Genomic DNA, 55,497 nt, shown 5'->3' on the forward strand with positions numbered 1-55,497 from the left:
GGTGATGAGCAGGCGGCGCGGACGCCAGGTTCGGGGGGCGGGATCGATGAGCGAAGACACGAGCGCCAAACGCGCGGTCCGTCGCCTGCGTTCATTTTGCCGGGAGCGATCATTTCAGCGGGGCGTTCAGGCGGGGAGGGCGCGCACCAAGCGCGTCGAGAGAGGATTCATCGCCATGGCAACCACGCTCACCGCAACCTTCGCCACCCGTCGCGAAGCAGAGATGACGGTCGAACGGCTCGTCCAGGAACAGGGCCTAGAGCGGACCGACATTTTCATTGCCGCCGCGGGCGACGAGAACACGGCAGGCGAGGAAACCGCCGGGTCGGACGCCGAAGCCGGCGAGCCCAGCCCCGAATCGCGCGACGATGCCGCGCTGAATGGCCGGGTGATCGTTTCGGTCGATGTCGCGGACGACGCGCGCGCCGGTGAAATCCGCAGCGCGTTCGCCGAGTTCGACGCCGCCGACGTCGCGACCGACTGACCGGACCATGTGGCCCAAACCCGATCCCGTGCTGCCCGGGCAGAAAAGCGTCTGGGCGTTCCCGCGCCCCGCAATCGCCCAGGCGACCACCGCGCATGTCGTGATCGAGCATCGCGGGATCGTGGTCGCGGACAGTCGCGCGACGGTGCGGACGCTCGAGACGAGCCATCCGCCGAGCTACTACATCCCGCGCGCGGATATTCGCGACGGCGTGCTGCGGCGCGCCCCCGGCGCGTCGTTCTGCGAGTGGAAGGGGAATGCGGCCTATTGGGACGTGGTAGTGGAGGACGACGTGCTGCCACGGGTCGGGTGGAGCTACGCCAACCCGACCCCCGGTTTCGCGATGCTCCGCGACCATGTCGCCTTCTACGCTGCGCCGTTCGACCGGTGCAGCGTGGACGGCGAGACGGTGACGCCGCAACCCGGCGACTTCTACGGCGGCTGGATCACCAGCGCCTTCGCCGGGCCGTTCAAGGGCATTCCCGGCAGCCGGTTGTGGTAGGCCGCGCCAACCGGGTCGGCTAGCATCGCCGGCATGACACACGGCGATATCCGAATCGGCATTGGCGGCTGGACCTACGAGCCCTGGCGGGGGACGTTCTTCCCCGAGAAATGGGCGCAGAAGCGCGAACTCGACTTTGCCGCGTCCAAGCTGACCGCGATCGAGGTCAACGGCACCTATTATTCGTCGCAGAAGCCCGCGACCTTCGCGTCCTGGGCAAAGGCGGTGCCCGACGGGTTCGTCTTTACGCTCAAGGCGTCGCGCTATTGCACCAATCGGAAGGTACTCGCTGAGGCGGGCGAATCGATCGCCAGGTTCACCGGGCAGGGGATCACCGAGCTTGGCGACCGGCTCGGGCCGATCCTGTGGCAATTCATGGCGACCAAGAAATTCGATCCCGACGATTTCGGCGCGTTCCTCAAGCTGCTGCCCGCCAGCCAGGATGGAGTCGCGCTGCGCCACGCGGTGCAGGTGCGGCACGACAGTTTCCTCGTGCCCGAATTCGTCGCACTGGCGCGCGCGGCGGGAGTCGCGATCGTCTATGCCGATTCGACCGACTATCCCGCGATTGCGGATGTGAGCGGGGACTTCGTCTATGCGCGGCTCGAGGCGGCGGTCGAGGAGGAGCCAGCGGGTTACGCCCCGGCAGCGCTCGATCGTTGGGCCGCGGCGGCGCGGGACTGGGCGGCGGGCGGATCGCCCGAGGGATTGCCCTATGTCGCGGACGCGGCACCCAAGCAGCCACGCGATACGTTCGTCTTCTTCATCAACGGCGCCAAGGTGCGTGCACCGCATGGGGCGATGGCGTTGATCGAGCGCTGTTCGGGTAACGGTCGGTAGGAAACGCCTTCCTTTTACCTCCCCTTTTCTTCCCCGGCGAAGGCCGGGGCCCAGAAGCGGGACAGTCGTTTGCTGGACGCTGCGCTTCGCGACTACGGCCATCGCTCCTGGGCCCCGGCCTTCGCCGGGGAATGATTATCGGGGGGCAGAAACTCCCTAAACTGCGGGAGACGTACCGGCTTCCGCGGCTTCCGGTTGCGCGGGCGCTGATGCCGGTGGCGCAATCGTCGTCGGTACGCTCGCCTTCGGCTCGACGCCCGGGGCATTGATCGCGGCGCTTTCGATCGTGTCGAGCGCATGGCGCGCACCGATGTAGCGGCGCGCCGCTTCGGTCCAGCGGGTCGCTTGGCTCGCCCCTGGCATGCGGGACACCTCGGCGAGCGCCGCCTCGACCTGTCCCGCTTCGAGCAGCCGCCGGGCGCGCGCGATCCGGTCGATCGGGAGCGGCGAGGGCGTGCCCGCGCGACGCAGCACGACCAGGTTGCGGATTTCGCGCCCGAGGCTCTGGAGCCAGCCGCTGCTGCCAACGCCGGTCATCAATTCGGGAGTGACCCCGTCGAGCCCGGCGCGCAGGTCCTCGAGCGTCACCGGGTTGCGCGCCGCCTGGGTGATCGACGCCACCGCTGCCGCCTGGGACGTGCCGAAGCGCTTGCGCAATTGCTGTTCGAGGAACCCGAGGTTGAGTCCGCGATCGAGCGCGCGCCGTGCGGCGAACGCGACCATCAGCCCCTCGCTGCGGGTCGCATAAGCCGCAGACTGCTGCGCATCCTGGTCGATTCCCGTCTCGCGCGCTTCCAGTTCGGCAAGCTTTGCGGCGAGCTGCTCCTCGCGACCGGTCAAGGCGGCGAGATCAATCGCGGGGACCGGCGCACCCGGCTTGCCCGGCAGGATGACGACCGGGGGCTGGCCGTTCGAGACGGGCAGCGTCATCGTCGCGACCTGCTTGCCGTCACCGTCCTTGCCGAAGCGCGTTACAAAGAAAGCCGTCGCGCCGACCCCGATCAGGAATGCGATCAGCCCGAGCGCGACCCCCATGCGCCATCCCATGCCGCGCCGGCCCGCTGGGACCGACGGCGTGTACGGGGGTGGTGTGAAGGGGGGCACTGTCGGAGCGGTTGCGGTCTCGACACGCGAGCGTGCAGCGAAATCGGTCTCGGGGACGGTTGGCGCGGTTTCGTCCATAGGCTTGCCTTATCATCGTCCTGACGCAAACGGTCAACGCTTCGTCGGCGCAAGCGGTGCGAGGGCTGCGAACAATGCCGCGTCATCGGGGGTGGCAGCGGTGACGATCGCACGCCAGCCAACGCCTGCCGCCGCCGCGATCGCCGGGCTGAACGCGGCCAGCGCGATCGTCGCACGAGTCTCGGCGGCGTCGACCAGCGCCGCGATCCGTTTCGCCGCGCGCGCCGAGTGGAGCAGCGCGACGCCGTGGTCGAGCACCGCCAGCGCGAACGGTTCGACCGGCACGGCGGCGCTGCGATACACCGGGATCAGCGTCGCGATCACGCCGCCCGCCTCGAGCGTTCGATCATGCCCGGTCAGGTGCAGCGCGCGCGCGATGCCGTGGTGCGCCGCGAGCGCGAGGATGTCGGCGGCATTGCCGCTCCCCGTCGCCATGACGTCAAACCCGTAGTCGCGCGCGGCCGCCGCGGTATGCGCGCCGACCGCGATCACTGGCAGGCTTCGCAATGCCGCGAGCCCATCGCCGCCGAAGCGCAGGCTGTTCGCGCTGGTCAGGATCAGCGCGTCGTGCGGGGCGGTGTCGGGTACGGTCCAGTCGAGCGGCTCGACCGCGAACAGGGGAAGCGCCATCGCTTCGAACCCGGCTGCTTCTGCGCGCGCGCAGGTCGCGGCGTTGCCGGGTTCGGGCCGGAGCACGACCAGCCGCAGCGTCATCCCGCAAACAGCGCGCGGACCGGCGGCGGCGCGCGGTCGAGCAGGTCCTGCGCCAGTCGTGTGGCGAGCGTCGGATCATCGACCGCGCCGGTCAGGCTGCCCACGACATGCGCGCTGCCATCCTCGGCGAACAGTTCGCCGCGCAGCGTCACCGTCTCGCCGTCGAGCGTCGCGAGGGCGGCGACCGGCGAGTGGCAATCCGCCTGCAACACCGCGAGCAACGCGCGCTCGATCAGCACGCAGCGGTGCGTCGGCGGGTGATCGATTGCGGAGAGCAGCGCGCGGACGCGGTCGTCGGCGGTGCGCGCCTCGATCCCGACCGCGCCTTGCGCCGGGGCGGGGAGCATCACCTCGGTCGGGATACAGCTCCCGACCTCGACTCGCCCGAGCCGTTCGAGCCCGGCGGCGGCGAGCAGCGTCGCATCGACCTCGCCCGCGGTCACCTTGGCGAGCCGCGTATCGACGTTGCCGCGCAGCAGGATCGTGACGAGATCGGGGCGCAACCGCTTGACCTGCGCGACCCGGCGCGGCGAACTCGTGCCGATGATAGCACCCTCGCGCAACGCGACGACGCTGTCCGCGCCGATGATCCGGTCGCGCACGTCGGCGCGCGGCAGCATCGCCGCGATGCTGATCGCCTCGGGGCGGACGGTCTCGACATCCTTCATCGAATGGACCGCGAAATCGATTTCCCCCGCCAGAAGCGCGCGGTCGAGTTCCTTGGTCCACAGGGCCTTGCCGCCGATCTCGGCGAGCGCGACGTCCTGTCGCCGGTCGCCGGTGGTGCGGATCGGGACGATCTCGACCCTGTCGCGGTCCCAGCCGTGCGCGGCGCACAACGCCTCGCGCACCATATTGGCCTGGACGAGCGCGAGCGGTGAGCCGCGGGTTCCCAGCTTGAGCGATTGTGTCACGCATGCTCCCTTCGTCGCCAGTCATGACGAACCGGCTCGCCTTCGACAAGTGGCGGGCGGCGCGGTAGGGATGGCGCATGGCACTCATTCTCGGTCTCGAATCCAGCTGCGACGAAACCGCCGCCGCGCTCGTCACGTCGGATCGTCAGGTCCTGGCGCATCGGCTCGCGGGGCAGGAGGCGGCGCATCGCCCGTATGGCGGCGTCGTTCCCGAAATCGCGGCGCGCGCGCATGTCGAGGTGCTCGCCCCGCTGATCGAGGCGGCGCTCGCGGATGCGGGCGTCACGCTCGCCGAGGTCGACGCGATCGCCGCGACTGCGGGGCCGGGGCTGATCGGCGGCGTGATGGTCGGGCTGGTAACGGGCAAGGCGCTCGCGCATGCCGCGGGCAAGCCGTTGATCGCGGTCAATCATCTCGAAGGCCATGCGCTCAGCCCGCGCCTGTCCGATCCGGATCTCGATTTTCCGTATCTGCTGCTGCTGGTGTCCGGCGGGCATTGCCAGTTGCTGCTGGTCGAGGGAGTGAACCGCTATCGGCGGCTCGCGACGACGATCGACGATGCCGCGGGCGAGGCGTTCGACAAGACCGCCAAAGTTTTGGGGCTCGGCTTTCCGGGTGGCCCGGCGGTCGAGGTCGCCGCGCGCGCCGGTCGTCCGATCGTCCCGCTGCCGCGGCCGCTGAAGGGGTCGCCCGAGCCGCACTTCTCGTTCGCGGGTCTCAAGAGCGCGGTCGTGCGCGCGCAGGCGGCGGGGATCTGGTCGGTCGAGGATATCGCCGCGTCATTCCAGCAGGCGGTGGTCGATTGCCTGCTCGACCGCACGGTGCGCGCGCTGGGGCAGGCGCATCATGCGACCGCGCTGGTGGTCGCGGGCGGGGTCGCCGCGAATGGTGCGGTGCGGTCCGCGCTGTCCGATCTGGCGGGGGCGAACGGGTTGCGCTTTGTGGCACCCCCCTTGTGGCTGTGTACCGACAACGCCGCGATGATCGGCTGGGCCGGGGCGGAACGCTTCGCTGCAGGGCTGACCGATCCGCTCGATGTCGCCGCGCGGCCGCGCTGGCCGCTCGATCCGGGCGCGGAAGCGGTGCGTGGCGCGGGAGTGAAGGCATGAAGATCGGGGTCATCGGCGGCGGCGCCTGGGGCACCGCGCTCGCGCAGGTCGCGGCGCGCGGCGGCGAAGAGGTCCTGCTGTGGGCGCGCGAGGCGGATGTCGTCGCGGGGGTGAACGCAACTCACCAGAATGCGCGCTTCCTGCCCGGGATCACGCTGCCCGAAACGATTGTCGCGACCGGGTCGCTCGGAGCCTTGTCGGTCTGCGACGCGCTGCTCGTCGTCGTCCCCGCGCAGCATGTCCGCGCGGTGCTCGCCGAGACCGCAGTCGGGGCGACCCCGCTGGTGCTGTGCGCCAAGGGGATCGAGGCGGGAACGCAAATGCTGGTCGGCGAGGTCGCGCAGCAGGTCCACCCCGCCGCGCCGATCGCGGTGCTGTCGGGGCCCACCTTCGCGCATGAAGTCGCTGCCGGGCAACCGACCGCGGTCACGCTGGCATGCGCGGACGAGGCGCTCGGGGCGGCGCTGGCGGATCGGCTCGCGGGGCCGGCGCTGCGGCCGTATGCGACCACCGACGTGACGGGTGCGGAGATCGGCGGCGCGGTCAAGAACGTGCTCGCGATCGCGTGTGGCGTGGTCGAGGGTGCGGGGCTCGGGCAGAATGCGCGCGCCGCGCTGATCGCGCGCGGCTTTGCCGAGATGGTGCGGTTCGGGCTGGCGCGCGGCGCGCAGGCGGAGACGTTGAGCGGCCTGTCGGGGCTGGGTGATCTGGTGCTGACCTGTTCGTCGACCGCGTCGCGCAATTTTTCGCTCGGCGTCGGGCTCGGGCAGGGGCGGCGCGCGCAGGATTTGCTCGCGGACCGCGTGACGGTGGCGGAAGGCGCGGCGACCGCGCCGGTGCTGCGCGCAGCGGCGGCGGCGATCGGGGTCGAGATGCCGGTGGTCGCGGCGGTCTGTGCCTTGCTGGAAGGCGCAGAAGTGGGCGCGGTAATCGAGGCGCTGCTCGCGCGGCCATTGCGGCGCGAGGCGCGCTAGGGACGCCAATGCTCCGGCGAACGTCGCCGGGAGCACCCTTGCTCCGTCACCCCGGGCTTGTCCCGAGGTCCACCGTGCAGCTGTCGCAACGGCGTAATAGCGTAAACCACGGTGGACCCCGGGGTGACGGGGCGTTTCGTACAGGGCTCGCGCGCCGGCGTGACGTCCGCCCCTCAGAAATCGATCGCGATGCCCTTCAGCTCCCAGTCGCCATAACGCGTCGGATCGAGCCCGAGATGGTCGCGCGCATCGCGGTCAGCGGGCTTGGGGTCGGGCGCGGGGACCGGCGTATTCTTGCTGAGATAGGCAGGTGGCTTCACATGCGGCGGACGAGCGGCCATGAGGGACTTCCTTGCAGACGCATGAGATAAGGCGTCCCCCGTCAATTGGCGGTCCTTTGCGTAGAGTTCAAGCCCGTGACCTTGCCACCCCCCCGCCGTTACATGCCCCGTCCAGAGCCCGTCGAGGCCCCCGGCGTGCCTGCACGCCGCGCCGCGCTCCGGATGCTCGACGCGGTGCTGCGCCAGGGTCTGCCGCTCGAAGCCGCGATCGGTCGCGCCACCGCGGGGATCGACCGCGCCGATGACCGCGCGCTCGCGCATGCGATCGCGGCGGAAGTGCTGCGGCGGCTGCCCGATCTGGATGCGCTGATCGACTCGGCGACCAAGACGCGGCTGCCCGATGATTCGAAGGCGCGCTTCGCGCTCCGCATCGCGCTGGTGCAGGCGCTGTCGCTCGGCACGCCGTCGCATGCCGCGATCGCGACCGTGCTGCCGCTGGTCGACGGCGGCCCGCGCAAGCTCGTCCACGGCGTGTTCGGGACGCTCTCGCGGGGCGGCGACCAGCTCCCCGAATTGCCGACGCTGCCCGATGCGGTCGCGCTGCGCTGGCATGCTGCGTGGGGCGACGACGGCATCCACGCTGCCGAGGAAGCGATGGCAGCCCCTCCGCCGCTCGACCTGACGCTCGCCGGCTGGGACGAAACCGCGCGGTTCGTCGAGGAACTGGGCGGCGTCTCGCTGCTGCCCGGGCATGTGCGGATCGATTCGGCGCATGTCCCCGAGCTTCCCGGCTTCGAGGAAGGTCGTTGGTGGGTGCAGGATATCGCCGCGTCGCTGCCCGCGCGCCTGCTTGGCAAGGGGACCGGCACCGCGCTCGACCTGTGCGCCGCGCCGGGCGGCAAGACGATGCAGCTCGCGAGCGCGGGCTGGCAGGTGACGTCGGTCGATGCGTCCGAAAGTCGTCTGGCGCGACTTCGCGACAATCTCGCGCGGACTGGCCTGACGGCGGAAATCGTCGAGGCGGACGTGCTCGAATGGGCACCACCCGCGCCGGTCGATGCGGTGCTGCTGGATGCGCCGTGCAGTGCGACCGGGATCTTCCGCCGGCACCCCGACGTGCTCCACCGCGTACGGCCGTCGCAAATAACCGATCTCGCGGCGTTGCAGACCAGTTTGCTGACGCGCGCGGCGGAATGGGTCAAGCCGGGCGGGACGCTCGTCTTCGCGACCTGCTCGCTCGAACCCGCCGAGGGCGAGAAGCAGCGCGAACGCTTCGCCGCGGCGCGGCCCGATTTCGCGCTGGTGCCGGTCGAAGTGGACGAACTCCCGGCGGGGATCGTGCCCGACGCCAAGGGGTGCGTGCGGACCTTGCCCGGAATGGTCAAGCCCGGCGGCAACGACGGCTTCTTCATCGCGCGCTGGCAGCGGCAGGGCTGAGCATCTCGCCGGGGAGCGTTGAGCGCTTGTCCCGTATCCCCGGCGTGCTACAGGCTTGGCGCATCATGTCCCAGCGCCCCGTCCGCATCGCCCCTTCCATCCTCTCGGCCGATTTCGCCAAGCTTGGCGAGGAGGTCCGCGCGATCGACGCCGCCGGCGCGGACTGGATTCATGTCGACGTGATGGACGGCCATTTCGTCCCCAACATCTCGATCGGGCCGGGCGTGGTGAAGGCGATCCGCCCGCACACCGCCAAGCCGCTCGACGTCCACCTGATGATCGCGCCGGTCGACGCGTATCTCGATGCGTTCGCGGAAGCGGGCGCCGACACGATCAGCATCCATGTCGAGGCGGGGCCGCACACGCATCGCAGTCTTCAGCACATCCGAAGCCTCGGCAAGCGCGCGGGCGTCGTGCTCACGCCGCAGACCCCGGCGAAGGCGCTCGATTATCTCCTCGATACGGTCGACCTGGTGCTGGTGATGAGCGTCAATCCCGGCTTCGGCGGGCAGGCGTTCATCGAAAGCTCGCTTCGCAAGATCGAGAGCATTCGCAAGATGATCGACCACGGCGGCTATGATATCGATCTCGAGGTCGATGGCGGGATCGACCATGGCACCGCGCCGCGCGCGATTGCGGCGGGCGCGGATGCGCTGGTCGCCGGCACCGCGACCTTCCGCGGCGGGCCCGATGCCTATGCCGCCAACATCGCCGGCCTCCGCCGCTAAATGCGCGATCGCTCGACCCCGGAGCTCGACGTGCCGTCAGGGCCGAAGGACGGGATCGACGAGGGCAAGCGGCTGATCCGCCTTGGTGGGGACAAGGGCCTGTCGCTCGCCGAACGGCTGTCGGAGCATTTCCACCGTTTGACGTGGCGCACCCCGATCCACGGGCTGCGGCTCAAGGGGCGGCATCCGCTCAAGCTGATCGCGGTGCCCGATGATCCGTTCCTCGGCGACGTCAAGCGGGGGCATGCGCTGCTCGAGGGGATGCTGACGTTTCGCGGCGAAGCGCACGACATCGAAACGCTCGATCTCGCCAAACCCGTCTTCTCGAAGGGGTTTGCGGACTATTTCCACAGCTTCGCGTGGTTGCGCGACCTGTCGACCGTCGCGACGCGCGCGCAGGCGACGCCGATTGCAGAACATCTGATGCGGTTGTGGCTCGCGCGGCATGCCGACACCGTCAGCGAACCCGCATGGCGCGCGGATCTGTGGGGCCGGCGCATCCTCGCGTGGACCGCGCATGCGCCGCTGATCCTGTCGTCGGCGGACCTGGTCTATCGCAGCCGTGTCCTCAACACGCTCGCGCGCGGTGCGCGGCATATCGACCGGAATGCGGAAAAGGCACCGCAGGGCGCGCCGCGCGTCGCTGCGCTGTGCGGGGTGGTCGCGGCGACCTTGCTGATTCCCGGCGGCGATCCACGCCAGTCCGCGGTCGAGGCTGCGCTGCTGCGCGGGCTCGAGGCGTCGATCTACGAGGATGGCGGCAACGTCGCGCGCTCGCCGGGCGCGCAGGTCGACCTCATCATGCTGCTGACCTGCCTGCGCGACGTCTACGACGCGCGCCGGTTGGAACCACCCGCGTTCCTCGCCGAGACGCTCGGCAAGCTGATGCCCGCGTTGCTCGGTATCTGCCATACCGATCGCGACCTCAGCAGCTGGCAGGGCTGCGCGCCTTATGGCGTCGCCCCGCTCGCGCAGGTGATCGAGGCGAGCGGGGTGCGAACGCGGCCGCTGCGCCAGGCGCGCGACTGGGGGTATCAGCGGCTGGCGGCGGGGTCGGCGGTGCTGATCCTCGACGGCGCGCCGCCGCCGGTCGCGCGGCTGGTCGAAGGCGGCTGCGCGTCGACGCTCGCGTTCGAGCTGTCCGACGGGCGCAACCGGATCATCGTCAATTGTGGTGGCGCACGCGCCGGAATCGCGCAGCTTCCCGCGGATCTGGCGGAAGGCCTGCGGACCACCGCCGCGCATTCGACGCTGGTCGTCGGGGACAGCAATTCGACCGCGATCCATGCCGACGGCACGCTCGGGCGTGGGGTCGCCGAGGTCGAGCTGGTGCGGCAGGAAAGCGAGGCGTCGAGCCGGATCGAGGCGAGCCACGACGGCTATGCCCGCCGCTTCGGGCTGATCCACCGCCGGCAACTGGTGATGACCAACGATGGCAAGGAACTGCGCGGAGAGGACGTGCTGCTCCCCGCGCCCAAGCGGCGCAAGGTCCAGCCGTCGACCTTCGCGATCCGCTTCCACCTCGGGCTTGGTATACAGCTCTCGCCGACCGCGGATGGCATGGCCGCGCTGTTGCGGTTGCCCGGCGGGGGGCTGTGGCAATTCCGCTGCCGGGGCGGGGCGCTCGCGTTCGAGGACAGCCTGTGGATCGACGCCGAGGGCCGTCCGCATGCGACGATGCAGCTCGTCGTGACGGGCGAGGCACCGGCGGGCGGCGCGAATGTCGGCTGGGTGCTCAAGCGCGCGCATTGAATTTCACGGCCCGAGCGGGCAGGGGGTGCGCGACATTTCGCCCCTCTTTCCCGCTGGAGCCTCCCCATGACCACCATCCCGATCCGCCGCGCGTTGCTGTCGGTGTCCGACAAGACGGGTATCGTCGATCTCGCGAAGGGGCTGGCGGAGCATGGCGTCGAGCTCGTCTCGACCGGGGGCACCGCCAAGGCGCTTCGCGATGCCGGGCTGGAGGTGCGCGACATTTCGGACCTGACCGGTTTCCCCGAGATGATGGACGGCCGCGTCAAGACGCTCCACCCGGTGGTCCACGGCGGGCTGCTCGCGGTGCGCGACGATGCGGCGCATGTCGCCTCGATGGAGGAGCACGGAATCGGCGCGATCGATCTGGTCGTGGTCAACCTCTATCCGTTCGAGGCGACCGTCGCCAAGGGTGCGGAGCGCGACGAGATCATCGAGAATATCGACATCGGCGGCCCGTCGATGGTGCGCTCGGCGGCCAAGAACCACGCGTTCGTCGCGATCGTCACCGATCCGGCGGATTATGCGCTGGTTGCGGGCGGGAGCACGACACTGGCGGATCGTCGCAAGTTCGCCGCCAAGGCCTATGCCGCGACCGCTGCCTATGACGGGATGATCGCGACGTGGTTCGGCCAGGTCGACCAGGGCGAAGCCTTCCCGGAGACGCTCGCGATCACGCTCCAGCGCGGCCAGTCGCTGCGCTACGGCGAGAACCCGCACCAGTCGGCGGCGTTCTACACCGCGGGCGGCACCGCACCCCGCGGGATCGGCCAGGCACGCCAGGTGCAGGGCAAGGACCTCAGCTACAACAACCTCAACGATGCGGACGCTGCGCTCGACCTGATCAGCGAATATCGGGATGCCGCGCCGACCTGCGTCATCGTCAAGCACGCCAACCCGTGCGGCGTTGCGACCGGCGAAACGCTCGAAGCGGCTTATGCTGCCGCCTTCGCCTGCGATACGGTGTCGGCGTTCGGCGGGGTCATCGCGCTCAACCGCACGCTCGACGGCGCGACCGCGCGCGCGATCGCGGGGATCTTCACCGAAGTGGTGGTTGCACCCGATGCGGATGAAGAGGCGCTCGCGATCTTCGCTGCCAAGAAGAACCTGCGCTTGCTGCTGACCGGCGAGCTGCCCGATCCGGCGCGCGCCGGGTTGCTGGCGAAGGCGATCACCGGCGGCTGGCTGGTGCAGAGCCGCGATGGTGAGTCCAACCCCGAGATGACGGTCGTCACCAAGCGCGCGCCGACCGAGCAGGAGCTCGCGGACTGCCGCTTCGCGTGGACGGTGGCCAAGCACGTCAAGTCGAACGCTATCGTCTATGCCAAGGGCGGCAGCACCGCCGGGATCGGCGCAGGCCAGATGAACCGGCTCGAGTCCGCGCGGATCGCGGCGTGGAAGGCGAAGGACGCCGCCGACAAGGCTGGCTGGGGCGAGCCGCGCACGATCGGCGCGGCGGTCGCGTCGGATGCGTTCTTCCCGTTCGCCGACGGCTTGCTGGCGGCGGTCGAGGCGGGCGCCACCGCGGTGATCCAGCCGGGCGGATCGATCCGCGACGACGAGGTGATCGCGGCGGCGGATGCGGCTGGCCTCGCGATGGTGTTCACCGGGGTGCGCCACTTCCGGCATTGATCGGGCGGGGTTCCTCCCCCGTTAACCCGTCATCTCCGCGCAGGCGGGGATGACGGGCTTGGGCGGCGATGCGCGCCCACTCCATCCGTGGCCTATCCCGCCACCGCCGGTTTCCGCCGGATCAACGCGCGGTCCTCGTCGCGGAACGCCCAGCGGTACAGCACGTACAGGTAGGCCGCCGCCATCAGCGGTTCGCCGATCGCGAGTTCGGCCCATTCGAACCGCTTGGGCAAGGCAGTGAACGCGCCCCCAACGACGCAGGTCGCGAGCACCGCCCACGCCATCGCCCAACGCCATCCCGCCACGGGGGCCTTGAGCAACCGCGACAGATAGGTCGACTTGATGATCGAGGTGATCGTCACCGATACGAACAACGCCACCGCCGGCCCCGCCGCCTGGAACGCGACCGGCCAGCCGACCGACTGCATCGCGAAGATCAGACCGAAGCTGAGCGCCACCTGGAACAGCAGCATGCCGATCGAGATCGCCATGTTCTGCAACCGCGCGATATAGACGAGCGCGGATTCGCACACCGCGCCGGTCGATGCGGCCGCCTCGGCGAACAGCAGGAACGCGAGCGCCGCGGTGCCCGAGACGAATTGCGGGCCGACCGTCCCCATCACCGCCTCACCCGGGATCGACCCCATCAGCGCAAGCCCCGTCTGCGCGGCGAGAATCCAGAAGCCGACCTGCCGCACCTGCGCCGCGATCGCCCCCATGTCGCTGCGGGCGAGGCTGGTCGTGATGACCGGGCCGAGGATCGGGTCGAAGCTCGTCTTGAGCTTGCCCGGGATCGACGCGACCTGTTGCGCCATCCAGTAGATGCCGACGATCCGCGGCTCGAACATCACGAACAGGATCGAACGGTCGACGTTGCGCGTGCCCCATTCGAGCGCGTCCGCGCCAGCCAAAGGCGCATTGCGGCGGATCAGTGCGATCGTCCGCCCCGGATGGAGCCGCCACCCGACCGGCGCGCCATAGCTTCGCCAGAACGGCACCAGCGATGCGACCAGCGCCGCGATCATCGACAGCATGTAGGCGATCACCAGCCCGTCATGCGGTGCGACCGGATACAGCACGCCCGCCGCGATCGAGATCGTCCACGGCTCGATCACCGCGCGCGCGGTGACGGTGGCCTTGACGTTGCGGCGATAGGCGAGCGCGGCGAGCGTGATGTCCGACCAGGCGGTGAAGACGATGATGCACGGCAACAGCCGTTCGAGCCCGGTCGGCGCGCTGCCGTGATACATCAGGTCGGGGACGAGCAGCAGGAACCCGCTCGCGAGGAAGGACGCGAGCGCCGCGACGACGAGGCAATCCCACACGATGTCGACATGCGGGCGATCCGAATCGCTGATCGCAAGCGCGAGGCCCCGCTTGAGCCCGAAGGTCGCGAGCAGGGCTGCCACCTCGACGAACAACACCGCGCGCGCGAAGGTGCCGAGCGTGTCAGGCCCGTACAACCGCCCGGCGATGAACAGGAACGGGATCCGCGCGACAAGGCGCATCAGGAAGCCGAGGATGTTGGTCCGGCCGCCTTTGGCCAGTGCGTTGATCTCGTCGTCCGTGCCCCCACGGTCGGTCGGTACGCCCCCCGTTACTGTCGTCAATGCGCGGCCCCCCAGCTCAGGCCGGTGCCGATCTCGATGCCGAGCGGCACGCTGAGCTGGACTGCGGGTTCGGCGGCGGTCGCCATCACGCGTTCGATCACGGGTTTCGCCGCGGCGACGTCGCCTTCGGGGAGTTCGAACACGAGTTCGTCATGCACCTGCAGCAGCATCCGCACATTGGGCAGCCCCGCCTCGAGCAGCGCCGGGCCCATTCGCACCATCGCGCGCTTGATGATGTCGGCGGAGGTGCCCTGGATCGGCGCGTTGATCGCGGCGCGCTCTGCTCCCTGGCGTTCGTGCTGGATCTTGGAGGAAATGCGCGGGAAGTGCGTCTTCCGCCCGAACAGGGTGGTGGTGTAGCCATTCGCACGGACCGTCTCAGTGGTTTGCGCGATATAGTTGCGGATGCCGGGGAAGCGATCGAAATAGCGGTCGATCATCGCCTGCGCCTCGTCCGCGGTGACGTCGAGCCGACCCGCCAGGCCCCAGCGGCTGATCCCGTAGAGGATTGCGAAGTTGATCGTCTTGGCGCGCCCGCGCGTGTCGCGGTTGACCTCGCCGAACAGCTCCTGCGCGGTCAGGCTGTGGATGTCAGCCCCGCTGGCGAACGCCTCACGCAGTTGCGGCACGTCCGCCATATGCGCCGCGAGCCGCAGTTCGATCTGCGAGTAATCGGCGGCGAGCAGGACGTTGCCGGGTTCCGCCACGAACGCGTCGCGGATCTGGCGGCCGATTTCGGTGCGGATCGGGATGTTCTGGAGGTTCGGGTCGGTCGACGACAGCCGCCCGGTCTGCGCGCCGGTCAGCGAGTAGGATGTGTGGACACGCCCCGTCGCGGGGTTGATCTGCGCCTGGAGCGCGTCGGTATAGGTTGACTTGAGCTTGGACAGCTGGCGCCATTCGAGCACCTTGGTCGCCATGTCCTTGCCGGGTGAGTCCTTGTCGGCGGCGATCCGCTCGAGCTCGGTCACGTCGGTCGAATAGACCCCGGACTTGCCCTTGCGCCCGCCCTTGATCCCCATCCGCTCGAACAGCACGTCGCCCAGTTGCTTGGGGCTCCCGATCGTGAACGCACCGCCCGCAAGCGCATGGATATCGACTTCGAGCGCGCCGATCTGCGTCGAGAATTCGCCCGATAGCTGCGCGAGCCGTTCGCGATCGACCTTGATCCCGTGGCGCTCCATCTGCGCGATGACCGGCGCGAGCGGGCGATCGACCATCTCGTACACGCGCGTCGCACCCTCGGCGGCGAGGCGCGGCTTGAACCGCCGCCACAGCCGCAGCGTCACGTCGGCATCCTCGGCGGCGTAGCGCGTCGCGGCGACCAGATCGACTTCGTTGAAGGTCCGCTGCGACTTGCCGACGCCGACCACGTCCTTGAACGCGATGCAGCTGTGCGACAGGTGCGTCGCGGCGAGCTCGTCCATGCTGTGGCCGTGGAGCCCTGCGTCGAGATCGAAGCTCATCAGGATCGTGTCGTCGAACGGCGCAACGCCGACGCCCAAGCGCCCGAGCACGATCATGTCGTACTTCAGGTTATGCCCGATCTTGAGCACCGACGGATCCTCGAACAGCGGCTTCAACTTCGCCAGCGCGACCTCGACCGTCAGCTGCTCGGGTTTTTCCGCGAACAGCCCGCTCCCGCCATGCGCGAGCGGGACGTAGCAGGCGAGGTTGGGATGGAGCGCCATGCTGATCCCGACGAGGTCGGCGCGAGTCGCGTCGATCCCGGTCGTCTCGGTGTCGATCGCGATCCAGCCCTGATGCCGCGCGAGCGTGATCCAGCGGTCGAGCGCGGCCTCGTCGACCACGGTCTCGTACGTGTCGTGGTCGCACGGCGGGTCCTGCTCGGTCGGCACCGCCTTGGGCGCGGGGACGGGGGCATCCGCGACCGCGGACAGCTTGGCGAGCAGCGAGCGGAACCCGTGATGTTCGAGGAACACGCGCAGCGGCGCATCTGGGATGCCCTTGAGTTCGAGATCCTCGAGCGGCTCGGGCAAAGCGACGTCGCATTTGAGCGTCACCAGCTCCTTCGACAGCCGCGCCATGTCGGCATGTTCGATCAGATTGTCGCGCAGCTTGCCCTTCTTCATCCCCTCGGCGGCGGCGAGCACCGATTCGAGGTCGCCATGTTCGAGGATCAATTTCGCGGCGGTCTTGGGGCCGACGCCGGGAACGCCCGGCACGTTGTCGACGCTGTCGCCCATCAGCGCGAGCACGTCGCCGAGTTGCGCGGGCGTGATGCCGTGGAATTTCTCCGCGACATGCTCCGCGCCGAGGCGACGGTTGTTCATCGTGTCGTACATGTCGAGCCCGGGCTCGATCAGCTGCATCAGATCCTTGTCCGACGACACGATCGTGACCGCCCACCCCTGCGCCAAGGCTGCGCGCGAATAGCAGGCGATGATGTCGTCGGCTTCCAATCCCTCGGTCTCGATGCACGGCAGCGAGAAGGCGCGCGTCGCATCGCGGATCATCGGGAACTGGGGTACGAGATCCTCGGGCGGCGGCGGGCGGTGCGCCTTGTATTGATCGTACAGGTCGTTGCGGAAGGTCTTGGACGACTTGTCGAGGATGACGGCCATATGCGTCGGGCCGTCGGCGGCGTGCACCTCGTCCGCGAGCTTCCACAGCATCGTGGTATAGCCATAGACCGCGCCGACCGGCTCGCCATGCTTGTTGGTGAGCGGGGGGAGGCGGTGATAGGCGCGGAAGATATATCCCGAGCCATCGACAAGATAGAGATGCGGCATCGTGCGGCGATAGCAGCGCCCGCGCCTTAGCAGAAGCCCGCTTTGCGTTCAGCCGTTCGGGCGGCTGGCGCTCCGGCGATTGGTATCGGCGGAGACCGTGCTCGCATGCGTCGCGACGACGCTCGACACGACCGCCTGCATCAATTGCTGCCGCGCCGGGATCGGGCGGAGCGTGTCGCCGATCATCACCGCGATCGCATAGGTGCGGCCATCGGGCGCGATCAGCAGGCCGACATCGTTATAGCCAGCGGTCCGCCCCGCGTAGTCCTGTCCGGTCCCGGTCTTGTGGCCGAACGTCCAGCCCGGCGGCACCGCGCCGCGCAGCCGCATCTTGCCGGTGTGCGAGGATTGCATCGTGCCGATCAGATAGGAGGTGGACGGGGCCGACAGGATTTCGCCGCGCTTGAGCCGCGCGAGCGCGGTCGCGATCGCGGCGGGCGCGGCACCGTCGAGCGGAGCGGCGACATAGCGGTTGAACGCGGCAAGGCGCTCGGCGCGGGTCAGCGCGTTGCGCGCGCGGTTGAAGCCGTCGTTGAACGCGTAGGACGGCTGCCACGTCAGCCCGGCGGTGGTCGCCTGCAACATCCGCTCGCCCGGGCCGAAGCCGATCGCGCCCAATCCCTTGCGCGCGATGAAGCCGCGCACCGCGGTCGGCCCGCCGACGAGGCGGAGCAGGCGATCGTTGGCGGTATTGTCGCTCATCGTCAGCGCGCGCTGGAGCAGCTCGCCGACGGTGGTGCGATAGCCGGTGTCGCCACGGATCAGCCCGGCGATCGGCTGGTGGAACAGCGTGATGTCGTCGCGGGTCAGCGTGATCGGATCGTCGAGCCGGAGCTTGCCGGCATCGCGCGCGGCGAGCACCGTCATCGCGACCCACAATTTGCTGACGCTTTGCTGCGGCAGGCGCTGGCTCCCGCCCGCATTGATCATCCAGCCATCGTCGACGCTGCGCACTGCGACCCCGACCTTGCCGTTGAAGCTGCGCACCAGCTGCGTGATCGTTGCGGTCAGCATCGGCGGCTGCGGCAGGACGCGGTGACCGACCGGTGCCGGCCCCGAGCGCGGCGGGATCGCGACGACCAGCGGCGCCTGCGTCTGCGCGCCACGCGCGCCCTGGAGCCGCGCGCCATAACCGCAGGCGCACAGCGCGGAGACGAGCAGCAGGGTGGCTGCGGGCTTCATGAGGTGCAGAGGTAGAATATGCGCAACCACCGAATTTGTTTCCCGCCCGGCATCATGCCCTGAACCCTCGCGATAGGGCCAGATCTGGTTTGAGAAATGGGTACGATCGCAAGCTGCGACCAGACGCCTTCACTGTACGACCAGACGGCACGGTACGCCCGGTGACGCTCACTCCTCCCGCCGTCATCCCCGCGCAGGCGGGGATCCATACTGGCTGGTCTCGCAGGAACAGCGCGGCGGTCCCAATGGATTCCCGCCTGCGCGGGAATGACGGATAGGGGGATCTTAATGCCCGGCTACGGCACGAGGATCGTGTCGCGCGCCTCGGGCAGCATGTCCGGATAATCGAGCGTGTAATGCAACCCGCGCGATTCCTTGCGCGCGAGCGCCGAACGCACGATCAGTTCCGCGGTCTGGAGCAGGTTGCGCAGCTCGATCAGGTCGGGCGTGACGCGGAAATGGCCGTAATAATCGTTCACTTCCTCGGTCAGCATCCGGATGCGGTGCTGCGCGCGCTCGAGCCGCTTGGTCGTCCGCACGATCCCGACGTAATTCCACATGAACCGGCGAATTTCGGTCCAGTTCTGCTTGATCACGACTTCCTCGTCCGAATCCTCGACCCGGCTTTCGTCCCACGCGCGGATCGGCGGCGGGGCGGGGAGCGCGTCCCAATGGTCGCTGATATGCTGGGCGCATGCCTCGCCGAAGACGAAGCATTCGAGCAGCGAGTTGGACGCGAGCCGATTCGCGCCGTGCAATCCGCTCTCGCTGCACTCGCCCGCCGCATAGAGGCCGGGCAAGTCGGTACGACCATCCAGATCCACGACGATCCCGCCGCAGGTGTAATGCTGCGCGGGGACGACCGGGATCGGATCGGTGGTCATGTCGATCCCCAGCGTCAGCAGCTTCTCGTAGATGTTGGGGAAATGCTCGCGGATGAAGTCCGGCCCCTTGTGGCTGATGTCGAGGTGGACGTAATCGAGCCCGAGCCGCTTGATCTCATGGTCGATCGCGCGCGCGACGATGTCGCGTGGCGCGAGCTCGGCGCGCGGGTCGACCTCGGGCATGAAGCGATAGCCGTTTTCCGGCAGCAGCAGGTGTCCACCTTCGCCGCGCACCGCCTCGGTGATGAGGAAATTCTTGACGTCGAGATTGTAGAGGCAGGTCGGGTGGAACTGCATCATCTCCATGTTGGAGACGCGGCACCCGGCGCGCCACGCCATCGCGATCCCGTCGCCGGTCGCGCCGCGTGGCGCGGTCGAGAACAGATAGGTCCGCCCCGCGCCCCCGGTCGCCAGGATCGTCGCGCGCGCGGTGTGGAGCTCGACCCGGCCGGTCGCGCGGTTGACCGCATAGACGCCCCACACATGCCCCGCACCCGAATAGCGCTCCTCGTGACGGCCGGTGGCGAGGTCGATCGCGACCATGTCGGGGATGAGCGTGATGTTGGGATGATCGGTCGCGGCGCGCTGCAACGCCTCCTGGACGGCCCAGCCGGTCGCGTCGGCGACATGGACGATCCGGCGATGCGAATGCCCGCCCTCGCGCGTCAGATGCAGCCCGCCGCCATTGTCGGCGGTTTCGGTCGCGAACGGCACGCCCAGCTCGACCAGCCGCGCGATCGCGGCGGGCGCGCGTTCGACGACCATCTCGACGGTCGCGCGATCGTTGAGCCCTGCGCCCGCGATCATCGTGTCCTCGACATGGCTCTCGAACGTGTCGCCTTCCTCGAGCACCGCGGCGATCCCGCCCTGCGCCCAGGCGGTCGAGCCCTCGTTGAGCTGCCCCTTGGCGAGCACGGTGACCTTGAAGCGATCCGCCAGGTTGAGCGCGGCGGTCAGTCCGGCCGCGCCGGAGCCGATGATGAGGACGTCGGACTGCATCGCTTCTCCACTTCCCGCTCTGGCCGGGTGCCGCGGCGGACCGACGTCACACGTCTGTCACAGCGGCTGGTATCGTGGATTGGCGGGCTTGCCTAGCAGGACGCGGGATGGTGTTGCCTGGGGCTGCGCCGCCGTATAGCGACGCAGCTCATCCCAGCCCCGGCGGACCCCAACGATGACCCTGCACAATTGGTGGCTGTTTACCGGCGCGGTGTTCCTGCTGTGCGGGACGCCCGGGCCCAACATGCTCCACATTCTGTCGCGCAGCGTCGAGATGGGGCTGAAGCGCAGCGTCGCGGCGATGGCGGGGTGCCTGCTCGCGCTTGTGCTAGTGCTCACCGCTTCGGCGGCGGGGGTGACGACGCTGTTGCTTGCGGTGCCGGGCGCGTTCGACGTGCTGCGCTATGTGGGGGTTGCGTATCTTATCTACCTCGGAATCAAGGCGTGGCGCAGCAACGGGGCGCCGATCGACGTGGCGGAGGGGGAACTGCCGCGCACGCTGTCGCTGCGCGCGCTGTTCCGCGGCGGGTTCGCGATCGGGATCAGCAACCCGAAGCTGATCTTGTTCGCAGCCGCCTTCTTCCCGCAATTCGTCGATCCGGCGTTCCCCAAGCCGCCGCAATTCGCGTTGCTGGTGGTGACGTTCGCGGTGCTGGAGAGCTTCTGGTACGGAGTTTATGCGCTGGGCGGGCGGTCGCTGGCGGGGTATCTCGAGCGGCCCGCAGTCAAGCGGCTGTTCAACCGGGTGACGGGGGTGATCTTCATCGGCTTCGGGCTCGCGCTGCTGCGGACGCGGCATTCTTGAGTTTACTGGCCGTCGGGGCGAGGTGACCTCACCCGATGTCCGTCATTCCCGCGCAGGCGGGAATCCATAGTCACTGTCCGTCATATTCTGCGCGGTCAGCCCGTATGGATCCCCGCGTCCGCGAGGATCACGGTGAGGGGCGGGCGCAAGCGCGAGCAGCCGTCCTTACGCGTTCGCCGCGCGCGTCAGGTTGAGGAACACGTCCTCCAGATCTGCCTCGCGCGTCGATACGTCGACGATCCCATAGCCGTCCGCCTGCACCGCCGCGAGCACTTCGCCCGCGTTGACCTTGTCCTTGGCGTAGGTGATCGCGAGCGTCCGCGTCCCCTTCAGCTCGATCTTCTGGAAACAGGCGTTGGCGGGCGGGACCGCGACGTCGCGGTCGACCGTCACCTCGACCATCTTCTCGGTCGCCTTCGCCAGCAGGTCGCGGGTCGGTTCGTTGGCGATCACCTTGCCGTGATTGATGATCGCGATCCGGTCGCACAGTTCCTCGGCTTCCTCGAGGTAATGCGTCGTCAGCACGACCGTCACGCCTGCTTCGTTGAGCGAACGGACATAGGCCCAGAGTTGCTGGCGCAGTTCGATGTCAACGCCCGCGGTCGGCTCGTCGAGCACCAGCACGGGGGGCGAATGGACCATCGCCTTCGCCACCATCAGGCGGCGCTTCATGCCCCCCGACAGCGTGCGGGCATAGGCATCGGCCTTGTCCTCCAGATGCACCGCGCGGAGCAATTCCATCGAGCGGCGCTTGGCCTTGGGGACGCCGTACAGCCCGCCCTGGATCTCGAGCGTCTCGAACGGCGAGAAGAACGGGTCGAACAGGATCTCCTGATTGACGATCCCGATCGACACCTTGGCGTTGCGCGGGTGCTGGTCGATGTCGAAGCCCCAGATCGACGCGGTGCCGCCGGTCTTGTTGACGAGGCCTGCGAGGATGTTGATCAGCGTGGATTTTCCCGCGCCATTGGGGCCGAGCAGCCCGAAGATCGTGCCGCGCGGCACATCGAACGACACGTCGTCGAGCGCTTGCTTGCCGCCCTTGTAGGTCTTGCACAGGTTGGCGATGGAGATGGCCGCTTCCGTCATGCGGGTTGCTGTACGGGGGCGGGGGGCTGGCGGAAAGGGTAAAACCGTATGTCGGGCGCGCGTTTCCCCTTCTCCGTTCGTGCTGAGTAGCGATCGAGTAGCCCCCGCTTGGGGGCGTATCGAGGGCGCGTATCGAAGCACGGTTGCGCGCGATGTCCTTCGATACGCGCCCTCGATACGGCTTCGCCTACTCGGTCGCTACTCAGGACGAACGGGGGGATAGGGAAGATCATCCCCCCACCCAAACACCGTTGAAGCTTCCCCCCCGGCTTGCTATCGCGGCCGCATGATTGCCCCGCCCGAAATCCTCCGCGTCACCCACGCCCGCAATATCTGCGACGGCGCGACCGACATTCCTGGCGGCGCGAGCCTCGGGCATCCGCGCGTCTTCCTCGAGATCGACGACACCGGCTATGTCGATTGCGGCTATTGCGACCGCCGCTTCATCCTTATCGGCGGACCCGCCGATGGCGCGGATCAGGCAACGCTGCACGATCATGGGGATGGCGCAGGCCGCTGAGCCTCCTATATTCGGGGGTATGACGAGTCCCGCAGACCCCCGCGCTTTCCTCTATCATGACGGACAGCTGTCCCCCGACGAGGCCCAGGCCCTCACCGCAGCCGCACTCGGCAAGGCGGATGATGGCGAACTTTACCTGCAATATCGCAAGTCCGAGGCGTTCGGATTCGACGATGGCCGGCTGAAGACCGCGAGCTACGACACGCATTCGGGCTTCGGCCTCCGCGCGGTGTCGGGCGAGATGACCGCCTTTGCGCATGCCAACGAACTGAGCGCCGCCGCGATCAAGCGCGCGTCCGAGACGATGGCGCTAATCGATCCGTCGGCCAGCCCCAAGGCAGCCCCACCGCGCGCCACCAACCGGCATCTCTATACCGACGCCGATCCGCTCGACCTCATCCCCTTCGCCGACAAGGTGAATTTGTGCCAGACGATCGACGCCGCAGCTCGCGCGCGCGATCCGCGCGTGGCGCAGGTGTCGGTGTCGCTGATGGGCAATTGGAACGTCGTCGAAATCGTCCGCGCCGATGGTTTCATGGCGACCGACATCCGCCCGCTGGTGCGGCTCAACGTGTCGATCGTGGTCGAGCAGAATGGCCGCCGCGAGACCGGCAGCTTCGGGATCGGCGGGCGCTACCTCTACACCGACCTGATGGAGCCCGCGACGTGGAACCGCGCAATCGACGAGGCGCTGGCGCAGGCCGTCGTCAATCTCGATTCGGTCGCCGCGCCCGCGGGTGAGATGACCGTGCTGCTCGGGCCGGGCTGGCCGGGGATCTTGCTGCACGAGGCGATCGGCCACGGGCTCGAGGGCGATTTCAACCGCAAGGGCACCAGCGCCTTCTCCGGGCGGATCGGCGAGCGCGTTGCGGCCCCTGGCGTGACGGTGGTCGACGACGGGTCGATCGTGGATCGCCGCGGGTCACTGTCGATCGACGACGAGGGCACGCCGACGCAGGAGAACGTGCTGATCGAGGACGGGATTCTCAAGGGCTATATCCAGGACCGGCTCAACGCGCGGTTGATGGGCGTGGCGCCGACCGGCAACGGGCGTCGCGAGAGCTTCGCGCATGCGCCAATGCCGCGGATGACCAACACCTTCATGCGCGGCGGGAACGACGATCCCGCCGAACTGCTCAGCCGAGTCAAGTCGGGCATCTTCGCCAAGGCGTTCGGCGGCGGGCAGGTCGACATCGTGTCGGGCAAGTTCGTCTTCTCGTGCACCGAGGCGTATCGCATCGAGAACGGCAAGATCGGCGCGCCGATCAAGGGCGCGACGTTGATCGGCGACGGGCCGTCGTGCCTGACCAAGGTCGAGGGAATCGGCAACGATTTCGCGCTCGACGAGGGCATCGGCATGTGCGGCAAGGGCGGGCAGAGCGTCCCCGCGGGCGTCGGGCAGCCGACCTTGCTGGTTGGCGGGCTGACGGTCGGCGGGACGGCGATGTAACCCTGATGATTTGACTTTGCGTCACCCCGGCCACCGTGCCGGGGTCCACCGGCGTTCTTTTCTAAACATCGGCGGATGCGGTGGACGGTGGATGCCGGGACGAGCCCGGCATGACGGAGCGGAAAGGCGAGACATGACGGACCAATCCCCGCACTGGCCCGAACTCGACTGGCCCGCGTGGCGCGACACCGCGATCGCGCTCCAGTTGCGAACCCAGATCATCGGCAAGGTCCGGCTCGCGCTGTCGCCGTGGCTCAACCACAGCTGGCATGTGCCGCTTTATGTCTCCGCGCGGGGCCTCACCACGTCGGCGATCCCGGTCGGCGACCGGATCCTCGAGATCGACTTCGACCTGCTCCACGATCGTTTGGTGTTCATGACCAGCGACGGGCGCAGCCGCGGGATCGGCCTCAATCCGGGCAGCATCGCGCATTTCCACGAGACGGTGATTGCCTGCCTGAGCGAACTCGACCTTCCCGCCACCTTCGATGGCACCCCGAGCGAAATGGCCGACGTGCCCCCCTTCGCCGAAGACACCGCCGACCGGCCCTATGACGCCGACGCCGTCCGCGCCTTCTGGCGCGCGCTGATCCAGGTTTCGCGCGTTTTCGGGCAGTTCCGTACCGGTTTCCTCGGCAAGGCGAGCCCCGTGCATTTCTTCTGGGGCAGCTTCGATCTTGCGGTCACGCGCTTCTCGGGCCGCGCCGCGCCGACCCATCCCGGCGGTTTCCCCGGCCTGCCCGATGCGGTGACGCGCGACGCGTATAGCCACGAGGAAGCCAGCGTCGGCTTCTGGCCGGGCAGCGACGCCTGGCCGCACGCCGCCTTCTATGCCTACGCCTATCCCGCACCTGACCATTATGCCGAGGCGCATGTCAGCCCGGCAGCGGCGTCGTGGAACGCCGGGCTCGGCGAGTTCATGCTGCCTTATGACGCGGTCCGCACCGCGCCCGATCCGGATGCGGCGCTGCTCGGTTTCTGCCAGTCGACCTATGATGCCGCTGCCGATCTCGGACAGTGGGATCGGTCTGCGCTCGAATGTGCGCCGGGTCGCGCAGGAATCCCACGCCACGTCTGACCGCTTGCGTCGGCGCGCGCCGCCTGCGACCATGCGGTTCGACCAGAGGGTGTGCGCGATGAAGAAAATCCTGTCCGTTTTCATGAGCATGGCGATCATCGCCGGCCCCGCCGGGGCGCAATCGGGCGACCGCACGGAGCGTCTGCTGGGTGAACTCGCCGACGCACCCGGCCCGCCCGGGTTCGAGGAAGCGGTCCGCGCGGTAATGGTGCGCGAGCTCAAGCCGCTGGCGGACAAGGTCAGTTACGACGGCGTCGGCTCGGTGATCGCGCAGCACGGGTCGAGCGGGCCCAAGGTGATGCTCGACGCGCATATGGACGAGCTCGGTGGCGTGGTGCGGCGGGTGACGCCGACCGGCTATCTCTCGATGCAGATGCTCGGCGGCTGGCTTGACCAGGCGCTGCCCGACCAGCGCTGGATCATCATCGGCAAGAAGGGGCCGGTCCATGCCGTGACCGGAATCCGCGATATCCACGTCGTGCCCGCCGACGAACGCACCAAGGTCTATCCGCGCGACACGCTGTACCTTGACGTTGGCGCGAAGAGTCCCGCCGAAGTCGCGGCATTGGGGTTGTCGGCGGGCGACCCGGTCGTGCCGGATTCGCCTTTCACGGTGATGGGCAAGGGCGACCGCTATCTTGGCAAGGCGTGGGACGACCGGGTCGGGCTCGCGGTGATCATCGAGGCGATGCGGCGGCTGCGCAGCACCGGGCACCCCAACCAGCTGTTCGTCGTCGCGACGGTGCAGGAGGAAGTGGGCCTGCGCGGTGCGCGGACTTCGGCGGACCTGATCAAGCCCGATGTCGGCATCGCGATCGAGGGCGGCATCACCGGCGACAGCCCCGGGCGCAACCCGGAGGAGACGCAGGCGGTCTTGGGCGGCGGGCCAGGCATTTTCCTGTACGATTCGAGCACCTTGCCCAACCGCAAGTTCGTCCGGCTGGTCGACGAAGCCGCGCAGGGCGCGCGGATCCCGCTCCAGCACGATCTGGTCCAGGGCTATGGCGACGACAGCGCGGCGATCCAGGCGACCAACGGCGGCGTGCCGACGGTCAACCTCGTCGTCCCTGCGCGCTATACCCATGCGCATAACGGCATCATCGATCGCGCCGATTTCGACCGGATGGTCGATCTCGTCGTCGCGCTGATCGGCAAGCTCGATGCGAAGACGGTCGCGGATCTGCGCGACTTCACGCCGGGGAAGGAGTGAGCGGATGAGTCTCGTCGAAGTCGGGCGCTTCGGGCGTAACGAGGCATATATCGTGATCGGGCGGCTCGATAGCGAAGGGATCATGGCGATCGCGCTTGATGGGAATGCGAGCATCGCGGACGGGAGCCAGTTCTTCATTCCGGTCCGCGTGATGGTGGATGACGAGGACGCCGACGCGGCGCTGGAGATATTGGGGGCGGACGCGGGCTGAGGGTGCCGTCAGGGCTTTGGGCGGGGGTGCTCTGCGAGGCTCGCCCCACCCCCTACCCCTCCCCTGAAGGGGAGGGGCAAGAAGAAGAAGAAGCGGACTAGCCCCTCCCCTTCAGGGGAGGGGTTGGGGTGCGGCCGTGCAGCGCGTCCGGCGAGAGGCCCATGCGCGGCGTCCCTGCGCGCAAATGTCTCCAAAAACGAACGGGCGGGGAATAAAGCAAAAGCCGACCTGCCTCATTTTCAGGCAATGCTTCGCACCTGCACATAAAATTTACGCAATCGTAACCGTTCTGACGCGTCACATGCACGGTTTCGCGTCCCGGCGCATCTGGCACGGCGCTTGCGAAGCATTCCCCAGGACCAATAACCAGGGGGGTCTTTGCGTGAAGCTCGTCATAGCGATCATCAAACCGTTCAAGCTCGACGAGGTGCGCGAGGCGCTGACCGAGATCGGTGTTGCAGGCATGACCGTCACCGAGGTCAAGGGTTTCGGCCGCCAGAAGGGCCAGACCGAGATTTATCGCGGCGCCGAGTACAGCACCAACATGGTCCCCAAGATCAAGATCGAGGTCGTCTGCGGCAGCGATGTCGCCCCCCGTGTGGTCGAGGCGATCCAGGCGTCCGCCAACACCGGCGCGATCGGCGACGGCAAGATTTTCGTGCTCGATGTCGGGCAGGCGGTGCGGATCCGCACCGGCGAAACCGATGAGACCGCGCTGTGAGGGGGGTAGAAATGAAGCCAGCACTAAAGACGGGTTTTGCGATGCTGGCGGGGGCGTCGGTCGTTGCGGCGCTGCCCGCCTGGGCGCAGGCCCCCGCGCTGATCAAGGCGCCAGCCGCCGCGCAGATGGCGACGATGGTCAACAAGGGCGACACCAGCTGGATGCTGATCTCGGCGGCGCTCGTGCTGATGATGTCGGTACCCGGGCTCGCGCTGTTCTACGGCGGGCTGGTGCGCACCAAGAACATGCTGTCGGTGCTGATGCAGGTGATGATGATCGTCTGCATCGCCTCGCTGCTGTGGGTGTCCTACGGCTATTCGATGGCGTTCACTTCGGGCGGCGAGAACCATTTCTTCGGCGGGCTGTCCAAGGCGTTCCTGCGCGGCGTCGACGGCACCACGCTCGCGGCGACCTTCTCGAACAACGTCTACATTCCCGAGCTTGCCTATGTCTGTTTCCAGATGACCTTCGCGTGCATCACGCCCGCGCTGATCGTCGGGGCGTTCGCCGAACGGGTGAAGTTCACGCCGCTGATGATCTTCGTCGTCGCGTGGCTGACTTTGGTCTATTTTCCGATCGCGCACATGGTGTGGTATTGGGCCGGCCCGGATTTCCTTCCGAACGCGCCGACCGACGGCGGCTGGCTGTTCAACCTCGGCGCGCTTGATTTCGCGGGCGGCACCGTCGTCCACATCAACGCGGGCATCGCCGGTCTGGTCGGCTGCCTCGTGATCGGCCCGCGGCTCGGCTATGGCCGCGAGCCGATGCCACCGCACTCGCTGACGATGACGATGATCGGCGCGAGCCTGCTGTGGGTCGGCTGGTTCGGGTTCAACGCGGGGTCCAACCTCGAGGCGAACGGCGTCACCGCGGTCGCGTTCATCAACACCTTCGTCGCCACCGCCGCCGCTGCGGTTTCCTGGGCAGTGATCGACCAGATCGTCCACAAGAAGCCGTCGCTGCTCGGCGCGGTGACGGGTGCGGTCGCCGGACTGGTCGCGATCACGCCGGCGTCGGGCTATGCCGCGCCGATGACGTCGATCGTGCTCGGGCTGATCGTGTCGCCGATCTGCTTCATCTTCGTCACCTATGTGAAGGCGTGGCTGAAGTATGACGACTCGCTCGACGTGTTCGGGGTCCACTGCGTCGGCGGGATCGTCGGGGCGCTTGCGACTGCGATCGTCGCGGCACCGTCGCTCGGCGGGCAGGGCTATTTCGATTACACCAAGTTCCCCGCGGTCGCGGTGACCGCTGCCGAATACAGCATGTCGGCGCAGCTGATGAAGCAGCTCACCGCGGTCGGGATCACCTCGGTGTGGTCGGGCGGCGTCTCCGCCGTGCTGTTCCTCGCGCTCAAGTACACGATCGGCCTGCGCCCGACCGAAGAGGTCGAGCATAACGGGCTCGACATCACCGAACACGGCGAGCGCGCCTATAATTACTGAAGAGTTTGGTTGCCGGGTCGGGTGACCCGGCGGCCCCACGATGTTCCTCCTGCGGACGACCTAAGGCCGGTGTGGCAACACACCGGCCCTTTTTTCTGTGTGGGGGGCGCGAAAATAATGCCCGCCTCCCCGGCGAAGGCCGGGGCCCAAGAGCGGAGCGATCGAAAGAGAGTGCAACGCCTGATTACCTCGGCCATCGCTATTGGGCCCCGGCCTTCGCCGGGGAAGTGGAGCAGAAGGGGAGGTTGGTCTTTGGCCGGAGCTGTCGGAGGATCACTCGCCTGAAGCGCGCGCCGAGGTGCCGGTGGGGTGTTCAGAGCGCTCCGTCAGATCCGCCGCCGCGCGCGCCTGCTGGACCCGGCGCGCCGCGAGCACCGCGCCGAGCACGAAGCCGCCCGGCACGAGCACCACCGCCGCCGCGATCCCGATCCTCGTCCAGTCCCTGCGATCCATTCCGACCGCCTAGCGGCTCACCCCAGGTCGGTCGTCACGAAATCGGCACAGCGTTCCCCGATCATGATCGACGGCGCATTGGTGTTGCCCGAGACGAGCTTGGGCATGACCGAGGCGTCGGCAACGTACAGCCCCTCGACCCCGCGTACCCGCAGCCGCGGATCGCACACCGCGTCCGCGTCCGACCCCATCCGCGCGGTGCCGACCGGGTGATAGACCGTGTCGGCGCGCGCCCGGATCAGATCCTCGAGCGCGGCATCGTCCGACAGGTCGACCGGATGGCGGTCGCGGCCCATGTGGCCGGTCAGCGGGGGCTGCTCGAGGATCCGGTACATCGCGCGCACCCCCGCCTTCATCACCGCCATGTCGCGCGGATCGGTGAGGAACGCGGGGTCGATCAGCGGCGCATCGTACGGATCGGTCGAGGCGAGCCGGACCGTCCCGTGGCTTTCTGGGCGGAGCACGCAGACGTGGCACGAATAGCCGTGGCCCTTGACCTTGGTCCGCCCGTGATCCTCGAGTGCTGCAACGACGAAGTGGAGCTGGACATCGGGGGCGGGGGCATCGGGCATCACCTTGAGGAACGCGCCCGCCTCGGCGAACGGCGTGGTCATCAGCCCCTCGCGCTTGCGCAGCCACTGGAGCATCCCGCCCGCCATCGCGAGCGTGCCTTTCAGCGAACTCCCGACGAACTGCGTCCCCGGCGTCTCGAACGACGCGACATAATCGATGTGATCCTGCAGGTTCGCGCCGACCGCGCGCCGGTCGACCCGTACCGCGATCCCGTGGTCGCGCAGATGCGCCGCCGGGCCGATCCCCGACAATTGCAGCAATTGCGCGGTCCCAAACACGCCGCCTGCGAGGATCACCGCGCGCCGCGCGCGGATCTGGCGGGTTTGCCCGTCCTGGAGATAGGCGACCCCGTTCGCGCGCTGGCCGTCGAACAGCACGCGCTCGACCGTCACCCCGGTCAACACCGAGAGGTTGCGATGCGGCGGGCCATCACCGAGATACGCGCGCGCCGAGGTCCAGCGTTCGCCGTTCTTCTGCGTCACCTGATACAGGCCGATGCCTTCCTGCCGCGACCCGTTGAAATCGTCGTTGTGCGGGATCTGCAGGCTTTCCCCCGCCGCGACGAAATCGCGGCTGCCCGGGTTGGCGTGATGCTGCTCGCTGACCCACAAGGGGCCGTCGCCGCCGTGGAAGGCGTCGTCGCCGCGCTCGTTATGTTCGCTGCGCTTGAACCACGGGAGGACGTCGTCATACGCCCAGCCGGGGCAGCCCATCGCCGCCCAATTGTCGTAATCCCAGCGATTGCCGCGAATATAGATCATCGCGTTGATCGCGCTCGACCCGCCGAGCCCCTTGCCACGCGGCTGGTGTCCGCGGCGGCCGTTGAGGCCGGGCTGGGGGACGGTTTCGTAATTCCAGTTGGTCTTGGGGGTCTGGAACGCGAGCATCGCGGGCATCCGCGTCCGCAGGCCGGTGTTGCGGCCCCCCGCCTCGAGCAGCGCGACCGAATAGCGGCCGCCTTCGCTTAGCCGGCCCGCCGCGGCGGCCCCGCCCGATCCTCCGCCGATGACGACGATGTCGACCTCTTCCACAGGCTATCCTCTCGCGCTCCACGGCCGTGGCTATGCTGCCGACGTGCCTTGAGCGGAGAACTTGGCACGATCCCAGCGCCGCCGCCAGCGGTGTTGCGCGCGGATATGTGGAGAATCAGGGGTAGGTCAGCGTCGCCTCGAGCGCGCGGACCTCGTCCGCGGTGATCCCGAACAGCAGGACGCTCCCGAGCGCGCGCTCACCCGACTCGATTCGCACCCCCTCGACGTCCTGCGCCAGCGCAACCGGGGGGAGCAGGCGACGGACCGCGACCTTCGTCCCGTTGCGGCGGAGCAGCGCGAGCGCGCCATTGCCCACGACCAGCGCGGCGTGGCCGTCGGTCCCGACCACCGCACCATGCGCGACGAACCCGGCGAGCTGGTTCTCCGCCATCTCGCGTGCCTTGGCGGGGCTGCCGATCCGGCTCTCGTCGAGCCGCAGCCAGCGCGCGACCAGCGCCAGCGCGACGAGGCCCGCGACGCTGTAGCCGAGCAGGTCCCAGCTCATTCCTTTGGAATCACTGCGGGGTGGAGAGCGCGTCGAGCAACGGGCGCAGGCCGGTCAGGTCGTATCCCGCCGCCGCCGCCTTCGCCATGACGGTGTCGGGATTTGCCCCCGCCTTGACCGCGGCGAGCGCCCACAGGTTGCACGAGCGCGTACCCGAACGGCAATAGGCGAGCACCGCGCCGTCCGCCTCAGCGAGCACCGCCGCCATCGCGTCGATCTGCGGGTGCGAGAAGCCGGCGTGTGTCACGGGGATCGCGCTATACTGCATTCCGGCGGCGGCGGCGGCGGCGGCGATCTCGTCCCCGCTCGGCTGGCCGAAATCCTCGCCGTCGGGGCGGTTGTTGACGATATGCGAGAAGCCTGCGGCCTTGAGCTCGGCGATCGCGTCGGGATCGATCTGCGGGGCGACGGCGATGCTCGGGTCGATGGTGCGGAGGATGGTCATGCCGCCCTTATACCGCGCGGGCCTCGCCGCGAAAGGCCTGCCGTCGTGCGCGCGCCGGGCCGGAACGTCGCCCTGCGCTGGTGTGTTGGGGGCGCACGGACACTTTGGCCCGATCGGCGGCCGGAAGGATGGCGATGATCGACCTGGGACTGTCGCGATTGTGGGAAAAGCGGCTCGAGGCGGGGGTGACCTTCGTGATCGCGATCGTTCTCGCGCTGGTCGCGTACCGGCTCACGATGCTCGCGCTGCGCCGGTTCGTCGATCGTACGCCGAGCCGCGCGGACAATGTGGTGGTCGAGCGGATCGCCGCGCCGATGCGGTGGATCTTCCTCGCGGTCGCGTTGAGCATGGCCGCGCGCGGGGTGGATCTGAAGCCGCACGCGGCCGCCTTGTGGCAGCAGATCGCGGGGTTCGTCGTCCCCGCGCTGGTCGGCTGGATGGTGATCGCGACGATCCGTGCGGTCAACGACGTGGTCGATCTGCGCTATGACGTCACGGTCGCGGACAATCTGAAGGCGCGGCGCAAGCGCACGCGCTATGCGATCCTCACGCGGATCGCGGTGATCTGCGTCGTCTTCATCACGCTGTGCATGATGCTGCTGAGCATCCCGGCGATCCGCACGGTTGGCGTCACGCTGATGGCATCGGCAGGTCTGGCGGGGCTTGCGGTCGGCGCGGCGGCACAGCCCGCGCTTAAGAACCTGATCGCGGGGATCCAGCTTGCCTTTACCGAGCCGATCCGGCTCGACGACGTCGTCATCATCGAGGGCGAATGGGGGCGGATCGAGGAGATCCGGCTGACCTATGTCGTGGTGCGGATCTGGGACGACCGGCGGCTGGTGGTGCCGGTGAGCAAGTTCCTCGAGGACAGTTTCCAGAACTGGACGCGGTCGAACGCGCAATTGCTGGGGTCGGTGTTCATTTATGTCGATCCCGCCGCCGATGTCGCGCGGCTGCGCGCGCGGGCGGAGCTGATCGTTCGGGACAATCCGCGCTGGGACAAGCGGTTCTGGAACCTGCAGGTGACTGACGCGACACCGGATGCGATCCAGCTCCGGGTGCTCGCGACCGCGCAGGACGCGTCGATCGCGTTCGACCTGCGCTGCGACATTCGCGAGGGGCTGATGCGCTATATCGCGACCGAGATGCCCGAGGCGATCGTCCGGCGGCGGCTGGTGGCGGAGGGGTTCGCGCATGCGAACGATGCGACGCCGACGGGGGGCGTGCCCCGGTAGGGGTAGGTTGCCTCGGCGTTGCGAACCACCTCATCCCCCCATTCCTCCGTCACCCTGAACTCGTTTCAGGGTCCACCGCGCCACGATGGCGGACCGAGCCCGTTGCACGGTGGATGCTGAAACAAGTTCAGCATGACGGCTTTGGGGGGGCGGCGGCGGTGGGGATCGGCGGTGTAACCCGTCGCGACTTCAGAACCGGCGCACGACCGCCAGGAACGCCTCGCCATACGCTTCCAGCTTGCGTGCCCCGACCCCGGTAATCCGCCCCATCGCACCGAGCGACGCCGGACGCAGGTTCGCCATCTCGCGCAGCACCGAATCGTGGAAGATGACGTAAGGCGGCACGCTCGCCTCGAGCGCGAGTTCGCGGCGGCGGGTGCGGAGCGCTTCGAACAAAGGATCGCCGCTCGGATTCGCGGCAGCGCCCGTTCCCCCACGCGTGCGCCGCGTGCGCTTGGGCGGGACGATCAGGTCGACGCGGTCATTCTCTTTCAGGATCCCGCGCGCGCCGGGGCCGAACTCCAGCCCGCCGAAATCGTTCGCGCGGAGTGCATCGCGCAGCAGCAACGCGCGCCCGACCGGCTTGATCAACGCGGCTTCCTCCGGGCTCGACGCGATCCCGAACACCCCGAGCGCCTCATGCCCGTTCATCAGGCTTCGCTCGCTCGACTGGCCCATCAGGACCTGTTCGATATAGCCCGCGCCAAAGCTCTGCCCCGTGCGAAAGACCGCGGAGAGGAACTTCCTCGCCACCTCCGTCGCATCGACGCTGGCGGGCGGGCTGATGCAATTGTCGCAATTGCCGCAGTTCTCAGGGCTGTCGTCGCCGAAATGCTTGAGCAGGATGCGGCGGCGGCACCCCGCGGTCTCGGCGAGCGCGCCGAGCGCCGCGAGCCGTTGCCGCTCGCCCGGCTGGCGCGCGGGCTCGACCTCGCCGATCCGCTGGCGTGCGCGCGCGAAATCCTCCGCCCCCCAGAAGAGATGCGCGACCGCCGGGTCGCCGTCACGTCCGGCGCGGCCGGTTTCCTGATAATAGGCCTCGATCGACTTGGGCAGGCCGGCATGGGCGACGAAGCGGACGTCAGGCTTGTCGATCCCCATCCCGAACGCGACCGTCGCGCACATCACCATGTCCTCGGACGCGACGAAATCGGCCTGGTTGCGCGCGCGGACCGACGGATCGAGCCCGGCATGATAGGCGCGCGTCGGGCGACCGGTCTTGGCGAGCGCCTCGGCCATCTTCTCGGTGCCAGCGCGGCTCTGGACATAGACGATGCCAGCGCCGGGCGTCTCCGCGATCAGGTCGGCGATCTGGCGCGTCGCATTGTCCTTGGGGCTGATGCGGTACTGGATGTTGGGCCGGTCGAACCCCGCGACGATCATCCCGTCGTGCGGGATGCCGAGCTGGTCGAGGATGTCCGCGCGGGTATGCGCATCGGCGGTCGCGGTCAGTGCAAGCCGCGGCACGCCGGGGAAGGCATCGAGCAGCGGGCGGAGCAGGCGGTAGTCGGGGCGGAAGTCATGCCCCCATTCGGACACGCAATGCGCCTCGTCGATCGCGAACAAAGCGAGCGGAGCTTGCCCCAGCAGGTCGCGGAAGCTCTGGCTCGAGGCGCGTTCGGGCGCGACGTAGAGCAGGTCGAGGTCGCCGCGGCGGAAGCGCGCGATCGTTTCCATCTGGTCGGTATCGACCGAGGTCAGCGTCGCCGCGCTGATCCCGATCGCGGTCGCCGCGCGGAGCTGGTCGTGCATCAGCGCGATCAGCGGCGAGACGACGACGCAGGTGCCGTTGAGCGCGACCGCCGGGAGCTGGTAGCACAGCGACTTGCCCGCGCCGGTCGGCATCACCGCGAGCGTGTTTTCGCCCGCGAGCACACGCTCGACCACCGACCCCTGGACGCCGCGAAACGCCGGGAAGCCGAAGGTGGATTGCAGGATGGGGAGGGGGTCAACCACGATCTAGGCCAAGAAAAAGGATGATGGCGTGATCGACACGGCGCATCAGGGGCTCTTCGAGCTTGCCGACGTGCTTGTCCAGCTTTTCGCGCCGAACCGTCACCAGTTCGTGGACGGTGACATAGGATGGCACGCGCAGACCGTTCACCGCGCTGGGGGTGACGGGGACGCTGATTGACAGCTGGCCTGCGCGCTCGTCGCTGGTGATCAGCGCGAGGACCACGGTCGAAATCCCGAGATACGCGGTGTCCTGGACGATCAGCGCCGGGCGCGGCTTTCCCGCGAAACCCGATCCGGCGGCAACGGTGACGATGTCACCACGGTTCACGGTGCGCCGCCTGGACCCCAGTCATAGTCCGCATCGGGCCAATGCTGGACCGCCTCGATGAAGGCGAGCGTATCGGTCCCATTCTGCATGGCGTTGATGACGGCCGTATCTTGGGCAACGCTCGCCTGGAACGCCGCGCTGGCGCGATCGGGCAGCCACAGCGTCCGCGCCCGCAACCCCTGCGCACGCAGTGCCGCGCGGCGCTTGGCAACACGTTCGGCACTGGTCATCGGTCGTTCCATGCCCATTGCAGCGGTCTCCGGAAGGTGTCGTTACATGTAACGCTCGCAGGGTGGGCTAACAAGGTTTTCCCGAAACGTTCTTGCGCTAGGCTGGGCGGCGCAGCACATGCGTGGCTATGGAACGCGTTACCGACAACAAGGCCGAAGCCGAATTCGAACTGATCGTGAGGGGCCAGCGCGCGGTCGCGGCGTATCAGCGGGAGGGCGACGCGATCGTCTTCACGCACACGATCGTGCCGCGCGCGATCGAGGGGCGGGGGGTCGCGTCGAAGCTGATCCGCGCCGCGCTCGATTCGGCGCGGGATCGGGGATTGAAGGTGATCTCGCAATGTCCGTTCGTGACGGCGTATATCGAGAAGCACCCGGAGTATCGCGCGTTGCTGTAACGCGGCGATGAGGCTCGAATCGAACAGGGGAGGGGCTGCCCAGCCCCAGCCCCTTATTCCGCCGCGAGCGTTTCCTCGGCGCGCTCCTGCGCCTGGCGGTTCCACATCTCGGCATAGAGCCCGTTCTTGCGGAGCAGCACCGCATGGCTCCCGCGCTCGACCACGCGCCCCGCTTCGAGCACGACGATCTCGTCGGCATGGACCACGGTCGATAGCCGGTGCGCGATCACGATCGTCGTGCGTCCGCGTTCGATCGCTTGCAGCGTATCGAGGATCTCGCCCTCCGTACGGCTGTCCAAAGCGCTCGTCGCTTCGTCGAGGATCAGGATCGGCGGGTTCTTGAGCAGGGTGCGGGCGATCGCGACGCGCTGCTTCTCCCCGCCCGACAGCTTCAGTCCGCGCTCGCCGACGCGGGTGGCATAGCCGTCGGGCTGGCGTTCTATGAACCCCGCGATCGCCGCCCCGCGCGCAGCGTTCTCGATCTCGGATTCGCCCGCACCCTCGCGGCCATAAGCGATGTTGTAGCCGATCGTGTCGTTGAAAAGCACCGTGTCCTGCGGGACGATCCCGATCGACGAGCGCAGGCTCGCCTGCGTCACCTGCGCGATGTCCTGTCCGTCGACCGTGATCCGCCCGCTGGTCAGGTCGTAGAAACGGTACAGCAGCCGCGCGAGCGTCGACTTGCCCGCCCCCGATGGCCCGACCACCGCGAGCGTCTTGCCCGCCGGAATATCGAGGTCGATCCCCTTGAGGATCGGCATTCCGTCGTCATAGCCGAAGCGCACGTCCTCGAACCGGACGTGTCCGCGCGCGATGTTCAGCGGCTTCGCGCCGGGGACGTCGACCACTTCGGAGGGCGTGTCGATCAGATCGAACATCGCGCCCATGTCGATGACTCCTTGTCGAATGGTGCGATACACCATGCCGAGCAGGTCGAGCGGGCGGAACAGCTGCGCGAGCAGCGTCGAGACGAGCACGACGTTGCCCGCGGTGAAGCGGCCCTCGCTCCAGCCGTAGACGACCAGCGCCATCCCGCCCGCCATCATCAGGTTGGTGATCAGCGCCTGCCCGATGTTGAGCCACGCGAGCGAATTCTCGGAGGTGACGGCGGCGCTGGCATAGGCAGCCATCGCCGCGTCGTAGCGTTTCCCCTCGCGCTCCTCCGCGCCGAAATATTTGACCGTCTCGAAGTTGAGCAGCGAATCCACCGCATGGCTGACCGCGCCGGTGTCGAGGTCGTTCATCCGCGTGCGCAAGGCGGCGCGCCAGTCGGTCACCCAGCGCGTGAAGACGATGTACACCGCCACCATCACCAGCGTTCCCGCGACCAGGGCGAACCCGAATTTGGTCCAGAAGATGCCGAGCACCAGTGCGAGCTCGAGCACCGTCGGCGCGATGTTGAACAGCAGGAAATACAGCATCGTGTCGATGCTCTTGGTCCCGCGCTCGACCACCTTGGTGACCGCACCGGTGCGGCGTTCGAGATGGAAGCGCAGCGACAATTGGTGGAGATGTCTGAACACGCCGGCGGCGAGGCGGCGGGTCGCATCCTGCCCGACGCGCTCGAACACCGCGTTGCGGAGGTTGTCGAACACGACCGAGCCGAACCGCGCGGCGGCATAGCCGATCACCAGCAGGAAGATCAGCGACACCACTGACGGCGTTCGCGGTCCACCCGCCATCCCGTCGATCGCGCCCTGCAGCGCGAACGGCGCGCCATAGACCTGCACCAGCTTGGACGCGACGACGAGCAGCATCGCGCCGACGATCCGCAGCCGCAGCGCAGGCGCGTCGGCGGGCCAGAGATACGGCAGGAAGCGCCGCAGCGTCGGGAGCATTGGGCGCTCGGGCGCAGTCGAAGTGGTTGCAAGATCAGGTGGCATCGAAAGCGCATGTAGTCCTAGTCAAGCCGGATCAAAAGCGGCTGGTGGAACAAGCAGTGCATCTCATCTGTTTTATTGGCGAACGGAGACGATCATGGACTCGCTTTTCTACGTCATGGCGATCATGGGGTGCGGCGATGGCAGCATGGGTTGCCAGCAGGCGCGCGTCGAACAGGCTCAGTACCGCTCGATCGCGCAATGCCAGGCTGCCATGCCCGCGGCATTGGCACGAAACTCGGATATCGATTTTCCTGTGGTGAGCGCTTCGTGTCGGGCGACCGGGATGCCGATGGCTTCGACCAAGGCGCGGGCGCAACATGGGTAACAGCGTTATCCCGTTCTGCGCATCCCCGGCGTGGGCCGGGGCCCAGTAGCGGAAGCAGAGTTTAACGCGGGCAGTCCTCAATAGTTAGACGCGCGCTACTGGGCCCCGGCCTACGCCGGGGAAGAAGTAGAAGACTCCTTGAAAAAGCCTAGCGCGGTCGGGTCCACAGTGTGGCATCTCGAACCGACGGCGGATACAGCGCCCTGCGCCGCCTCGCTTCCCCAAACGCGCGCCGCATGAACCCGAGCTTCGCCGACCCCGACGTTCCGACACGAACGTCCCATGCGCGCGGCCCTAGCGCGGCAACCGTGCGCCCGATCGCACCGTAGATTCCCGCCGCCGCCAGCACCGCCCAGGCCGAGCGGAACGCCAGCGCTGGGGTCCCGAACCGCGCGCTGTCCTCGTAGCGCGCCGCCAGCAACCCGAGCCGCTCGCCGAGCAACCCGAGCCGGTCGCGATACTCGGGGGCGAGCATGGCATCCGCCGGGATGCCGAATTCGTCGAGCCAGTCCTGCGGCAGGTAACAGCGCCCGGCGCGCGCATCCTCGGCCACGTCGCGCGCGATGTTGGCGAGCTGGAAGGCGAGCCCGAGGTCGCACGCGCGGTCGAGCGTGGCGTCGTCGTCGGGCGACACCCCCATCGCGATCGCCATCATGCTGCCGACCACGCCCGCGACATGATAGCAATAGCGGTACAGATCCTGCTCGGTCTGCGGCCGCCAGCCTTCCGCATCGAGCGCGAAACCCGCGATCAGGTCGCGCGGGAGCGCGGGCGGCAGGGCGGTCTCGGCGGCAAACAGCCGGAGCGCGTCGAACGCGGGTTCGCCGACCGATACGCCCGCGAGCGCCGCCTCGGTCTTGGCGGACATCGCCGCCAGTCGAGCGGGCCCGTCCGTGACGCCGGTCATGCCGTGGCCGTGATCCTGCCCGTCCGCAATGTCGTCGCACGCGCGGCACCACGCGTAGAGCAGCCACGCCCGTTCGCGCACCTTGGGGGCGAACAGCTTGCTCGCCGCCGCGAAACTCTTGGAACCTCGCGCGATCGACTCCTGCGCGGCGGCCACGATGACGTCACGCGAAGGCTGGCCGCTCACAGGTCTCTGGCGCGCATCTTGGTGATCGTCTCAACCGGCTCGTGCGCCGCCATTTGCGCAAGCAATCCGTCGAGCGCGGTGTCGATCAGCAGGATCCCCTGATGCTGTGGGCGCAGGAACCCGACCGCGCCCATCTTGCGATAGAAAGCAACGAGATCGTCATAATAGCCCGCGACGTTGAGCAGCCCGACCGGCTTGGCGTGATAGCCGATCTGCGCCCAGCTCAGCGCTTCCCACAGTTCGTCCATCGTGCCGGTGCCGCCGGGCAGGTTGACGAACCCGTCGGACAGGTCGGTGAACGCCTGCTTGCGCTGGTGCATCGTGGCGACGACCTGCAGATCGGTGAGGCCACGGTGCGCGACCTCGGCGCTAACGAGCGCTTCGGGGATGATGCCGATCACTTCGCCGCCCGCTTCGAGTGCGGCGTCGGCGACTGCGCCCATCAGGCCGAGACGCCCGCCGCCGTAGACGACGCCGATGCCGCGTTCGGCGAGGGTGCGGCCGACCTGGCGGGCGGATTCGATGTAGACTGGGTCAGCGGGCGAAGCGGACCCGCAGTACACAGCGAGACGCTTCACAAGCCCCTCCCCTTCAGGGGAGGGGTTGGGGTGGGGAAGTGCCTCGTAGAGAGGCCCGCACGCTGTACTGCCCCACCCCCAACCCCTCCCCTGAAGGGGAGGGGCTTTAGAAGATTAATCATCGTTCACTCTCCAGCATCAACGCGGCGGTGGCCTTGGCACTGCCCACCACGCCGGGAATCCCCGCACCCGGATGCGTGCCCGCGCCGACGAAATACAGGTTCGGAATATGGTCGTCGCGATTGTGGACGCGGAACCATGCGCTTTGCGTCAGCAACGGCTCGAGCGAGAAGGCGCTCCCCAAATGCGCGTTCAGGTCTGCCGCGAAGTCATTCGGCGCATAATGGAACTTCGTCACGATCCGCTCGTGGATATCCGGGATCAGCCGCCGCCCGACCTCGTCGAGGATGCGCTTCTCGAGGATCGGGCCGATCTCCTTCCAGTCGACCGGGAACTTGCCGAGGTGCGGCACCGGCGCCAGCACATAGAAGGTCGAATGCCCTTCCGGCGCGAGCGACGGGTCGGTGACGGTCGGATGGTGGAGGTAGAGCGAGAAATCCTCGGGCAGCACGCCATGATCGTAAATGTCGGCGAGTAGCCCCTGATAGCGCGGCCCGAACAGGATCATGTGGTGCGGGATGCCCGGCCACGTGCCCTTTATCCCGAAATGCACGACGAACAGCGACGGCGAGTATTTCTTGCGTGCGAGCCCGTTCTTGGTCCGCTGCGCGCTGCGCGAGGATTTGAGCAGGTCGCGGTAGCTGTGCATCACGTCGCTGTTGCACGCGACCATGTCCGCATCGGCATGCCAGCCGCTTGCGGTGGTGACGCCGGTCGCGCGGTCGCCCATCGTCGCGATGTCGACCGCGGGGTCGTTCAGCCGTAGCACGCCGCCCAGCCGCTCGAAATGGCGGACCATCCCCGCGATCAACTGGTTGGTCCCGCCCATCGCGAACCAGACGCCGCCGTCCTTTTCGAGCTTGTGGATCAGCGCGTAGATCGCGCTGGTGTTCATCGGGTTGCCGCCGACCAGCAGCGTGTGGAACGACAGCGCCTGCCGAAGATGCTCGTCCTTCACGTAACTCGACACGATCGAATACACCGACCGCCATGCCTGGTATTTGGCGAGCGCGGGGGCGGCCTTGATCATCGACGCGAAGTCGAGGAACGCGACATGACCGAGTTTGCGATAGCCTTCCTCGTAAACCCCTGCGGCATAGTCGAGGAACTTGGCGTAGCCCGCGACGTCTTCGGGGTTGAGCTTGGCGATCTCGGCATTGAGCGACGGTTCGTCGTTCGAATAATCAAAACTGACGCCATCGGGCCAGTTGAGCCGGTAGAAGGGGGTCACCGGCGCGAGCGTGACGTCCTCCGCCATGTCGCGCCCGGTCAGCGCCCATAGCTCCTGCAGGCAGGGCGGATCAGTGATGACGGTCGGCCCGGCGTCGAAGGTGAAGCCGTCCTTCTCCCAGACGTATGCCCGCCCCCCGGCCTTGTCGCGCGCTTCCACGATGGTCGTCTCGACCCCCGCGGACTGCAGCCGGATCGCGAGCGCAAGCCCGCCGAACCCGGCACCGATGACGATCGCGGTCCGCGCCGTCATGACGTCTGCTCCACCCGGGAAGTGGGCAGCAACCCGATCGCGCGGAGCGCGCGGCCGACCGGCACCGGCGGCTTGCCGGTGAGGATCCGGGCCTTGTCCATCATCGTCGATCGTCCTGCATAGAAGCGCCGCACCAGTTGCGGATCGAGCCGGTAGAAGCGTTCGAGCACGCGGTAGCGTTCCTCGGGGTCGGCGGCGCGGAACAGCATCTTGTCGAGCATGCGATAGAAACCGCGGTCCTGCCACGTCGTTCTGGCAAAACCGTGGGTGAGCGTGTGGAGCGCAGGCCCCGACAGATCGGTCGCGCGGACGATCAGCGCGGCGGTGCGGACCGCATCGGGAAGCGAATAGCCGGTGGTCGGGTGGAACAGCCCCGCGCGCATCCCCGCCTTTGCGATGCCGAGTCCGCTCGATCCCCAATAGCCCTCGAAGTCGCCCCCCATCGCGACCGGCAGAACACCGCTTTCCTCGCGCAGCACGCGCTCGACCTGCCAGCCGCGCGCGGCGACATAGCCGTCGATCCGCTCGCCGATCGCCGCGTGGTCGAGCGTGGGGGTGTCGCTGTAATAGGTGTCCTCGACGAACATCCGGGTGGCGGCGAAGGGCAGGCAATAGACGAAGCGATAGCCGTCGATCTGCGACACGGTCGCGTCCATCACCATCGGGCGCGGATCGTCATGCGGATCGGCGAGGCTGAGCTCGCGCCCGAGGAACTTCTGCCAGCCGAGATCGAGCCGCGACAGATTGCCCGGCCCGCGTGCATCGATGACGCCATCGGCCGCGATCTGCGTCCCGTCCGCGAGCAACACCGAGGTCGGCGTCAGCTCGACCACCTTGTGGCCGGTCATTACCGCCTTCGCGGGAAGCGCGGCGCGCACGACCGTATCAAGCCGCTCCGATTCGATCGAATAATAGATACTTTCGAGCGTCCGGCGGTGGGCGGGAAACGCGATGTCATACCGCGTCCAGCCATAACTGATCAGCGGCGCGAGGATCCAGCGGTCCGCCTCGGCGATGTCGCTGACGAAGAACGACCACAGATGGTTGCCGCCGATCGTGTCGCCCGCATCGATCAGTCGGATGTCGAGCCCGGGACGGCGCTTTGCGAGCGCGAGCGCGATGAGGCCGCCCGCCAGGCCGCCGCCGACGATCGCCAGGTCGCAGGATAGGGGTGTTGGCATCGCCACGGCGATAGCCGAATGCGCCCGCCATGCAACCGTCCGGCGCGGGCTCGCCGCGCAAAAAGGGCGTTCTGCACCGGGAGGGGCCTGCATGGGTGCGCGGGGCGTCACCGCGTCGTGGCGTTTGCGCGCATTACGCTCTACAGAGTGGGGGAATGACCGTCGCCCTCGCCATCTTTGCCTCCGCGCTCGTCATGTCGGTGATCGTCGCGGTCCGCTATCTCGTCGTGTCGGGCGCGTTCGCTGCGGCAACACAGGCGCGTTACCCCGGCCTGTATCGCGGCCTGTCCGCCCAGATCCGGCGAGAGATCTGGTGGAGCGTCGCGTCCGCAGCGATCTATGGCGTGCCCGCTGGGGTCATCGCCTGGGGCTGGAAGAATCGCGGCTGGACGGAGATCTATTCCGACGTCCACGCGTTTCCCTTATGGTATCTGCCGGTATCGGTGGTGCTGTATCTGGTCGCGCACGACACCTGGTTCTACTGGACGCACCGCTGGATGCATGAACCGCGCGCGTTCAAGCTCGCGCATGCGGTCCATCACCAGAGCCGCCCGCCCACCGCATGGGCCGCGATGGCGTTCCATCCGATCGAGGCGATCTCGGGGGCCGTGATAATTCCGCTACTGGTCTTCATCATTCCGATCCATCCCGGCGCACTCGGGTTGGTGCTTGGCATCATGACGGTTATGGGGGTCACCAATCACATGGGGTGGGAGATTTTTCCTGCGTTCATGTGGCGGGGGGCATTGGGCAACTGGCTCATCACCGCGAGTCACCATCAGCGTCATCACGAGCTGTATCGAGGAAATTATGGCCTCTACTTCCGATTCTGGGACCGGCTGTGCGGGACCGACCGAGGCGTTGGCGATTTCGCGCGCGAACATGCGAAGGCTGGCGTCGGTCAGCGTGGCGGGCATGGTGCTGCTGGCAACGCTGCCGGGCGCGGTGCCAACCGCTGAGCTTGCGGTCGACGTCTCCAACCTGCGCTCGACCAAGGGCATGGTCCGTGTCTGCCTGACCGCCGATCCGGACAACTTTCCTGCCTGTATCGACGATGCGAATGCAACCACGCGCTCGATCCCCGCAACCACGACCAGCATCCGTTTCGGCGGCCTCCCGCACGGGACATATGCTGTTGCGGTGATCCATGACGAGAATAACAACCACAAACTCGACACTTTCGCCGGAATTCCACGCGAAGGCTTTGGTTTCTCTCGTAATCCCACCGTACGGTTTGGCCCGCCACGCTTTGCGGCGGCGCGGTTCACCCTGCAAAGTGATGCAGATCGGCAACAGGTTCGGATGCGATACTTGCTCTGACCACGGAAGATGGGAGCCAAAATGGTGACATGGCGTTACGCGCCCGACATCATTTGTTTCCGCTGGAGCTGCCCGTGACCTATCGCCCTCTCTTTGCCGCCGCCACCGTCTTGTTGCTCGGTGCCGCCGCCCCCGCCTTCGCGCAGGACGCCGCGCCGGTCCCGGCGGACAACAACCAGATCGCGGCCGATTTCGACAAGGACACCGTCACCGTCGGCGTCGGTGCTGCCTATCTGCCGGACTATGACGGTTCGAACGATTACCGCGTCGTTCCCGCGCCCGTCGTGATCGGATCGATCAAGGGCTTCAACTTCAACGTCATCGGCAACCGCGCGAGCCTGGATCTTGCGCGCAACAACCCGGGTCAGCGCTGGGACATCCAGTTCGGCCCGATCGGCGTCGTCAATTTCGATCGCCAGAGCCCGAAGAACATCGACGACCTGCGCGTCCGCGCACTCGGCAAGATCGGCACCGCGATCGAGCTTGGCGGTTATGTCGGCCTGGGCAAGACCGGCGTCATCACCAGCCCGTACGACAAGCTCTCGGTCTCGGTCAGCCTGCGCCATGACGTCAACGGCGCGCACCGGTCGAGCATCCTCCAGCCGTCGATCAACTATCTGACCCCGCTCAGCCGCAAGGCGGCAATCGCCGTGTTCGGCACCGCGCAGCGAGTTGAGAGCGGCTACGGCCAGACCTATTTCTCGATCACGCCGGCGCAGAGCCTCGCCAGCGGCCTGCCGCAGTATAGCGTCGGCAAGGGCTGGAAGAACTATTCGGTCGGTGGCCTGGCGACCTATTCGCTGACCGGGGATCTGCTGCACGGGTTCAAGCTCGTGGCGGGCGGCACCTATTCGCGCATGCTCGGCAATTTCGGCGACAGCCCGATCGTGAGCATCGCGGGTTCGCGCAACCAGTGGGTCGGTGCAGCCGGCGTCGCTTACACCTTCTGATGTAGCGTACCCGTATCGGGGCAAACCTTTCGGCGCGGCATAAGCTCTGCGCCTGGCCGCCATTTCCCGGCTTGCGTCCCGCCTCGCGCGGTGCCACGCAAGCCGGGCCGCAAGGCGCGTTTCAAGGATGAAGGCTTCGCCCCGATGAACGATACTGACCAGCAGCTGATCGAACGGCTCGAATCCCGTGCCGAACGTCGCAGCGAACGCCGCGAATTTTTCCGTACCGCGCTCGGCGCCGGAGCGGTCGCCGCACTCGGCGCAACCGCAGTCACGATCGGAAGCCGGGCGACCGCGCAGGCGACCGACAACGACGCCGCGATCCTTAATTTCGCGCTCAACCTCGAATATCTCGAGGCGCAATTCTATTCCTTCGCCGCGTTCGGCACCGGTTTGCCCAACGCGTTGCTGACGCCTGGCAGCGCAAGCACGACGACGCAGGGCACCGTCACCGGGGGCCGCGCGGTCAACTTCACCGATCCGCTGGTTGCCCAATATGCGCGCGAGATCGCGCAGGACGAGGTCAACCACGTTACCTTCCTGCGCGCGCAGCTGTCGACCGCAGCGGTCGCGCAACCCGCGATCGACATCGGCTCGAGCGCGACCAGCGCGTTTAGCGTGGCGGCGCAGGCGGCCAAGATCGTCGCGGCGGGGGCGGCGTTCGATCCTTATGCAAGCGACGAGAATTTCCTCCAGGCGGCGTTCCTGTTCGAGGACGTCGGCGTCACCGCCTATCGCGGTGCCTCCTCGCTGCTTTCCAGCAAGGTCTATCTCGAGGCTGCCGCGGGCATCCTTGCCGCGGAGGCGTATCACGCGTCGATCATCCGGACCGTGCTGTACAGCAAGGGGCTGCAGACCCCGAGCCTGCGCACGAACACCGATGCGATTTCGAACGTCCGCGACGCGTTCGACGGCAGCAGCGACGATGACCAGGGCATTTCGGCGACGACGATCGCCAACAGCCAGTTAACCGCGCTCAACGGTCTCAGCGCATCGAACATCGTGCCGACCGGGCAGGATGGTCTTGCCTATGGCCGCGCGACCGGCCCCGTGCTCAACATCGTCTATCTCAGCACGCTCGCCGTGGCGAAGGGGGGCTTCTTCCCCAATGGCGTCAACGGCAGCATCAATACCAGCACCGCAGCGGCCTGAGCCTCGCGTCTGTGCTTCCCTTGTCTTCGCGCCCGTACCGGAGTGTTTCCAGTGATCGATAGCGACCTCCTTCTCACCGTCCTCGATGCGGGCGAACGCCGCCGCGCGGCGCGGCGCAGCTTCCTCCGCACCGCCGGGGCCGCCTCGGTCGTCGCGGGCGGCAGCGCGCTCCTTTCGGCCTGCGGAGCAAACAACGGCGACAGCGCCATCACCCCGACCCCCACGCCGACCGATACCGCCAGCGCGACGCCGAGCCCGGCCTCGACCGACGTGCTGAAGGACCAGGACACGTTCAACTTCGCGCTCAACCTCGAATATCTCGAAGCACAGTTTTACAGCTTTGCCGTCACTGGCGCAGGTCTTCCCGCCGCGCTGCTGACCGGCACGGGCACGCCCGGCGGCGTGACCGGCGGGCGGCAGGTCGCGTTCACCGATCCGATCGTCCAGCAATATGCGCGCGAGATCGCGGCGGACGAGGTCGCGCACGTCGCGTTCCTGCGCTCGGTGCTTGGCACGTCGACGGTCGCGCAGCCTGCGATCAACATCGACGGTGGCGCGACCGGCGCGTTCACCGCGGCGGCGCGTGCGGCGGGAATCGTCCCGGCGACCGGCACCTTCGATCCTTATGCCAGCGATGAGAACTTCCTGCTCGCGGCGTTCATCTTCGAGGACGTGGGCGTCACTGCGTATAAGGGTGCAGCGCCGCTGATCGCGCAAAGCCTGCTGATCGACGCGGCCGCCGGGATCCTCGCGACCGAGGCCTATCACGCCGGGCTGATCCGCACGGTGCTCTACGCCAAGGGCATCGCGACCCCGTCGCTGCGTACTAACGCCAATCTGATCAGCGACGCGCGCGACAGCCTCGATGGCACGGCGAGCGACCTCGACCAGGGGATCGGCGACGGCACCACCGCGAATCTCGTCCCGACCGACGCAAACGGCATCACGTTCAGCCGGACGCCGGGGCAGGTGCTCAACGTCGTCTATCTCAACCGCAATGCGGTGGTCGGCGGTGGGTTCTTCCCCAACGGCATCAACGGCAACATCAAGACCAGCGCGGCGAGCTGACCTACCTTTCCTTCGTCGCTTGAAGCACGTACAAGACTGAAATTCCCCGGGGGGCTGCGCCAGAGCAGCTGAGAGGTGGCTGAAGCCACGACCCGTTTGAACCTGATCCCGTTAGCACGGGCGGAGGGAGGGAGCGGTGTCCACGCCCGGGTTCCGTTGTCGCTCGTCCGATTTTGAGGAGCGAGACAATGGCCGACATTCCTGCCCGCACTGAAATTGGCGTTACCACCGGCGCGATCCGCGGATCGCGCAAGATCCACGTGCCGTGCGCGAATATCCCTGGCGCGGGGGTCGCCATGCGCGAGATCCTGCTCGAACCCTCCGCGAACGAACAGCCGCTGCGCGTCTACGACACGTCCGGGCCGTATACCGACCCCAAGGCGCAGATCGACATCAACATGGGGCTCCCGCAGCTCCGCCGCGACTGGATCGTCGCGCGTGGCGACGTCGAAACCTACGACGCGCGCGAAATCCGCCCCGACGACAATGGCCTGACCGGGCCGGATCGCTCGGCGGGCGTCCCGCAATATCCCAACGTCGTGAAGCGCCCGTTGCGCGCCAAGGCGGGGGCGAACGTCAGCCAGATGCATTATGCGCGGCGCGGGATCATCACCCCCGAGATGGAATATGTCGCGATCCGTGAGAACCTCGGTCGCGCCGCCGCCAAGGAGAAGCTGATCCGCGACGGCGAATCGTTCGGCGCTTCGATCCCCGATTATGTCACCCCCGAGTTCGTTCGCGACGAGATCGCGCGGGGCCGGGCGATCATCCCCAACAACATCAACCACCCCGAATCCGAGCCGATGGCGATCGGGCGCAACTTCCTGGTCAAGATCAACGCCAACATCGGCAATTCGGCAGTCGCGAGCAACGTTGCGGCGGAAGTCGACAAGATGGTCTGGTCGATCCGCTGGGGCGCGGATACGGTGATGGACCTGTCGACGGGGCGCAACATACACGACACGCGCGAATGGATCCTGCGCAATTCGCCCGTCCCGATCGGCACCGTTCCGATCTACCAGGCGCTCGAAAAGGTCGGAGGCGTCGCCGAGGACCTGACGTGGGAGATCTTCCGCGACACGCTGATCGAACAGGCCGAGCAGGGCGTCGATTACTTCACGATCCACGCCGGCGTGCGGCTCGCCTACATCCCCATGACCGCGAAGCGCGTGACCGGGATCGTCTCGCGCGGCGGGTCGATCATGGCGAAATGGTGCCTCGCGCACCACAAGGAGAGCTTCCTCTACGAACGTTTCGACGAGATCACCGAGATCATGCAGGCGTATGACATCGCCTATTCGCTCGGCGACGGCCTGCGCCCCGGCTCCATCGCCGACGCGAACGACGAGGCGCAGTTCAGCGAACTCTATACATTGGGCGAGCTCACGCATCGCGCGTGGAAGAGCGACGTCCAGGTGATGATCGAAGGCCCCGGCCATGTGCCGATGCACAAGATCAAGGAGAACATGGAAAAGCAGCTCGAAGTGTGCGGCGAGGCCCCGTTCTACACGCTCGGGCCGCTCACCACCGATATCGCGCCGGGCTATGACCATATCACCAGCGGGATCGGTGCCGCGATGATCGGCTGGTATGGCACCGCAATGCTTTGCTACGTCACGCCCAAGGAGCATCTGGGCCTGCCCGACCGCGACGACGTCAAGGTCGGCGTGGTGACGTACAAGCTCGCCGCGCACGCCGCCGATCTGGCCAAGGGGCACCCGGCGGCCAGGATGCGCGACGACGCCTTGTCGCGCGCACGCTTCGATTTCCGCTGGCGCGACCAGTTCAACCTGTCGTTGGACCCCGACACCGCCGAGCAATATCACGACCAGACGCTCCCGGCGGAAGGCGCCAAGACCGCGCATTTCTGTTCGATGTGTGGCCCGAAATTCTGCTCGATGAAGATCACGCAGGAAGTGCGCGACTTTGCGGCGAAGCAGAACGGCCCGGCGGACGGGTTCCTCGCGGCGGGCGCGGGGCAGGCGGCGGACGCGGACCGCGCGGCCTTTGCCAAGGGCACGACGCATGTCGACGCGGAGGCCGGGATGGCGGCCATGAGCGAGACGTTCAAGGAGAAGGGCGGGGAGATTTACCTGCCGGCGGAGTAAGACGCAGGAGGTTTCAAGTGCCGGCGGCGGGAGAGCGCCGCCGGCTTTGCGTATCTAATGCACGATTGCCGTGCGATCGCTCCCAATTTTTATACTTATTCAAGAGTGAATAAGCCGCCTTAGTGGTAAGCAGCCTCCGCCGGTCGCTTCGATCCGTGAAACGTACTCCAGCCCGACACAGTTCATCCCGAACACAAGTCCGCCGCGCCTGCGCTACAGATGCCGCGGCGGATCCATCGCCTTGTGCAGGACGCGCGCGATCAAGACGCCCTCCGGCCGCACAGCATAGAAAATCCGGTGCTCGCCGCTGGGCAGGCTTCGCATCGCTCCGGGCAAATCGCTTCGCGCAACACCAAGCTCGGGAAAGTCCGATAGCCGGTCGAACACGGCATGGATCGTCCGCAAATAGGCCTCGGCGACCGCGCGACCGTGGACCGCGATGCTATAGTCGAGGATTCCGTCGAGGTCGGTATCGGCGTCACGACTAAGCGTGACGGGGATCAAGCGACGCCGTCCCGTTCCCTGCGATCGCGGATGATATCCTCGATCGTCCGCTCGCTCACCCCAGAGGCAAGCCCCTCGGCAATCGCCGCCTGCAACGCGATCAGCTTCTCCGCATAGTCCCGGTCGCGGCGCACCAGATCGCGAACATAGTCGGCACCGCTGTCGTACCGCCCCTCGGAAACGCGCGAATCGGCCCAGCTTTGCAGATCGTCGGGAAGCAGGACGTTCATCTTCGCCATGCCGCCATTTTACGGCAGCGCTCCAGTAGCGACAAGCCGCTTATCAGGGATACCGGTGTTGCCCCTCTCACCGCTCTCCCGGTGCGATCCCGCGCCGCATCATCTTGCGCAGACGCCCGGGCAGCCAGCGCGCGGCGAACGCCATGCGGTCCGCGGTCTTGCCCACGAAGGTGTGGACGCGGTCGCCGTGCACCGCATCCCACGCCGCCTGCGCGACCTGATCGACCCCGGTCAGCTCGAGCCCCGCGCCCGTCACCACTTCGCGGATCGACTGGTTGCTGTTGCCCGCGGGGGCCTGCAGCAACGGCGTGTCGATGAAGCTCGGGACGATGTCGCGCACCTTGATCCCCGCGCCATACCATTCGCCGTCGAGCGCCTCGGTCAGCGCGCGGACGCCGAACTTGGTCGCGGAATAGACCGGCAGCCCGGACGAGCCGTAGATCGCTGAGGCGGACGCGGTGTTGAGCAGGCACGATCCGGGCGTCCGCGCGAGATAGGCGTAGCCGATCTTCGCGCCGTTGAGCACGCCGACGAGGTTGATCGCGACGACGCGGTCGAGGTCCTCGAAGGACATCTCGGCGATCGGGCCGCCGGTGCCGATCCCGGCGTTGTTGAACAGCACGTCGAGCCGGCCCCCGGTGGTGGCTACGAACGCGTCGAGGCTCGCGACCCTGGCGTCGCGGTTGCGGACGTCCATGACATAGGTTTCGGCGATGCCGGGCGGGAGCTCCGCGGCGGTCTCCGACAGGCCCTGCCGGTTGACGTCGGCGAGTCCGACTCGCCAGCCCTTGGCGGCAAACAGTTTTGCGGTGGCCTGCCCGATGCCCGAGCCGCCGCCGGTGATGAAGATCGCCTTTTGCATATATCCCCTCCGTCATGCCCGACTTGTCCCGGCATCCCCCGGGCAGCACAGGCTTTGACGGAGGGTTTGCGGTACGGGAGCCTTCGCGACAAGCCCGCCATGGTTTGGATGGGCGGGAATCGACACGCGAAAAACCCCCGGCCCCCCGCCGCGTGCGCCCGACCGGGGGCGGCACGCGGGCAACGCAACGCGCGCATCCGCGTTTGACGCCTGCGGGACCCTCCCGCACAAGGATCCCGATGGCGCAATCCCCCCCTTCCGGCCCGACCGTCGCGTTCGAGGCCGTTTCCAAACGCTATCCCGGCGGGACCGTCGCAGTCGATCGGGTCTCGGTCGAGATCGCGGGCGGCAGCTTCGTCGCGCTGGTCGGGAGTTCGGGGTCGGGCAAATCGACGCTGCTCAAGATGATCAACCGGCTGATCGAACCAAGCGAAGGTTGCACACGCATCGCTCGCGCAAACGTCGCGGACGAGCCCGCGCCGATGCTGCGCCGAAAGATTGGCTATGTGTTTCAAAACATAGGACTATTCCCACATATGACGGTCGCCGAGAACATCGCGATCGGGTTGCGGCTGGCGGGCGGGGACAGCGACGGTGCGGACCGGGTCGGCGAACTGCTCGATCTGGTCGATCTGCCGCGCGCGGTCGCCACGCGGTTGCCCGATGCGCTGTCGGGCGGGCAGCGCCAGCGGGTTGGCGTCGCGCGCGCGCTTGCGACCGCGCCGGGGCTGATGTTGATGGACGAACCGTTCGGCGCGCTCGATCCGGTCACGCGCGACCAGTTGGGGCATGCGATCCGCGCGCTGCACGACCGGCTCGGGCTCACCACGATCATGGTGACGCACGACATGGCGGAGGCGCTGATCCTCGCCGACCGCGTGCTGGTGATGGACGCAGGCGGGATCGTCGCGGACGAAACGCCGCGCGCGTTGCTCGAAGGCGCGGGCGGGCCGGTCGCGCAGGCGCTGGTCGCGGTGCCGCGCGATCAGGCGGAGCGGATGCGCGCGCTGGCGGGCGAAGCGGCATGACCGGCCCGTTCCTCGAGGCGATGACGCGCGTGCCCGATCTGCTCGCGGCGCATCTGCTGCTGTCCGCCGCCGCGCTGATCCTCGGGCTCGCGATCAGCCTGCCGCTTGCGATCTGGTCGGCGCGGTCGCCAGCCGTCGCGCGCTGGACGCTCGGCATCGCGAGCCTGATCCAGACGATCCCGAGTCTCGCGCTGCTCGCGTTGTTCTACCCGCTGCTGCTGTTCCTGTCGGGGCTCGTCGGCGGCGGCATCCCCGCGCTGGGGTTCCTGCCGTCGCTGCTCGCGCTGTCGCTGTATGCGGTGCTGCCGATCCTGCGCAATGGCGTCACCGGGCTCGCGGGGATCGACCCTGCGGTGATCGAGGCGGCGGATGGCGTCGGGATGACGTCGTGGCAGAAGTTGCGGATGGTCGAAGCGCCGCTCGTCGCACCCGTGCTGATGGCGGGAATCCGGACCGCGGCGGTGTGGACGATCGGCGCGGCGACGCTGTCGACCACGGTGGGGCAGCCGAGCCTCGGCGACATGATCTTCGCCGGACTCCAGACGCAGAACTGGGCGCTGGTGCTCGCCGGGTGTTTCAGCGCGGCGGCGCTGGCGCTCGCGGTCGATGCGCTGCTCGGGGTGATCGAGCGGTCGATCGCGCGGCGGCGGCGTGGCGTCGCGCTGGGGGCGGGGGGCGTGCTGATCGCGGGCGTCCTGCTCGCGCTGGCACCACTGTGGCCGACCGGCGGGAGCGTCATCACGATCGGCGCGAAGAACTTTTCGGAACAGTACATCCTCGCGCGGCTGATCGGCGATCGGCTGGAGCAGGCGGGCTACAAGGTCCGCTATCGCGACGGGCTCGGCTCGGCGGTGATCTATGGCGCGGTCAGCTCGGGCGCGATCGACATTTACGTCGATTATGCGGGGACGATCTGGACCAACGAGATGAAGCGCCGCGACACGCCGAAGCGCGCGGCGATGGTGTCGGCGATCGGTGCGTGGAGCGCGAAGACCTCCGGGGTGAAGGTGCTCGGGTCGCTTGGGTTCGAAAACGCCTATGCCTTTGCGATGCGGGGGGATGCGGCGCGGGACCGCGGACTCGTGTCGCTCGACGATCTGGTGCGTGCGGCGCCGGGGCTGAAGTTCGGGGCGGACCTCGAATTCCTCGAGCGGCCGGAATGGGCGGCGATCCAGCGCGCCTATCCGATCCGCTTCGGCAGCGCCCGCGCGTATAACCCGACCTTCATGTACCGCGCGCTCGAGAGCGGGCAGGCGGACGTGATCTCGGCCTTTTCGTCCGACGGGCGGATCGCCGCGCAGCATCTCACCGTGCTGAGCGATCCGCGCGGGGCTATCCCGGGGTATGACGCGATCGTGCTGGTCGGCAAGGCGCATGCGAGCGACGCGAAGTTCCTCGCCGCGGTGCAGCCGTTGATCGGACGGGTGTCGGTCGAGGCGATGCGTGCGGCGAACTATCAGGTCGACCGCGACGATGCCAAGGCGTCGCCCGAGGCGGCGGCGCGGTGGCTCGGGCGGAAGATCGGCGTGCCGATGCGCTGAGGGGCGCTGTTCTCCCCCGAAAGCGGGAGTCCAGGGGTGAGACCGCCCTACGGCGTTGTCTTGCCCGACTCCGGGTTCCGGCTTCCGCAGGACCGTTTGCGGGAGAACCGCCGTTGCCGAGCGACCCGCCCGCGCGGGACTGACGGTCCTTGCAGACGCGCGCTTATTTGACCCGCGTCCACGTCTGCGTGCGGCAGCCGATGTTGGGGAACACGCAGCCTTCGCCGACCAAGGTGTTCGCATCCACCTGCCGGATCGTGCCGGAAATGGTCTGGCCCAGATCGGGCACCAGCACCGAACCGCTCCACAGGCCCGATTCGCCCTGGCGGAAATCCTGGAACAGCATCGCGCCGACCAGCGGGGCGCCGCCGCCGCGCTGCGCATCCGCCTCGGCCTGCGGCGTGGCGGCGATCACCTTGCCGCAGATTGCGTCGCCGCACGGCTGGAACACCACGCGGACGCTCTTTCTGGGGTTGGTCCAGACCCCCTTGGGGATCGCGGCCGTGGCCGCCACCGGGAGCAGCGCGGCCACTGCCGCCGCTGCCATTACAAATGCTCGCATGCTGATCGCCTTCCACGAAGAACCGACGGATGCGCCTATGCGCACCCGCCTGATCCGTGGATGAACGCGTCAGATCGAATCGAGTGCCTGCGCGAAGTCGGCGATCAGATCGTCCGGATCCTCGACGCCGATCGAGATGCGCACGAGGTTGTCGGTGATCCCGAGCGCCTGCTTGCGCTCGTCCGACACCGACAGATGCGTCATCGCCGCCGGGTGCGACGCGAGCGTCTCGGTGCCGCCGAGGCTGACCGCGAGCTTGGCGATCTTGAGCGCGTCGAGGAAGGCGAACGCCTCGGTCTCGCCGCCCTTGACGATCAGCGAGAAGGTCGAGCCCGCACCGCTGCAATGCCGCGCGTAGATGTCTGCCTGGCGCTCCATCCCCGGCGTGTCGGCGAGGAAGCCGAGATAGCCGACTCGCTCGACCTTGGGATGATCGCGCAGGAAGGCGCAGACCTTGACCGCATTCTCGCCCGCGCGGCTCATCCGCAGTTCGAGCGTCTCGAGGCTGCGCATCAGCATCCAAGCGGTGTTGGGGTCGCAGATCGTGCCGATCGTGTTGCGCATCAGCCGGATCGTGTTGATGTGCGCCTTCGACCCGAGCACGCCGCCTGCGACCAGATCGCTATGCCCGCCGGCATATTTGGTGAGCGAATAGACGACGATCTCCGCGCCATGCTCGAGCGGCTTGAGCCAGAGCGGGCCGAGGAACGTATTGTCGATCGCAATCGGCGGCTTGTTCTCGCCGGTGAAGATCGCGTCGCGACTCGCGCGGACGGCCTGGATGTCGACCAGCGCGTTGGTCGGGTTGGCGGGGCTTTCGAGGTAGATCAAAGCGACGTTGCCGGTCGCCGCCTTGGTCATCACCGCGTCGATCTCCTCGCGAGTCGCGCCCGCCGGGAAATCGAGCCACTGGACCCCGAAGCGGCCGAGGATGCGCGCGATCAGCGTCTCGGTCGCCGCGTAGAGCGGGCCCGAATGGACGATCGTGTCGCCGGGCTTGACCATCGACAGCATCAGCGTGGCGATCGCGGACATGCCGCTCGAGAAGACGAGTGCGTCCTCGGCCTCTTCCCATACGCCGAGACGATCTTCGAGGATCTCCTGGTTGGGGCCGTTGAAGCGCGAATAAACGAGGCCCTGCGACCCGCCGGGACGCTTGCCGGTGACGCCCTCGAAGTGGCGCTTGCCCGCGGCGGCATTGGGGAAGACGTAGGTCGAGGTCGCGAAGATCGGGGGCTTGAGCGAACCTTCCGACAGCATCGGATCATAGCCGTGGCCCATCATCAGCGTCGACGGCTTAAGCTTGCGGTCACCGATTTTCTCGACCGAGGGCTTGGCCTTGGTGCGCGGCGCGACGCCGGTCAGGTCGGCTTCGTCCGCGCCGGTCGCGTCGATCGGGGGAGTGGGGGTCTGCGCCATGAAATAGGTCCTGCCTTGCTGAAGGATATGCCCCTCCGTAACGCGGGATAGTGTCATTTGATACCATGCCGTGTCGGGCGGTTGCCTCCATCGGGCCACCCGTTCGGTTAAGGCAAAGTCGAGAACCTGCACTGTGACGGATTTCTCGCAGGCGACTGCGCTTCGGTACCTCCACCTGCGCTGCTGGGCCCCGGCCTTCGCCGGGGAAGAAAGTTTTTGGACAACGCGCGCCTGCCACATTTCCCCTTCCCCGGCGCAGGCCGGGGCCCAGTAGCGAGACAGACGATTGCGGGCGACTGCGCTTCGGTACCTCCACCTTCGCTGCTGGACCCCGGCCTTCGCTGGGGAAGGAGATCTGGCAAGCCCGGGCTTCCCGCGTTTCCGCTTCCCCGGCGCAGGCCGGGGCCCAGTAGCGAGACAG

At 67.7% G+C, this 55,497-nt stretch carries 55 protein-coding genes and 1 riboswitch (1 of these 56 running past the window's edge); of the genes, 28 read left to right on the forward strand and 27 right to left on the reverse strand.

The annotated features are described in order from the left end of the window. Nucleotides 1-60, reverse strand: the 5' portion of a protein-coding gene (locus RH91_RS05440) for an SPL family radical SAM protein (protein ID WP_029623631.1). Its footprint begins 1,014 nt before the window's first position; 60 of the gene's 1,074 nt are visible here — the first part of the coding sequence; it begins with the start codon at nt 58-60; its stop codon lies beyond the left edge, outside the window. A gap of 115 nt (nt 61-175) precedes the next feature. Between RH91_RS05440 and RH91_RS05445 the strand changes: the two genes are divergently transcribed. From RH91_RS05445 to RH91_RS05455, 3 genes are read left to right on the forward strand one after another with little or no spacing between them, the layout of a single operon-like run. Beyond that, nucleotides 176-484 carry a hypothetical protein gene (locus RH91_RS05445; protein WP_010161578.1) on the forward strand — a complete coding sequence of 103 codons (309 nt, stop codon included), beginning with the start codon at nt 176-178 and terminating at the stop codon, nt 482-484. A gap of 7 nt (nt 485-491) precedes the next feature. Next, a complete protein-coding gene (locus tag RH91_RS05450; RefSeq protein ID WP_010161579.1) occupies nt 492-986 on the forward strand; it encodes a DUF427 domain-containing protein in 495 nt (164 codons plus the stop codon). A gap of 33 nt (nt 987-1,019) precedes the next feature. Then, the gene (locus tag RH91_RS05455; protein WP_010161580.1) at nt 1,020-1,826 is read left to right on the forward strand and encodes a DUF72 domain-containing protein; all 807 of its coding nucleotides are present in this window, start codon (nt 1,020-1,022) and stop codon (nt 1,824-1,826) included. 156 nt (nt 1,827-1,982) lie between these two features. Here the strand turns inward: RH91_RS05455 and RH91_RS05460 are convergent, their stop codons facing one another. Genes RH91_RS05460 through hemC form a run of 3 tightly spaced genes read right to left on the reverse strand, consistent with a single transcriptional unit; the run spans nt 1,983 to nt 4,636 of the window. After that, nucleotides 1,983-3,008 carry a hypothetical protein gene (locus tag RH91_RS05460; RefSeq protein WP_232283411.1) on the reverse strand — a complete coding sequence of 342 codons (1,026 nt, stop codon included), beginning with the start codon at nt 3,006-3,008 and terminating at the stop codon, nt 1,983-1,985. A gap of 33 nt (nt 3,009-3,041) precedes the next feature. Next, nucleotides 3,042-3,722 carry a uroporphyrinogen-III synthase gene (locus RH91_RS05465; RefSeq protein ID WP_010161582.1) on the reverse strand — a complete coding sequence of 227 codons (681 nt, stop codon included), beginning with the start codon at nt 3,720-3,722 and terminating at the stop codon, nt 3,042-3,044. Further along, nucleotides 3,719-4,636 (reverse strand): hydroxymethylbilane synthase, encoded by a 918-nt coding sequence (gene hemC / locus RH91_RS05470; RefSeq protein WP_010161583.1) that lies wholly within the window; start codon nt 4,634-4,636, stop codon nt 3,719-3,721. Before hemC ends, RH91_RS05465 begins: the two co-directional genes overlap by 4 nt. A gap of 77 nt (nt 4,637-4,713) precedes the next feature. Here hemC and tsaD point away from each other — a divergent pair, with 77 nt between their 5' ends. Together tsaD and RH91_RS05480 are read left to right on the forward strand one after the other, a co-directional pair. Beyond that, a complete protein-coding gene (gene tsaD, locus RH91_RS05475) occupies nt 4,714-5,745 on the forward strand; it encodes a tRNA (adenosine(37)-N6)-threonylcarbamoyltransferase complex transferase subunit TsaD (RefSeq protein ID WP_010161584.1) in 1,032 nt (343 codons plus the stop codon). Further along, nucleotides 5,742-6,719: an NAD(P)H-dependent glycerol-3-phosphate dehydrogenase gene (locus RH91_RS05480; protein WP_010161585.1), complete on the forward strand. Its 978-nt coding sequence runs from the start codon at nt 5,742-5,744 to the stop codon at nt 6,717-6,719. The genes tsaD and RH91_RS05480 overlap by 4 nt, the downstream gene beginning before the upstream one ends. A gap of 173 nt (nt 6,720-6,892) precedes the next feature. On the opposite strand, the gene RH91_RS21440 is transcribed toward RH91_RS05480, so the two are convergent. Beyond that, entirely contained in the window at nt 6,893-7,060 is a 168-nt protein-coding gene (locus RH91_RS21440) for a DUF1674 domain-containing protein (RefSeq protein ID WP_010161587.1), read from the reverse strand. 102 nt (nt 7,061-7,162) lie between these two features. Between RH91_RS21440 and RH91_RS05485 the strand changes: the two genes are divergently transcribed. From RH91_RS05485 to purH, 4 genes are all read left to right on the forward strand, one after another. Beyond that, a complete protein-coding gene (locus RH91_RS05485; protein WP_029623632.1) occupies nt 7,163-8,437 on the forward strand; it encodes an RsmB/NOP family class I SAM-dependent RNA methyltransferase in 1,275 nt (424 codons plus the stop codon). A 65-nt stretch (nt 8,438-8,502) separates the two neighbouring features. Next, nucleotides 8,503-9,165: a ribulose-phosphate 3-epimerase gene (gene rpe, locus RH91_RS05490; protein ID WP_010161589.1), complete on the forward strand. Its 663-nt coding sequence runs from the start codon at nt 8,503-8,505 to the stop codon at nt 9,163-9,165. Beyond that, nucleotides 9,166-10,917: a heparinase II/III family protein gene (locus tag RH91_RS05495; protein ID WP_010161590.1), complete on the forward strand. Its 1,752-nt coding sequence runs from the start codon at nt 9,166-9,168 to the stop codon at nt 10,915-10,917. It abuts the gene before it with no gap. A 66-nt stretch (nt 10,918-10,983) separates the two neighbouring features. After that, nucleotides 10,984-12,549: a bifunctional phosphoribosylaminoimidazolecarboxamide formyltransferase/IMP cyclohydrolase gene (gene purH / locus RH91_RS05500; RefSeq protein WP_010161591.1), complete on the forward strand. Its 1,566-nt coding sequence runs from the start codon at nt 10,984-10,986 to the stop codon at nt 12,547-12,549. Nucleotides 12,550-12,641: 92 nt separating this feature from the next. On the opposite strand, the gene RH91_RS05505 is transcribed toward purH, so the two are convergent. From RH91_RS05505 to nadB, 4 genes are all read right to left on the reverse strand, one after another. Next, nucleotides 12,642-14,159 (reverse strand): oligosaccharide flippase family protein, encoded by a 1,518-nt coding sequence (locus RH91_RS05505; protein WP_010161592.1) that lies wholly within the window; start codon nt 14,157-14,159, stop codon nt 12,642-12,644. Continuing rightward, nucleotides 14,156-16,912, reverse strand: coding sequence for a DNA polymerase I (gene polA / locus RH91_RS05510; protein ID WP_010161593.1), 2,757 nt, complete (start codon nt 16,910-16,912; stop codon nt 14,156-14,158). Before polA ends, RH91_RS05505 begins: the two co-directional genes overlap by 4 nt. A gap of 48 nt (nt 16,913-16,960) precedes the next feature. After that, nucleotides 16,961-18,094 (reverse strand): serine hydrolase, encoded by a 1,134-nt coding sequence (locus tag RH91_RS05515; protein WP_010161595.1) that lies wholly within the window; start codon nt 18,092-18,094, stop codon nt 16,961-16,963. Between the two features lie 296 nt (nt 18,095-18,390). Further along, nucleotides 18,391-19,977, reverse strand: a complete 1,587-nt coding sequence (gene nadB, locus RH91_RS05520; protein WP_010161596.1) for an L-aspartate oxidase — start codon at nt 19,975-19,977, stop codon at nt 18,391-18,393. A 175-nt stretch (nt 19,978-20,152) separates the two neighbouring features. Here nadB and RH91_RS05525 point away from each other — a divergent pair, with 175 nt between their 5' ends. Further along, nucleotides 20,153-20,782, forward strand: a complete 630-nt coding sequence (locus tag RH91_RS05525) for a LysE family translocator (RefSeq protein WP_010161597.1) — start codon at nt 20,153-20,155, stop codon at nt 20,780-20,782. A gap of 165 nt (nt 20,783-20,947) precedes the next feature. Here the strand turns inward: RH91_RS05525 and RH91_RS05530 are convergent, their stop codons facing one another. Then, a complete protein-coding gene (locus RH91_RS05530) occupies nt 20,948-21,871 on the reverse strand; it encodes an ABC transporter ATP-binding protein (protein ID WP_010161598.1) in 924 nt (307 codons plus the stop codon). A 286-nt stretch (nt 21,872-22,157) separates the two neighbouring features. Between RH91_RS05530 and RH91_RS05535 the strand changes: the two genes are divergently transcribed. From RH91_RS05535 to RH91_RS05565, 7 genes are all read left to right on the forward strand, one after another. After that, on the forward strand, nt 22,158-22,391 hold the full coding sequence (locus RH91_RS05535) for a zinc-finger domain-containing protein (RefSeq protein ID WP_010161599.1): 234 nt from the start codon (nt 22,158-22,160) through the stop codon (nt 22,389-22,391). A 19-nt stretch (nt 22,392-22,410) separates the two neighbouring features. Then, nucleotides 22,411-23,841: a metalloprotease TldD gene (gene tldD, locus RH91_RS05540; RefSeq protein WP_010161600.1), complete on the forward strand. Its 1,431-nt coding sequence runs from the start codon at nt 22,411-22,413 to the stop codon at nt 23,839-23,841. Between the two features lie 133 nt (nt 23,842-23,974). Beyond that, complete coding sequence (locus RH91_RS05545) at nt 23,975-24,919, forward strand: DUF5996 family protein (RefSeq protein WP_010161601.1); 945 nt, start codon at nt 23,975-23,977, stop codon at nt 24,917-24,919. A gap of 58 nt (nt 24,920-24,977) precedes the next feature. Continuing rightward, nucleotides 24,978-26,129: a M42 family metallopeptidase gene (locus tag RH91_RS05550; protein WP_010161602.1), complete on the forward strand. Its 1,152-nt coding sequence runs from the start codon at nt 24,978-24,980 to the stop codon at nt 26,127-26,129. A 4-nt stretch (nt 26,130-26,133) separates the two neighbouring features. Continuing rightward, a complete protein-coding gene (locus RH91_RS05555) occupies nt 26,134-26,340 on the forward strand; it encodes a putative signal transducing protein (RefSeq protein WP_010161603.1) in 207 nt (68 codons plus the stop codon). A 382-nt stretch (nt 26,341-26,722) separates the two neighbouring features. After that, a complete protein-coding gene (locus RH91_RS05560; RefSeq protein WP_010161604.1) occupies nt 26,723-27,061 on the forward strand; it encodes a P-II family nitrogen regulator in 339 nt (112 codons plus the stop codon). Nucleotides 27,062-27,072: 11 nt separating this feature from the next. After that, on the forward strand, nt 27,073-28,506 hold the full coding sequence (locus RH91_RS05565; protein ID WP_010161605.1) for an ammonium transporter: 1,434 nt from the start codon (nt 27,073-27,075) through the stop codon (nt 28,504-28,506). Between the two features lie 273 nt (nt 28,507-28,779). Here the strand turns inward: RH91_RS05565 and RH91_RS05570 are convergent, their stop codons facing one another. From RH91_RS05570 to RH91_RS05585, 4 genes are all read right to left on the reverse strand, one after another. Then, complete coding sequence (locus tag RH91_RS05570; protein ID WP_029623634.1) at nt 28,780-28,959, reverse strand: hypothetical protein; 180 nt, start codon at nt 28,957-28,959, stop codon at nt 28,780-28,782. A gap of 17 nt (nt 28,960-28,976) precedes the next feature. Further along, nucleotides 28,977-30,563 (reverse strand): GMC family oxidoreductase, encoded by a 1,587-nt coding sequence (locus RH91_RS05575; protein ID WP_010161606.1) that lies wholly within the window; start codon nt 30,561-30,563, stop codon nt 28,977-28,979. Nucleotides 30,564-30,678: 115 nt separating this feature from the next. Further along, a complete protein-coding gene (locus RH91_RS05580; protein WP_010161607.1) occupies nt 30,679-31,068 on the reverse strand; it encodes a hypothetical protein in 390 nt (129 codons plus the stop codon). A 10-nt stretch (nt 31,069-31,078) separates the two neighbouring features. After that, nucleotides 31,079-31,513 (reverse strand): TIGR01244 family sulfur transferase, encoded by a 435-nt coding sequence (locus RH91_RS05585; protein WP_010161608.1) that lies wholly within the window; start codon nt 31,511-31,513, stop codon nt 31,079-31,081. A 128-nt stretch (nt 31,514-31,641) separates the two neighbouring features. On the opposite strand from RH91_RS05585, the gene RH91_RS05590 reads away from it, so the two are divergent. Further along, a complete protein-coding gene (locus tag RH91_RS05590) occupies nt 31,642-32,748 on the forward strand; it encodes a mechanosensitive ion channel family protein (RefSeq protein ID WP_010161609.1) in 1,107 nt (368 codons plus the stop codon). Nucleotides 32,749-32,937: 189 nt separating this feature from the next. Here the strand turns inward: RH91_RS05590 and recQ are convergent, their stop codons facing one another. Genes recQ through RH91_RS05605 form a run of 3 tightly spaced genes read right to left on the reverse strand, consistent with a single transcriptional unit; the run spans nt 32,938 to nt 35,262 of the window. Beyond that, entirely contained in the window at nt 32,938-34,704 is a 1,767-nt protein-coding gene (gene recQ / locus RH91_RS05595) for a DNA helicase RecQ (protein ID WP_010161610.1), read from the reverse strand. Then, nucleotides 34,697-35,032 (reverse strand): type II toxin-antitoxin system PemK/MazF family toxin, encoded by a 336-nt coding sequence (locus RH91_RS05600; protein WP_010161611.1) that lies wholly within the window; start codon nt 35,030-35,032, stop codon nt 34,697-34,699. The genes recQ and RH91_RS05600 overlap by 8 nt, the downstream gene beginning before the upstream one ends. Next, nucleotides 35,029-35,262, reverse strand: coding sequence for an antitoxin MazE-like protein (locus RH91_RS05605; protein ID WP_157136862.1), 234 nt, complete (start codon nt 35,260-35,262; stop codon nt 35,029-35,031). The genes RH91_RS05600 and RH91_RS05605 overlap by 4 nt, the downstream gene beginning before the upstream one ends. 128 nt (nt 35,263-35,390) lie before the next feature. Between RH91_RS05605 and RH91_RS05610 the strand changes: the two genes are divergently transcribed. Further along, nucleotides 35,391-35,660, forward strand: coding sequence for a GNAT family N-acetyltransferase (locus tag RH91_RS05610; RefSeq protein ID WP_010161613.1), 270 nt, complete (start codon nt 35,391-35,393; stop codon nt 35,658-35,660). 53 nt (nt 35,661-35,713) lie between these two features. Here RH91_RS05610 and RH91_RS05615 read toward each other — a convergent pair whose 3' ends face one another. Then, nucleotides 35,714-37,543 carry an ABCB family ABC transporter ATP-binding protein/permease gene (locus RH91_RS05615; RefSeq protein WP_029623635.1) on the reverse strand — a complete coding sequence of 610 codons (1,830 nt, stop codon included), beginning with the start codon at nt 37,541-37,543 and terminating at the stop codon, nt 35,714-35,716. Between the two features lie 94 nt (nt 37,544-37,637). On the opposite strand from RH91_RS05615, the gene RH91_RS05620 reads away from it, so the two are divergent. Further along, nucleotides 37,638-37,868 carry a hypothetical protein gene (locus RH91_RS05620; RefSeq protein ID WP_010161615.1) on the forward strand — a complete coding sequence of 77 codons (231 nt, stop codon included), beginning with the start codon at nt 37,638-37,640 and terminating at the stop codon, nt 37,866-37,868. Between the two features lie 148 nt (nt 37,869-38,016). Here RH91_RS05620 and RH91_RS05625 read toward each other — a convergent pair whose 3' ends face one another. From RH91_RS05625 to crtY, 4 genes are all read right to left on the reverse strand, one after another. Further along, nucleotides 38,017-38,961 (reverse strand): phytoene/squalene synthase family protein, encoded by a 945-nt coding sequence (locus tag RH91_RS05625; protein ID WP_029623636.1) that lies wholly within the window; start codon nt 38,959-38,961, stop codon nt 38,017-38,019. Continuing rightward, the gene (locus tag RH91_RS05630; RefSeq protein WP_010161617.1) at nt 38,958-39,539 is read right to left on the reverse strand and encodes a TIGR00730 family Rossman fold protein; all 582 of its coding nucleotides are present in this window, start codon (nt 39,537-39,539) and stop codon (nt 38,958-38,960) included. Before RH91_RS05630 ends, RH91_RS05625 begins: the two co-directional genes overlap by 4 nt. A 118-nt stretch (nt 39,540-39,657) precedes the next feature. Then, on the reverse strand, nt 39,658-41,142 hold the full coding sequence (locus tag RH91_RS05635) for a phytoene desaturase (RefSeq protein ID WP_010161618.1): 1,485 nt from the start codon (nt 41,140-41,142) through the stop codon (nt 39,658-39,660). Beyond that, nucleotides 41,139-42,323 (reverse strand): lycopene beta-cyclase CrtY, encoded by a 1,185-nt coding sequence (gene crtY / locus RH91_RS05640; protein WP_010161619.1) that lies wholly within the window; start codon nt 42,321-42,323, stop codon nt 41,139-41,141. The genes RH91_RS05635 and crtY overlap by 4 nt, the downstream gene beginning before the upstream one ends. Nucleotides 42,324-42,478: 155 nt before the next feature. Here crtY and RH91_RS05645 point away from each other — a divergent pair, with 155 nt between their 5' ends. The 6 genes from RH91_RS05645 (at nt 42,479) to thiC (ending at nt 48,921) form a co-directional block, all read left to right on the forward strand. Then, nucleotides 42,479-43,282: a sterol desaturase family protein gene (locus RH91_RS05645; protein ID WP_010161620.1), complete on the forward strand. Its 804-nt coding sequence runs from the start codon at nt 42,479-42,481 to the stop codon at nt 43,280-43,282. After that, nucleotides 43,239-43,643, forward strand: coding sequence for a DUF2141 domain-containing protein (locus tag RH91_RS05650; RefSeq protein ID WP_010161621.1), 405 nt, complete (start codon nt 43,239-43,241; stop codon nt 43,641-43,643). Before RH91_RS05645 ends, RH91_RS05650 begins: the two co-directional genes overlap by 44 nt. 74 nt (nt 43,644-43,717) lie before the next feature. Further along, complete coding sequence (locus RH91_RS05655) at nt 43,718-44,593, forward strand: MipA/OmpV family protein (protein WP_010214419.1); 876 nt, start codon at nt 43,718-43,720, stop codon at nt 44,591-44,593. Nucleotides 44,594-44,737: 144 nt separating this feature from the next. Further along, nucleotides 44,738-45,745, forward strand: coding sequence for a ferritin-like domain-containing protein (locus RH91_RS05660; RefSeq protein WP_029623637.1), 1,008 nt, complete (start codon nt 44,738-44,740; stop codon nt 45,743-45,745). 51 nt (nt 45,746-45,796) lie between these two features. Next, nucleotides 45,797-46,813, forward strand: coding sequence for a ferritin-like domain-containing protein (locus RH91_RS05665; protein ID WP_010161624.1), 1,017 nt, complete (start codon nt 45,797-45,799; stop codon nt 46,811-46,813). A 37-nt stretch (nt 46,814-46,850) separates the two neighbouring features. Next, a riboswitch (TPP riboswitch) is annotated at nt 46,851-46,959 on the forward strand. A 42-nt stretch (nt 46,960-47,001) separates the two neighbouring features. After that, complete coding sequence (thiC, locus tag RH91_RS05670; protein WP_010161625.1) at nt 47,002-48,921, forward strand: phosphomethylpyrimidine synthase ThiC; 1,920 nt, start codon at nt 47,002-47,004, stop codon at nt 48,919-48,921. A 213-nt stretch (nt 48,922-49,134) separates the two neighbouring features. Here thiC and RH91_RS05675 read toward each other — a convergent pair whose 3' ends face one another. From RH91_RS05675 to RH91_RS05685, 3 genes are all read right to left on the reverse strand, one after another. Then, nucleotides 49,135-49,425: a type II toxin-antitoxin system RelE/ParE family toxin gene (locus tag RH91_RS05675; RefSeq protein ID WP_010161626.1), complete on the reverse strand. Its 291-nt coding sequence runs from the start codon at nt 49,423-49,425 to the stop codon at nt 49,135-49,137. After that, on the reverse strand, nt 49,422-49,664 hold the full coding sequence (locus RH91_RS05680) for a type II toxin-antitoxin system ParD family antitoxin (RefSeq protein WP_010161627.1): 243 nt from the start codon (nt 49,662-49,664) through the stop codon (nt 49,422-49,424). The genes RH91_RS05675 and RH91_RS05680 overlap by 4 nt, the downstream gene beginning before the upstream one ends. A 67-nt stretch (nt 49,665-49,731) precedes the next feature. Further along, complete coding sequence (locus RH91_RS05685; protein ID WP_010161628.1) at nt 49,732-50,526, reverse strand: SDR family oxidoreductase; 795 nt, start codon at nt 50,524-50,526, stop codon at nt 49,732-49,734. Nucleotides 50,527-50,765: 239 nt separating this feature from the next. Between RH91_RS05685 and RH91_RS05690 the strand changes: the two genes are divergently transcribed. Both RH91_RS05690 and RH91_RS05695 read left to right on the forward strand, forming a co-directional pair. Next, complete coding sequence (locus RH91_RS05690; RefSeq protein WP_010161629.1) at nt 50,766-51,554, forward strand: ATP-binding cassette domain-containing protein; 789 nt, start codon at nt 50,766-50,768, stop codon at nt 51,552-51,554. Next, nucleotides 51,551-53,095, forward strand: coding sequence for an ABC transporter permease/substrate-binding protein (locus RH91_RS05695; RefSeq protein ID WP_010161630.1), 1,545 nt, complete (start codon nt 51,551-51,553; stop codon nt 53,093-53,095). The genes RH91_RS05690 and RH91_RS05695 overlap by 4 nt, the downstream gene beginning before the upstream one ends. Nucleotides 53,096-53,258: 163 nt before the next feature. Here the strand turns inward: RH91_RS05695 and RH91_RS05700 are convergent, their stop codons facing one another. Both RH91_RS05700 and RH91_RS05705 read right to left on the reverse strand, forming a co-directional pair. Then, nucleotides 53,259-53,657 (reverse strand): DUF2147 domain-containing protein, encoded by a 399-nt coding sequence (locus tag RH91_RS05700; protein WP_232283412.1) that lies wholly within the window; start codon nt 53,655-53,657, stop codon nt 53,259-53,261. Between the two features lie 69 nt (nt 53,658-53,726). Next, nucleotides 53,727-55,076, reverse strand: a complete 1,350-nt coding sequence (locus RH91_RS05705; protein ID WP_010161632.1) for a cystathionine gamma-synthase family protein — start codon at nt 55,074-55,076, stop codon at nt 53,727-53,729. Nucleotides 55,077-55,497: the final 421 nt, after the last annotated feature.

The sequence above is a fragment of the Sphingomonas sp. PAMC 26617 genome (assembly GCF_000242835.1).
In the GTDB taxonomy this organism is placed as follows: Bacteria; Pseudomonadota; Alphaproteobacteria; order Sphingomonadales; family Sphingomonadaceae; genus Sphingomonas.

Bases quoted from the DNA above. Each gene is read 5' to 3' on its own strand.
- RH91_RS05445 (WP_010161578.1), top strand. From the start codon at position 176: ATGGCAACCACGCTCACCGCAACCTTCGCCACCCGTCGCGAAGCAGAG.
- RH91_RS05450 (WP_010161579.1), top strand. From the start codon at position 492: ATGTGGCCCAAACCCGATCCCGTGCTGCCCGGGCAGAAAAGCGTCTGG.
- RH91_RS05455 (WP_010161580.1), top strand. From the start codon at position 1,020: ATGACACACGGCGATATCCGAATCGGCATTGGCGGCTGGACCTACGAG.
- RH91_RS05460 (WP_232283411.1), bottom strand. From the start codon at position 3,008: ATGGACGAAACCGCGCCAACCGTCCCCGAGACCGATTTCGCTGCACGC.
- RH91_RS05465 (WP_010161582.1), bottom strand. From the start codon at position 3,722: ATGACGCTGCGGCTGGTCGTGCTCCGGCCCGAACCCGGCAACGCCGCG.
- tsaD (WP_010161584.1), top strand. From the start codon at position 4,714: ATGGCACTCATTCTCGGTCTCGAATCCAGCTGCGACGAAACCGCCGCC.
- RH91_RS05480 (WP_010161585.1), top strand. From the start codon at position 5,742: ATGAAGATCGGGGTCATCGGCGGCGGCGCCTGGGGCACCGCGCTCGCG.
- RH91_RS21440 (WP_010161587.1), bottom strand. From the start codon at position 7,060: ATGGCCGCTCGTCCGCCGCATGTGAAGCCACCTGCCTATCTCAGCAAG.
- RH91_RS05485 (WP_029623632.1), top strand. From the start codon at position 7,163: ATGCCCCGTCCAGAGCCCGTCGAGGCCCCCGGCGTGCCTGCACGCCGC.
- rpe (WP_010161589.1), top strand. From the start codon at position 8,503: ATGTCCCAGCGCCCCGTCCGCATCGCCCCTTCCATCCTCTCGGCCGAT.
- RH91_RS05495 (WP_010161590.1), top strand. From the start codon at position 9,166: ATGCGCGATCGCTCGACCCCGGAGCTCGACGTGCCGTCAGGGCCGAAG.
- purH (WP_010161591.1), top strand. From the start codon at position 10,984: ATGACCACCATCCCGATCCGCCGCGCGTTGCTGTCGGTGTCCGACAAG.
- polA (WP_010161593.1), bottom strand. From the start codon at position 16,912: ATGCCGCATCTCTATCTTGTCGATGGCTCGGGATATATCTTCCGCGCC.
- RH91_RS05515 (WP_010161595.1), bottom strand. From the start codon at position 18,094: ATGAAGCCCGCAGCCACCCTGCTGCTCGTCTCCGCGCTGTGCGCCTGC.
- nadB (WP_010161596.1), bottom strand. From the start codon at position 19,977: ATGCAGTCCGACGTCCTCATCATCGGCTCCGGCGCGGCCGGACTGACC.
- RH91_RS05525 (WP_010161597.1), top strand. From the start codon at position 20,153: ATGACCCTGCACAATTGGTGGCTGTTTACCGGCGCGGTGTTCCTGCTG.
- RH91_RS05530 (WP_010161598.1), bottom strand. From the start codon at position 21,871: ATGACGGAAGCGGCCATCTCCATCGCCAACCTGTGCAAGACCTACAAG.
- RH91_RS05535 (WP_010161599.1), top strand. From the start codon at position 22,158: ATGATTGCCCCGCCCGAAATCCTCCGCGTCACCCACGCCCGCAATATC.
- tldD (WP_010161600.1), top strand. From the start codon at position 22,411: ATGACGAGTCCCGCAGACCCCCGCGCTTTCCTCTATCATGACGGACAG.
- RH91_RS05545 (WP_010161601.1), top strand. From the start codon at position 23,975: ATGACGGACCAATCCCCGCACTGGCCCGAACTCGACTGGCCCGCGTGG.
- RH91_RS05550 (WP_010161602.1), top strand. From the start codon at position 24,978: ATGAAGAAAATCCTGTCCGTTTTCATGAGCATGGCGATCATCGCCGGC.
- RH91_RS05555 (WP_010161603.1), top strand. From the start codon at position 26,134: ATGAGTCTCGTCGAAGTCGGGCGCTTCGGGCGTAACGAGGCATATATC.
- RH91_RS05565 (WP_010161605.1), top strand. From the start codon at position 27,073: ATGAAGCCAGCACTAAAGACGGGTTTTGCGATGCTGGCGGGGGCGTCG.
- RH91_RS05570 (WP_029623634.1), bottom strand. From the start codon at position 28,959: ATGGATCGCAGGGACTGGACGAGGATCGGGATCGCGGCGGCGGTGGTG.
- RH91_RS05580 (WP_010161607.1), bottom strand. From the start codon at position 31,068: ATGAGCTGGGACCTGCTCGGCTACAGCGTCGCGGGCCTCGTCGCGCTG.
- RH91_RS05585 (WP_010161608.1), bottom strand. From the start codon at position 31,513: ATGACCATCCTCCGCACCATCGACCCGAGCATCGCCGTCGCCCCGCAG.
- RH91_RS05590 (WP_010161609.1), top strand. From the start codon at position 31,642: ATGGCGATGATCGACCTGGGACTGTCGCGATTGTGGGAAAAGCGGCTC.
- RH91_RS05605 (WP_157136862.1), bottom strand. From the start codon at position 35,262: ATGACCAGTGCCGAACGTGTTGCCAAGCGCCGCGCGGCACTGCGTGCG.
- RH91_RS05610 (WP_010161613.1), top strand. From the start codon at position 35,391: ATGGAACGCGTTACCGACAACAAGGCCGAAGCCGAATTCGAACTGATC.
- RH91_RS05615 (WP_029623635.1), bottom strand. From the start codon at position 37,543: ATGCCACCTGATCTTGCAACCACTTCGACTGCGCCCGAGCGCCCAATG.
- RH91_RS05620 (WP_010161615.1), top strand. From the start codon at position 37,638: ATGGACTCGCTTTTCTACGTCATGGCGATCATGGGGTGCGGCGATGGC.
- RH91_RS05635 (WP_010161618.1), bottom strand. From the start codon at position 41,142: ATGACGGCGCGGACCGCGATCGTCATCGGTGCCGGGTTCGGCGGGCTT.
- crtY (WP_010161619.1), bottom strand. From the start codon at position 42,323: ATGCCAACACCCCTATCCTGCGACCTGGCGATCGTCGGCGGCGGCCTG.
- RH91_RS05645 (WP_010161620.1), top strand. From the start codon at position 42,479: ATGACCGTCGCCCTCGCCATCTTTGCCTCCGCGCTCGTCATGTCGGTG.
- RH91_RS05650 (WP_010161621.1), top strand. From the start codon at position 43,239: ATGGTGCTGCTGGCAACGCTGCCGGGCGCGGTGCCAACCGCTGAGCTT.
- RH91_RS05660 (WP_029623637.1), top strand. From the start codon at position 44,738: ATGAACGATACTGACCAGCAGCTGATCGAACGGCTCGAATCCCGTGCC.
- thiC (WP_010161625.1), top strand. From the start codon at position 47,002: ATGGCCGACATTCCTGCCCGCACTGAAATTGGCGTTACCACCGGCGCG.
- RH91_RS05680 (WP_010161627.1), bottom strand. From the start codon at position 49,664: ATGGCGAAGATGAACGTCCTGCTTCCCGACGATCTGCAAAGCTGGGCC.
- RH91_RS05685 (WP_010161628.1), bottom strand. From the start codon at position 50,526: ATGCAAAAGGCGATCTTCATCACCGGCGGCGGCTCGGGCATCGGGCAG.
- RH91_RS05690 (WP_010161629.1), top strand. From the start codon at position 50,766: ATGGCGCAATCCCCCCCTTCCGGCCCGACCGTCGCGTTCGAGGCCGTT.
- RH91_RS05695 (WP_010161630.1), top strand. From the start codon at position 51,551: ATGACCGGCCCGTTCCTCGAGGCGATGACGCGCGTGCCCGATCTGCTC.
- RH91_RS05700 (WP_232283412.1), bottom strand. From the start codon at position 53,657: ATGCGAGCATTTGTAATGGCAGCGGCGGCAGTGGCCGCGCTGCTCCCG.
- RH91_RS05705 (WP_010161632.1), bottom strand. From the start codon at position 55,076: ATGGCGCAGACCCCCACTCCCCCGATCGACGCGACCGGCGCGGACGAA.